The organism is Burkholderia sp. BC1 (genome assembly GCF_052683555.1).
This window is the reverse complement of the sequence record NZ_JBQYLP010000042.1, coordinates 1-54238: the sequence shown is the minus strand read 5'-3', so window position 1 is coordinate 54238 and position 54238 is coordinate 1. Positions and strand designations below refer to the sequence as shown.

General features: G+C 67.5%; 52 protein-coding genes. 18 read left to right on the top strand and 34 right to left on the bottom strand.

All coding sequences use genetic code 11. The annotated features are described in order from the left end of the window. Positions 1 to 826: MFS transporter (locus ACSHSS_RS20190; RefSeq protein WP_445545453.1), on the bottom strand; the 826-nt coding region annotated here is incomplete at its 3' end. Between the two features lie 1008 nt (positions 827 to 1834). Between ACSHSS_RS20190 and ACSHSS_RS20185 the strand changes: the two genes are divergently transcribed. The 11 genes from ACSHSS_RS20185 (at position 1835) to ACSHSS_RS20135 (ending at position 10923) form a co-directional block, all read left to right on the top strand. Continuing rightward, positions 1835 to 2473 (top strand): hydrolase, encoded by a 639-nt coding sequence (locus ACSHSS_RS20185; protein ID WP_105840587.1) that lies wholly within the window; start codon positions 1835 to 1837, stop codon positions 2471 to 2473. A gap of 73 nt (positions 2474 to 2546) precedes the next feature. Further along, positions 2547 to 2993 carry a DoxX family protein gene (locus tag ACSHSS_RS20180; RefSeq protein ID WP_105840588.1) on the top strand — a complete coding sequence of 149 codons (447 nt, stop codon included), beginning with the start codon at positions 2547 to 2549 and terminating at the stop codon, positions 2991 to 2993. 48 nt (positions 2994 to 3041) lie between these two features. Beyond that, the gene (locus tag ACSHSS_RS20175; RefSeq protein WP_105840589.1) at positions 3042 to 3335 is read left to right on the top strand and encodes a putative quinol monooxygenase; all 294 of its coding nucleotides are present in this window, start codon (positions 3042 to 3044) and stop codon (positions 3333 to 3335) included. Between the two features lie 239 nt (positions 3336 to 3574). After that, positions 3575 to 4528 (top strand): LysR family transcriptional regulator, encoded by a 954-nt coding sequence (locus ACSHSS_RS20170; RefSeq protein WP_105840590.1) that lies wholly within the window; start codon positions 3575 to 3577, stop codon positions 4526 to 4528. Between the two features lie 5 nt (positions 4529 to 4533). Next, complete coding sequence (locus ACSHSS_RS20165) at positions 4534 to 6681, top strand: FUSC family protein (RefSeq protein WP_445545452.1); 2148 nt, start codon at positions 4534 to 4536, stop codon at positions 6679 to 6681. Positions 6682 to 6734: 53 nt separating this feature from the next. After that, positions 6735 to 8207 (top strand): efflux transporter outer membrane subunit, encoded by a 1473-nt coding sequence (locus ACSHSS_RS20160; protein WP_253577983.1) that lies wholly within the window; start codon positions 6735 to 6737, stop codon positions 8205 to 8207. Then, positions 8197 to 8397, top strand: coding sequence for a DUF1656 domain-containing protein (locus tag ACSHSS_RS20155; RefSeq protein WP_105794269.1), 201 nt, complete (start codon positions 8197 to 8199; stop codon positions 8395 to 8397). Before ACSHSS_RS20160 ends, ACSHSS_RS20155 begins: the two co-directional genes overlap by 11 nt. Before the next feature lie 26 nt (positions 8398 to 8423). Further along, the gene (locus tag ACSHSS_RS20150; protein ID WP_105840592.1) at positions 8424 to 9326 is read left to right on the top strand and encodes an efflux RND transporter periplasmic adaptor subunit; all 903 of its coding nucleotides are present in this window, start codon (positions 8424 to 8426) and stop codon (positions 9324 to 9326) included. Positions 9327 to 9657: 331 nt separating this feature from the next. Continuing rightward, a complete protein-coding gene (locus ACSHSS_RS20145; protein ID WP_105794271.1) occupies positions 9658 to 9963 on the top strand; it encodes a DUF3331 domain-containing protein in 306 nt (101 codons plus the stop codon). 171 nt (positions 9964 to 10134) lie between these two features. Beyond that, complete coding sequence (locus tag ACSHSS_RS20140; protein ID WP_105840593.1) at positions 10135 to 10335, top strand: hypothetical protein; 201 nt, start codon at positions 10135 to 10137, stop codon at positions 10333 to 10335. A 156-nt stretch (positions 10336 to 10491) separates the two neighbouring features. Then, a complete protein-coding gene (locus ACSHSS_RS20135; RefSeq protein WP_105840594.1) occupies positions 10492 to 10923 on the top strand; it encodes a hypothetical protein in 432 nt (143 codons plus the stop codon). A gap of 48 nt (positions 10924 to 10971) precedes the next feature. Here ACSHSS_RS20135 and ppx read toward each other — a convergent pair whose 3' ends face one another. Beyond that, the gene (ppx, locus tag ACSHSS_RS20130) at positions 10972 to 12486 is read right to left on the bottom strand and encodes an exopolyphosphatase (RefSeq protein WP_217085979.1); all 1515 of its coding nucleotides are present in this window, start codon (positions 12484 to 12486) and stop codon (positions 10972 to 10974) included. A 275-nt stretch (positions 12487 to 12761) separates the two neighbouring features. Between ppx and ppk1 the strand changes: the two genes are divergently transcribed. Continuing rightward, positions 12762 to 14825: a polyphosphate kinase 1 gene (gene ppk1, locus ACSHSS_RS20125; protein WP_445545451.1), complete on the top strand. Its 2064-nt coding sequence runs from the start codon at positions 12762 to 12764 to the stop codon at positions 14823 to 14825. Between the two features lie 93 nt (positions 14826 to 14918). Here the strand turns inward: ppk1 and phoR are convergent, their stop codons facing one another. The 11 genes from phoR to ACSHSS_RS20070 form a co-directional block, all read right to left on the bottom strand. Beyond that, positions 14919 to 16238: a phosphate regulon sensor histidine kinase PhoR gene (gene phoR, locus ACSHSS_RS20120; protein WP_006417397.1), complete on the bottom strand. Its 1320-nt coding sequence runs from the start codon at positions 16236 to 16238 to the stop codon at positions 14919 to 14921. Positions 16239 to 16294: 56 nt separating this feature from the next. Then, on the bottom strand, positions 16295 to 16996 hold the full coding sequence (phoB, locus tag ACSHSS_RS20115) for a phosphate regulon transcriptional regulator PhoB (RefSeq protein ID WP_012213681.1): 702 nt from the start codon (positions 16994 to 16996) through the stop codon (positions 16295 to 16297). Between the two features lie 30 nt (positions 16997 to 17026). Next, positions 17027 to 17731: a phosphate signaling complex protein PhoU gene (gene phoU / locus ACSHSS_RS20110; RefSeq protein WP_006401038.1), complete on the bottom strand. Its 705-nt coding sequence runs from the start codon at positions 17729 to 17731 to the stop codon at positions 17027 to 17029. A gap of 18 nt (positions 17732 to 17749) precedes the next feature. Continuing rightward, positions 17750 to 18598, bottom strand: a complete 849-nt coding sequence (gene pstB / locus ACSHSS_RS20105; RefSeq protein WP_006401039.1) for a phosphate ABC transporter ATP-binding protein PstB — start codon at positions 18596 to 18598, stop codon at positions 17750 to 17752. 15 nt (positions 18599 to 18613) lie between these two features. Next, complete coding sequence (gene pstA, locus ACSHSS_RS20100; protein ID WP_006401040.1) at positions 18614 to 19507, bottom strand: phosphate ABC transporter permease PstA; 894 nt, start codon at positions 19505 to 19507, stop codon at positions 18614 to 18616. Beyond that, a complete protein-coding gene (gene pstC / locus ACSHSS_RS20095) occupies positions 19504 to 20490 on the bottom strand; it encodes a phosphate ABC transporter permease PstC (RefSeq protein WP_105854172.1) in 987 nt (328 codons plus the stop codon). Before pstC ends, pstA begins: the two co-directional genes overlap by 4 nt. 94 nt (positions 20491 to 20584) lie before the next feature. Beyond that, entirely contained in the window at positions 20585 to 21619 is a 1035-nt protein-coding gene (gene pstS, locus ACSHSS_RS20090; protein WP_445545450.1) for a phosphate ABC transporter substrate-binding protein PstS, read from the bottom strand. A gap of 499 nt (positions 21620 to 22118) precedes the next feature. Further along, positions 22119 to 23474 (bottom strand): phosphoglucosamine mutase, encoded by a 1356-nt coding sequence (gene glmM, locus ACSHSS_RS20085; protein WP_035949966.1) that lies wholly within the window; start codon positions 23472 to 23474, stop codon positions 22119 to 22121. A 29-nt stretch (positions 23475 to 23503) separates the two neighbouring features. Next, positions 23504 to 24397, bottom strand: coding sequence for a dihydropteroate synthase (gene folP / locus ACSHSS_RS20080; protein ID WP_445545449.1), 894 nt, complete (start codon positions 24395 to 24397; stop codon positions 23504 to 23506). Positions 24398 to 24473: 76 nt separating this feature from the next. After that, a complete protein-coding gene (ftsH, locus tag ACSHSS_RS20075) occupies positions 24474 to 26369 on the bottom strand; it encodes an ATP-dependent zinc metalloprotease FtsH (RefSeq protein ID WP_445545448.1) in 1896 nt (631 codons plus the stop codon). Between the two features lie 165 nt (positions 26370 to 26534). Continuing rightward, positions 26535 to 27197 carry an RlmE family RNA methyltransferase gene (locus ACSHSS_RS20070; RefSeq protein WP_006417377.1) on the bottom strand — a complete coding sequence of 221 codons (663 nt, stop codon included), beginning with the start codon at positions 27195 to 27197 and terminating at the stop codon, positions 26535 to 26537. Positions 27198 to 27391: 194 nt separating this feature from the next. On the opposite strand from ACSHSS_RS20070, the gene ACSHSS_RS20065 reads away from it, so the two are divergent. After that, positions 27392 to 27922 (top strand): YhbY family RNA-binding protein, encoded by a 531-nt coding sequence (locus ACSHSS_RS20065; protein ID WP_006401047.1) that lies wholly within the window; start codon positions 27392 to 27394, stop codon positions 27920 to 27922. A gap of 57 nt (positions 27923 to 27979) precedes the next feature. On the opposite strand, the gene ACSHSS_RS20060 is transcribed toward ACSHSS_RS20065, so the two are convergent. From ACSHSS_RS20060 to gloB, 8 genes are all read right to left on the bottom strand, one after another. Next, the gene (locus ACSHSS_RS20060) at positions 27980 to 28438 is read right to left on the bottom strand and encodes a DUF4149 domain-containing protein (RefSeq protein ID WP_006401048.1); all 459 of its coding nucleotides are present in this window, start codon (positions 28436 to 28438) and stop codon (positions 27980 to 27982) included. 14 nt (positions 28439 to 28452) lie between these two features. Further along, positions 28453 to 28929, bottom strand: a complete 477-nt coding sequence (gene greA / locus ACSHSS_RS20055) for a transcription elongation factor GreA (protein ID WP_006401049.1) — start codon at positions 28927 to 28929, stop codon at positions 28453 to 28455. Between the two features lie 119 nt (positions 28930 to 29048). Beyond that, positions 29049 to 32303, bottom strand: coding sequence for a carbamoyl-phosphate synthase large subunit (gene carB, locus ACSHSS_RS20050; protein WP_006417385.1), 3255 nt, complete (start codon positions 32301 to 32303; stop codon positions 29049 to 29051). 48 nt (positions 32304 to 32351) lie between these two features. Further along, positions 32352 to 33011 (bottom strand): leucine efflux protein LeuE, encoded by a 660-nt coding sequence (gene leuE, locus ACSHSS_RS20045; protein WP_012213689.1) that lies wholly within the window; start codon positions 33009 to 33011, stop codon positions 32352 to 32354. Positions 33012 to 33037: 26 nt separating this feature from the next. After that, positions 33038 to 34183 (bottom strand): glutamine-hydrolyzing carbamoyl-phosphate synthase small subunit, encoded by a 1146-nt coding sequence (carA, locus tag ACSHSS_RS20040; protein WP_006401052.1) that lies wholly within the window; start codon positions 34181 to 34183, stop codon positions 33038 to 33040. Positions 34184 to 34526: 343 nt separating this feature from the next. Next, positions 34527 to 35759, bottom strand: a complete 1233-nt coding sequence (locus ACSHSS_RS20035) for an MFS transporter (RefSeq protein ID WP_105780971.1) — start codon at positions 35757 to 35759, stop codon at positions 34527 to 34529. 136 nt (positions 35760 to 35895) lie between these two features. Beyond that, positions 35896 to 37482 (bottom strand): transglycosylase SLT domain-containing protein, encoded by a 1587-nt coding sequence (locus ACSHSS_RS20030; protein WP_445545447.1) that lies wholly within the window; start codon positions 37480 to 37482, stop codon positions 35896 to 35898. A gap of 152 nt (positions 37483 to 37634) precedes the next feature. Continuing rightward, the gene (gene gloB / locus ACSHSS_RS20025; protein WP_059874250.1) at positions 37635 to 38441 is read right to left on the bottom strand and encodes a hydroxyacylglutathione hydrolase; all 807 of its coding nucleotides are present in this window, start codon (positions 38439 to 38441) and stop codon (positions 37635 to 37637) included. A gap of 18 nt (positions 38442 to 38459) precedes the next feature. On the opposite strand from gloB, the gene ACSHSS_RS20020 reads away from it, so the two are divergent. The 3 genes from ACSHSS_RS20020 to dnaQ are packed head-to-tail and all read left to right on the top strand — an operon-like array spanning position 38460 to position 40485. Then, a complete protein-coding gene (locus tag ACSHSS_RS20020) occupies positions 38460 to 39272 on the top strand; it encodes a class I SAM-dependent methyltransferase (RefSeq protein WP_006405096.1) in 813 nt (270 codons plus the stop codon). Beyond that, positions 39269 to 39712, top strand: coding sequence for a ribonuclease HI (gene rnhA, locus ACSHSS_RS20015; protein WP_006401058.1), 444 nt, complete (start codon positions 39269 to 39271; stop codon positions 39710 to 39712). Before ACSHSS_RS20020 ends, rnhA begins: the two co-directional genes overlap by 4 nt. Positions 39713 to 39750: 38 nt before the next feature. Next, entirely contained in the window at positions 39751 to 40485 is a 735-nt protein-coding gene (gene dnaQ, locus ACSHSS_RS20010) for a DNA polymerase III subunit epsilon (protein WP_445545446.1), read from the top strand. Positions 40486 to 40518: 33 nt separating this feature from the next. On the opposite strand, the gene ACSHSS_RS20005 is transcribed toward dnaQ, so the two are convergent. Next, on the bottom strand, positions 40519 to 40851 hold the full coding sequence (locus tag ACSHSS_RS20005) for a YnfA family protein (RefSeq protein ID WP_445545445.1): 333 nt from the start codon (positions 40849 to 40851) through the stop codon (positions 40519 to 40521). A 517-nt stretch (positions 40852 to 41368) separates the two neighbouring features. On the opposite strand from ACSHSS_RS20005, the gene proP reads away from it, so the two are divergent. After that, a complete protein-coding gene (proP, locus tag ACSHSS_RS20000; protein WP_445545444.1) occupies positions 41369 to 42862 on the top strand; it encodes a glycine betaine/L-proline transporter ProP in 1494 nt (497 codons plus the stop codon). Positions 42863 to 43011: 149 nt separating this feature from the next. On the opposite strand, the gene ACSHSS_RS19995 is transcribed toward proP, so the two are convergent. Further along, positions 43012 to 43209: a hypothetical protein gene (locus ACSHSS_RS19995; RefSeq protein WP_006401066.1), complete on the bottom strand. Its 198-nt coding sequence runs from the start codon at positions 43207 to 43209 to the stop codon at positions 43012 to 43014. 636 nt (positions 43210 to 43845) lie between these two features. On the opposite strand from ACSHSS_RS19995, the gene phaZ reads away from it, so the two are divergent. Further along, positions 43846 to 45093: a polyhydroxyalkanoate depolymerase gene (gene phaZ, locus ACSHSS_RS19990; RefSeq protein WP_445545443.1), complete on the top strand. Its 1248-nt coding sequence runs from the start codon at positions 43846 to 43848 to the stop codon at positions 45091 to 45093. On the opposite strand, the gene ACSHSS_RS19985 is transcribed toward phaZ, so the two are convergent. The 11 genes from ACSHSS_RS19985 to madL form a co-directional block, all read right to left on the bottom strand. Then, entirely contained in the window at positions 45080 to 45748 is a 669-nt protein-coding gene (locus ACSHSS_RS19985; protein ID WP_445545442.1) for a phosphoribosyltransferase, read from the bottom strand. The genes phaZ and ACSHSS_RS19985 overlap by 14 nt on opposite strands. Before the next feature lie 177 nt (positions 45749 to 45925). Then, a complete protein-coding gene (locus tag ACSHSS_RS19980) occupies positions 45926 to 46447 on the bottom strand; it encodes a phospholipase D-like domain-containing protein (protein ID WP_054316022.1) in 522 nt (173 codons plus the stop codon). Between the two features lie 105 nt (positions 46448 to 46552). Beyond that, complete coding sequence (gene mdcH / locus ACSHSS_RS19975; protein ID WP_445545441.1) at positions 46553 to 47485, bottom strand: malonate decarboxylase subunit epsilon; 933 nt, start codon at positions 47483 to 47485, stop codon at positions 46553 to 46555. Next, positions 47482 to 48351, bottom strand: coding sequence for a triphosphoribosyl-dephospho-CoA synthase MdcB (gene mdcB / locus ACSHSS_RS19970; RefSeq protein WP_445545440.1), 870 nt, complete (start codon positions 48349 to 48351; stop codon positions 47482 to 47484). Before mdcB ends, mdcH begins: the two co-directional genes overlap by 4 nt. Further along, positions 48348 to 49016 carry a malonate decarboxylase holo-[acyl-carrier-protein] synthase gene (mdcG, locus tag ACSHSS_RS19965; protein ID WP_445545439.1) on the bottom strand — a complete coding sequence of 223 codons (669 nt, stop codon included), beginning with the start codon at positions 49014 to 49016 and terminating at the stop codon, positions 48348 to 48350. The genes mdcB and mdcG overlap by 4 nt, the downstream gene beginning before the upstream one ends. Then, complete coding sequence (gene mdcE / locus ACSHSS_RS19960) at positions 49003 to 49710, bottom strand: biotin-independent malonate decarboxylase subunit gamma (RefSeq protein ID WP_035949936.1); 708 nt, start codon at positions 49708 to 49710, stop codon at positions 49003 to 49005. The genes mdcG and mdcE overlap by 14 nt, the downstream gene beginning before the upstream one ends. Further along, positions 49697 to 50632 (bottom strand): biotin-independent malonate decarboxylase subunit beta, encoded by a 936-nt coding sequence (locus ACSHSS_RS19955; protein WP_105840607.1) that lies wholly within the window; start codon positions 50630 to 50632, stop codon positions 49697 to 49699. Before ACSHSS_RS19955 ends, mdcE begins: the two co-directional genes overlap by 14 nt. Then, positions 50629 to 50943: a malonate decarboxylase acyl carrier protein gene (gene mdcC / locus ACSHSS_RS19950; RefSeq protein ID WP_105840608.1), complete on the bottom strand. Its 315-nt coding sequence runs from the start codon at positions 50941 to 50943 to the stop codon at positions 50629 to 50631. The genes ACSHSS_RS19955 and mdcC overlap by 4 nt, the downstream gene beginning before the upstream one ends. Positions 50944 to 50953: 10 nt before the next feature. Then, on the bottom strand, positions 50954 to 52600 hold the full coding sequence (mdcA, locus tag ACSHSS_RS19945; protein ID WP_445545438.1) for a malonate decarboxylase subunit alpha: 1647 nt from the start codon (positions 52598 to 52600) through the stop codon (positions 50954 to 50956). Positions 52601 to 52746: 146 nt separating this feature from the next. Beyond that, positions 52747 to 53514 (bottom strand): malonate transporter subunit MadM, encoded by a 768-nt coding sequence (gene madM, locus ACSHSS_RS19940; RefSeq protein WP_006407445.1) that lies wholly within the window; start codon positions 53512 to 53514, stop codon positions 52747 to 52749. Between the two features lie 11 nt (positions 53515 to 53525). Continuing rightward, entirely contained in the window at positions 53526 to 53921 is a 396-nt protein-coding gene (gene madL, locus ACSHSS_RS19935) for a malonate transporter subunit MadL (RefSeq protein WP_006401079.1), read from the bottom strand. Positions 53922 to 54238 lie beyond the last annotated feature (317 nt).

Sequence of the window (54238 nt, the reverse complement as noted above, 5' to 3'; positions counted from 1 at the left end):
CAGACTGATCACGTTCGCCGAAACGATTGATCACCATCGCCGAAATCCGCATCTTCAGCGCTTCGTCGATGTGCACGTGATTCGACGTGATCATCTTGTGCTTCGTCACGGCAGGCGGCGTCCAGCCTGCCGGCTTCCAGCCGGCCGCCGGCACGCGGATCGCGAGCGCGCCGATCGACATCGAGATGAAGTACGCGATACCGAGCACGACGAACGTCTCGGCCACGCCGACGCTCGTCGCGGTCTTGAAGTGATTCATCAGCGCGATCGACATCGGTGCGGCGATCATCGCGCCGCCGCCGAAGCCCATGATCGCCATCCCGGTCGCCATCCCGCGGCGATCGGGAAACCAGCGGATCAGCGTCGACACCGGCGACACGTAGCCGAGCCCGAGCCCGATGCCGCCGACCACGCCGTAGCCGAGGTATAGCAGCATGATCTGGTGCAGCTTCACGCCGAGCGCGGAAATCAGGAAGCCGCCGCCGAAGCAGCAGGCAGCCGTCAACATCGTGCGGCGCGGGCCGACGCGTTCGAGCCACTTGCCGGCGAATGCCGCCGACAGTCCGAGAAAGAAGATCGCGAGCGAGAAGATCCAGCCGAGCGTGGTCAGCGACCAATCGTCAGGCGCGGATTCCGTAATGCCGATGACTTTCGTGAGCGGGCCGTTGAAGACCGAGAACGCATAGGCCTGCCCGATGCACAGATGGACGGCCAGCGCCGCGGGCGGCACCATCCAGCGCGAAAACCCCGGTTGCGCGATGGTCGCTTCCTTCGAAAAAAACTGCGCGGCGCCCGCCCGGGCGCCTGGATCGATAACGCTGCTCATCAGTGGTGTCTCCTGTGGGGATCGCGACGCGATCCGTTTTGTATGTCGGCGTGTCGACCCGAATGTGCCGGCCGCCGTGCGGGCGCCGGTATATGCAATTCGCGCACATATGCAACGGTACGTCGGGTCGCTGCGTCGGCCGCTTTGGTATCGGCTTTCGAGAAATTAGTTCATATGAACAGCATGTTCAATATGTTATTTTTTCTCCTATTTCGCCGGCTGCCACAGCACAGCGGGCGCGACCCATGCGCGCAGGCCGGCGGCGGGCGGTCCACGCGGCGTGACGGACACGCGATAAGCGCGATCGATGCCGTCCTCCAAATTACGGGATGCTTTCCGTCCCGTGCGTCGTCATCGACGCGAATCGGACAAGCCGACGTCGTTCTTCCCCGTCGTCGGGACCATCGCGCGACGGACAAAGAAAGCATTGCGCCCGGCACGGCAGCGAAAGACCGCGCATTGCGTCCGCCGCTTTCTTCGCCACGGCGCATCCATGTCGACAACCGCGCTCGGCATTGATTGCCGTCACCGATGCTCGTCGATGGCCCACCGACGACGCGAACACACGCACTCGCCTGCGCATCGAACAACGGCAACGCCGACATGCACGCGTCATGCCGACCGCGTTCGATCGCAACGGGCCATCGCCCTCATGCTGCTGCAGCGCGTCAGAGCACATCGCTTGCGCGTCGATCGCGATCAGGCTTCCTTACCACGTGCGTGCCGCGACGACGGTACGCGTGCACGCCGCGCGCGAGGCTCGCCCCGTTCGATGAACGAGAACACAATGTTCTCGATACGTGTGCTACGCAACGCACAGCGAATCGCATAAGCTGACGTCAGTCGCCGGTAAGTTCCGATCCGGCGACGCATCGGGCACCGGTTTCGCGCCCTGCGCGTCTGGACCGCGTCAACCTCGCGCCGACACGGAGATGCCTCGCCTCGCACGCATAACGGGCCGGCGCGAGCGACTCCCGACCCTCCACCCACCCTGAACTGGAGAAAACCATGGCAAGCGAACCGATTCGCGACCCCGCGAACGATCACCTGCTCACCCCGCAGAATGCGGCGTTCATCGTCATCGATTACCAACCGGTCCAGGTCAATTCGATCGCATCGATGGATCGACAACTGCTGATTAACAATATCGTCGGCGCATCGAAGGCAGCAATCGCGTACAAACTGCCGATCATTCACTCGACCGTCAACGTGAAGACCGGTCTGAACAAGCCGCCGATCCCGCAACTGCGCGCGGCGCTCGAAGGCGTCCCGACGTACGACCGCACGAGCATCAATTCGTGGGAAGACGTCGAGTTCCGCAAGGCCGTCGAAGCCACCGGCCGCAAGAAGCTGATCATGACCGCACTGTGGACCGAAGCGTGCCTGACCTTCCCGGCGCTCGACGCACTGAAGGAAGGCTACGAAGTGTACGTGGTCGTCGATGCGGTTGGCGGCACGTCGGTCGCCGCACACGAGGCCGCGCTGCGCCGCATCGAGCAGGCAGGCGGCAAGATGATCAGCGTCGCGCAACTGTTCTGCGAACTGCAGCGCGACTGGGCGCGCAGCGAAACGGTGCCGGCGTTCATGAACCTGTTCATCGAAACAGGCGGCACGGCCGGCATCCAGTTCTCGTACGACAAGAGCTGACCGGCGACGGCCTCGGCCGTCCCACGCGGTTGCGCGTCCGCACGTCGGCCGCAACCGCGTATCGCACCCGGCGATGCACCGGCGACCCGCGCCTGGCGTCGCCGCTTTCCTTCCGTCTGACTACGACTATTCCATGGCCGATTACCTGTTGTTCGCGGGCCGCTTCTTCATCGCGCTAATGTTTGTACTGAGCGGAATCAACAAATTCCTGTTTTTCAACCACGGTCTCGATGAAGTGCGCGCGAAGAACCTGCCGTTCCCGCGTCTCGCGCTCGCGAGCACGATCGTCGTGCAGCTCGTGTGCGGCTTCGCGATCATGATCGGCTTCCATACCGCCGTCGCGTCCGCCCTGCTCGCCGTCTTCACGCTCGCGACCGCCGTCGTGTTCTACGACTTCTGGAACCAGCGCGGCACGCAGCGCACGCTGATGCTGACGGGCTTTCTCGAACACATCAGCATCATCGGCGGCTTCATGGTGTTGATCGCCTCCGGTCCCGGCCGTCTGGCCGCCCATCTCTGAGCGCGTGCCGATGCCTGCGGCCGCACCGGTGCCATCGAGGACAACACCATGAGCCACCTTCACATCGTCGCCGTGCTGTACGCGAAGCCGGGCCATGAAGCGCGCCTGCGCACGCGGCTCGCCGAACTGGTCGCGCCGTCGCGGCAGGAGCCCGGCAATCTGCGCTACGAGCTGCTGGTCGACGAAGCCGATCCGCGCCGCTTCGTTTTGGTCGAGCGCTGGGAAACCGCCGACGCGCATGCGCGGCATCACAACGAGGGACCGCACATCCAGGCGTTTCAGGCCCACGACCGGGACGCCGTCGAACACGTCGACGTGTACCGGCTGAGCCAGATCGCGTGACGTCGCGCGCGCCGCGCGCACGACGCAAACGGCGAGGCCGCCGCGCAAGCCGCACGCGCACCGCGGCGCCATCGACCGTTCACCACCGTATCGCCGCGGCACCGCTGCGCGATGCGGCGAAGGTCATCGGAACCGACCTGCCACGCAACCGGGCGCATTCGATCCGGACAGTACGGAATCGGCGCACACGCATGCTTCCGATTCGCGTCCGACGACCCTCACAACGCAACATGACATCCTTGAACATGGACGATATCCAGGCCTTCCTGTTCGCAGTCGAGCGGCAAAGCATCACCGACTCCGCGCGTCGGCTCGGCCTGTCCAAATCCGTCGTCAGCAAACGCATCAGCGATCTCGAACGCACGCTCGGCGTTCAGTTGCTGATGCGCTCCACGCGCAACGTCATACCGACCGAAGCCGGTCGAGCCTTCTATCAGGTCGCATCGCAAGCGATGCGACAGCTCGTCGACGTGTCCGAAGCGATCGCCGAACGCGCGCACGGCGTATGCGGCGAACTGCGCGTGACGGCGCCGGTAAGCCTCACGCGCCGCTGGCTCGGTTCCGCGATCGCCGCATTCGCGGCCTCGCATCCGCCGCTGCGCGTCACGCTCGACACCGACGACCGGATCGTCAATCTCGACATCGAGCGGTTCGACGTCGCGATCCGCTCCGCGCGCCTGCCGGACAGCGCACTGATCGCGCGCCGCATCGGGTCGTGCGAGCGCGTGGTCGTCTGCAGCCCGGAATACATCGCGAAGCACGGCGAGCCGAAATCGATCGACCAGTTGCTCAAGCATCGCTGCCTGAACTACAGCACGGCTGCCCCGTCCGCGACGTGGTCGTTCGCCGCGCCGGGCGGCCACGGCAAGCCGCGCGCGATCAATCCGACGAGCGCGTTCCTGTCGAACAACGGCGAAACGCTGTGCGACGCCGCGATCCATGGCGTCGGCATCGCGCTGCTGCCGCGCTACATCGTCGACGACGCACTACGAGACGGACGCCTCGTGCGCGTGCTCGCCGATGCGTCGCCGCAGGACGAGATCGTCTATGCGGTCTACGCGCGCAGTCCCTTCGTCAGCAACAAACTGAAGCTGTTCATCGAGCACGTGCGCGTCGCGTTGCTCGATCCGCCGCGACCGCCACACGGGCGCGATGCGCGGCGTGCCAACATGCTGTCCGAAGATCCTGCGTAACCGTCATGACCGGCGCTCCGCAACCGTTGTCGTCGAATCGTCCCGCGTCGCGCTTCGCACGCGCGCTCGTCGGGATGATGCGCGAATTCTGGCGCACGGATGGCGCGCGGCTGATTCACGTCGCGAAGACGGTGCTCGCCGCGGTACTCGCGCTTGGCGTGTCGATGCGTATCGAACTCGCATCGCCGCGCACCGCACTCGTGACCGTCGTCATTCTGATGATGCACCAGCACAGCGGCATGGTGATGGCGCGCGGCTTTTATCGCGGCCTCGGCATGCTGGTCGGCAATCTCGTGGCGCTCGTGCTGATCGGCGCGTTTCCGCAGGAGCGCGTGCTGTTCCTGTCCGCGCTGGTGCTGTGGATCGGCTGCTGCACGTGGGGTGCCGCATACTTTCGCAACTATCAGTCGTACGGATTCGTGCTGGCCGGCTACGCGACCTGCATCGCGGCGATTCCGTCGATCGACCGGCCGTACGACATCATCGTGAACGTCGTCACCGGGCTGAGCGAGGTGTCGATCGGCATCGTGTCGGCCGGCCTCGTCAGCGCGCTGATCCTGCCGCGCCACGTGCGTGCGGTGCTGCTGAAGACCGGCGAGGACCACTACGCGGATTTCGTCGGCTTCGTGCGCGGCGCGCTGACGCAGCGCGTACCGGACGACGAGCGCAACCGCCGCTATCTGCGACTGATCGCGGCACGCGCGCAACTCGAGAACCTGCGAAGCGCGGCCGTGTTCGAAGATCCCGACCTGCGCGCGCGCAACGACATCATGGCGCGCCTGGCCGGCGAATTCCTCGACGCCAGCGCGCGTTTTCATGCGCTGCACCAGTACCGCGACCGGATCGCGCGCGCGGGTGACGCACGCACCGCGCAGTTCCTCGACGCGCTGAGCGCCTCCGCCGCGCGCGTGCTGCCGCCCGACGATCCGGCGCGGCCGTTCGATCTGCGCGCGGTCAAACAGGTTGCCGGTGCGCTCGGCCGCGAGCTCGCCGCGCTTCCGGACGATGCAACGCTCGAACGCACACTTCCCGACCCGGCAGTCGCGCGCGACGCGATCACGGGCCTATTCCTGCTGCGGCAGGCGCTCGGCAGCCTGCATGCGTATCTGACCGATTTCATCGCGCTGCGCCGACACCCGGATGCGCCGGCCGCGCAGCAGCCCGGCAGCGCACGCCCGGCGCGAATCGCAACCGCGGCGAACCGGATGGTGTCGGCCGCAGCCGGCTTGCGTGCGGCGCTCGCGGTCTCCGCCGTGTCGCTGTTCTGGATCGTGTCCGGCTGGACCGGCGCAGCCGGCGCGGTCGTCTCCGCGACGATCGCGAGCGCGCTCTATTCCATCATGCCGGCGCCCGCGGCCGCGACGCGTCAGGTCGCGCTCGGCTGCACCGCCGCGTGGCTCGCGAGCCTGATGTTCAATTTCGCGCTGATGCCGCGCCTCGACGGCTTCGCGCCGCTCGCCGCAGCGCTCGCACTGTTCGTTGGGCTCGGCTCGTATCTGAACTCGTTTCCGAAGACGGCCGCGTTCGGGCTCGGCTTCAGCATCTATTTCTGCTTCCTGACCAACATCATGAATCCGGGCGTCTATGCGCCGACGGCGACGCTCGATGCGGGCTTCTCGTCGATCCTCGGAATCGTCGCCGCGTCGCTCGCGTATTCGCTCGTCGCGCCATATGCGGGCGACTGGGCGACGACGCGCTATCTGCGGGGATTGCGGCGCCTGGTGTCCGACGATGCGTGCTTCGGCGAACTGAAGGGCCTGATGTCGCGCTTCGATGCCGGCGTACGCGACTTCATGCTGCAGATCGCTGCACGGCCGGCGACTGGGCGGCTCGGCCAGCACGAACTGTTCGCGTGGACGTTCGCGTCGCTCGAAATCGGCCGCAGCGTCGTCGATCTGCGCATCGCGAGCGCTGCCGAGCCGTCGCCGCCGCCTGCCTGGCCCGCGCACGAACGCGCGCTGTGCGCGTCGATTTCCCGACTGTTCGCGCAACCGTCGACCGATGTGCTGCGCGCGGCCGAGCAGGCGGCGGCCGATGCGCTCGCGACACTCGGTCGCGACGCGGCGCCCGGCCTACGCCACTGCGTGAATTTCCTGCTCGTTTCACTGCGATGCAACCTGATTCCGCTGCCGATGGAGCCCGACGCGCGATGAGCTGCGCGATCGGTTCCGAACGTAACGTAACGGCGCTCGTACCGCACGCGCGTATGACGCGCGCCGTACGCACCTTACGCGCCGCCGCGTCGCTTGCGGCGCTGGTGCTCGCGGCGTGCGCGACGCCGGGCGATCGCGCGCCGCGCGCGACGCGCGTCGATCCCGCAACGGTCGCGAGCGGCCTCGAGACGTCGGCGTCGCGCAGCGCGTGGCCGCGCGACGACTGGTGGCGCGCTTGGCGCGATCCGCAGCTCGACACGCTCGTCGCGGACGCGATCGCCGGCAACCCCGCGATCCGCGTCGCGCAAGCGCGTGCCGACCGCTTCGTCGAACTCGCGCGAATCGCAGGCGCGACGCGCTACCCGTCCGCGGCGGTCGACGCGGACTTCTCTCGCACGCGCTTCGCGCGCTATGCGAGCCCAAGCCCGCCGGGCGGCAACACGGTCTGGAACAACTCGGTCGGCGCCGATCTGCGCTATGCGCTCGATCTGTGGGGCAAGCATCGCGCGGAACGCGAAGGCGCGCTCGCCGACGTGCAGGCGGCCGCCGCGGACGCGCGCGCGGCACGCCTGATGCTCGAGACAGCGGTCGTGCGCACGTACATCGTATTCGCGAAGACGTTCGATCAGCGCGACGTCGCGCTCGCGACGCTGAAGCGCCAGCAGGACATCGTCGGCATCGTCGAGCGCCGCGCGCGGGCGGGTCTCGCGAGCCGTTTCGAGCTGACGCAGGCGAGCACGCCGATCGCCGCGACGCGCGCGCAGATCGAAGCGCTCGACCGGCAGATCGCCGTGCTGCGCAACGAGCTTGCCGTACTCGCCGGCCACGGGCCGGGCGCCGGCACGCCGCTCGCGCGGCCGGCGCTGCGGCTCGACGTACCGGTCGCGCTGCCGGCGAACCTGCCCGCCGAGCTCGTCGGCCATCGGCCGGACGTCGTCGCTGCGCGCTGGCGCATCGAGTCGATGTCGAGCGCGATTCGCGCAGCAAAAGCCGACTTCTATCCGAACATCGACCTGATCGCGAGTGCGGGTCTCGCCTCCGCCGCGTTCGGCGCCTTCTTCACATTCGTGAACAACGACGCGATGACGCACCGCTTCGGCGCGGCCATTTCGCTGCCGATCTTCGACGGCGGGCGCCGGCAGGGCCGCTATGGCGCCGCCGTCGCCGATTACGACGTGGCGGTCGAAACCTACAACCAGGCCGTGCTCGACGCGTTTCGCGACGTCGCGAACCAGATTGAGTCGCTGCAGTCGCTCGCGCGGCAGCAGACTGACGTCGAAGCGGCGGCCGACACCGCGCGGCGCGCGTTCGACTATGCGATGCAAGGCTATCGCGCGGGTCTGACCGATTACCTGACTGTGCTTTCGACCGAAACCGAACGGTTGCAGGCACAACAAAGTCTCGCGGACGTGCGCGCCGCGCGGCTCGATGCATGGGCGCAGCTGATGGCGGCACTCGGCGGCGGCGTCGAGCCGCCTGCCGCACCGGCCGCCGCCGCACCAGAAGGAGCTTCCGATGTTCGCTGAAATTCCATTCGTGTCGCTGCTCGTTCCCGGCCTGCTGCCGGCCTTTGTGTCCTGCGCGATCGCATTCTGGATCGTCGATCGCGTACTCGCGCGCGCGGGCCTGTACCGGCGCGTGTGGCACCCGGCGCTGTTCCGCGTATCCGCGTTCGTATGCGTGTTCTGCGGCGTCGCGCTGCTGTTCGCGCGCTGAGCACCCTATTTACGTATCGAGTCGACATGCGTGCCCAAACCTGCTTTCGCGTCGCGGCGACCCTGCTGCTGTTCGTCGCCGCCATCCTGCTCGCCCACGCGCTGTGGAACCGCTACATGTATGCACCGTGGACGCGCGACGGCCGCGTGCGCGCCAAGGTCGTCAATATCGCGCCTGACGTATCGGGCATCGTGACCGACGTGCTCGTCGCGGACAATCAGCCGGTCCGCCGCGGAGACGTGCTGTTTCGCATCGATCCCGAACGCTTTCGCTATGCGCTCGCGCAGGCGGACGCACAGGTCGAACTGCGCAAAGCGGAACTCGACATGCGCAGGCAACAGGCGTCGCGCCGCGCGCTGCTCGACAGCGCGGTCGTATCCGCCGAAGTCCGCGAGGACGCAGGATCCGCGGCGAAACAGGCGCTCGCGAACTATCAGGCGGCACGGGCCGCGCGCGACGTCGCGCGGCTCAATCTCGCGCGCAGCGAAGTGCGCGCGCCGGTCGACGGCTACATCACCAACCTGAACCTGTACGCAGGCGACTATGCAAGCGCGGGCGTCGCCCGGCTCGCGCTGATCGACGCGCATTCGTACTGGGTCTACGGCTATTTCGAGGAAACCAAGCTGCCGCAGGTGCGTGTGGGCGATCCGGCAGAGATCCGGCTGCTGGCGGGCGGCCCACCGCTGACCGGCCACGTCGAAAGCATCGCGCGCGGCATCAGCGATCGCGACAACCCGGCCGGCGCGACGCTGCTCGCCGATGTCAATCCGGTCTTCACGTGGGTCCGTCTTGCGCAGCGCGTGCCGGTGCGCATTCGTCTCGACGACGTTCCGGCCGCGCAGTTTCTCGCGGCGGGGACGACCTGCACGGTCACGCTGCGCCCGGCGACGCCCGAGCGCGGACCGGGCCGCCGCACCGACGCGCGCTGAAGCATGAAGCGAACAGCGCGTGCGCACATCGTTCGACATCGGGAAACACCGTGTTCTCGAATGCATGCCTTCCGGCACGCGCCGATACGCTCTTACACTTGATATATGTCGGCCGGATCGTGAAGGCGCGAGGTCGCTGCGTCGCAAGACGAGCGAACGCCGCGAGCACGGCCGCCGCGGCGCACGTTCGACAACGGAGGCAACGAATGGCAACGAGCAATGCGTATCTGTCCCAACTTCGTTGCGGACCCGACGATTCCGGTCGAGCGCCGTCGGCGGTACGGACTTCGCCTCGTGCGGACGACTGCCGCGCAGCGGCCGGCAGCCGCTCATGCTGAGCGCCGCATCCTGCTGGGTCGCGCCGCGCGCGATCGCCGCGCCGTCGCGCAGCGAAGTCCACGTGACGATTCTCGAATACTCGACGGAAAACCTGCTCGTGCGCTGGGTCGAAAGCGGCCGTCGTCATTACGGCGAGCAGAAATGGCGGCGCGCGGTCGCGAAGCGCGCGGGCCGCTGTGCGTATTCGGGCCGCGCGATCGACGAAGGCGATGCGGTCTACCGTCCGACCGGCCGTCCGCGACCGGGCAATCATCTTGCGATGATCGCGGCGGACGGGCTCGACGCGGCGTTGCGCTGATGCGGCGCGATGTGCGGCCGCGCGCGGATGCGACAGTCCGTTCCGCAGCCTGCCGCTAATCGCGCGCGGCGAGCGTCTGTATCGTGTTCATCATTGCGTGTCGCCGTGCGGCTGCGGCCACGCGCGACGCCAGTCGCCCGCGCCACGCCGTTTTTACAAACAGGAGCAACGATGGAATTCTTACTGGATCACGCGCCCGACGAGGAAGCCGCGCGGGCCGTCGAACACGAAATCCGGCGCGTCGACCCCGATGCGAAGGTCGAGATCGACCGCGCGACGTCCCGCGTGATGATCGATTCGTGGTTGTTTCCCGAGGAGTTCGTCGTCGCGTTCGAGGATGCGGGTTTCGCGGTCCGGATCAAGGATCATTGACGCGCGGGCCGGAGCGATGACGGGCGGCGGCGCGCGCACTTCGCGTCGGGTGCAGGAATTGCTGTCGCAACCGCCGCGCGGCAACCGGGCGATGACAGCTGGCCGCCGCAGGTACGGCGAACGCGCGATAATATCGACCCAACCCCGTCAAATCGCATGAAGAAAACGACCCGAACCGCCCTTTTCGGCGTACTGCTCACCGTCGCGACGGCCGGCACTGCTGCAGCCGCATCGCTCGACGACGCGCTCGACTGCCATTCGAACGGCCACAAGTTCGTCGCGCCGCTGCTCGCGGCCGGCGACATCCAGCGCGAACCGATGCACGTCGAATCGAATTCGGTGAACGCGTTCCGCACCGCGCGGCCACTGACCGCATACGGTTTCGGCGTCTACGTCGTGCTCGGCTATCAGGCGAACGATCCGATTTTCCGCCCCGGCGACGGCACGCCGATCGGCGACTGGGCGTACGGCGTGGTCGTGCGTGGCACGAAAAGTGCGGTCGAAGCGGCGGTGCGCAAGGCCGGCAGCGATGCGACGGTCAAGCAGGCGTTTCCGTTCCTGACCGCGATCGTCTGCTCGTCGGACTGAACGGCGGGCGCACGGCCTCGCGGCGATGCGGCAGCGGCGCCGCAGCCGTCATGCGCCCGTGTAGACGACGCGATACGGAATGCCGACCTTCTCCCATTCCGCCGCTTCCTGGCTGAGGCTGTAATCGGTCAGCGGATTCTGCTCGACCCACATGCTCGGCAGCCGCACTTCGTAGCCGCCCTTCTTCATCTGCGCGACCGAAATGTCGGGCAGCCCGGCGTCGGTACGGCGCCGGCACAGCAGCGCCGCGAGCCGCAGACAGAACAGCAGCGGCCACTCGACTTCGCGCGCCTGCGACAGCTTGCCGAGCTTGCCCGCATGGCCGAGCACCAAGGCGGCGAGCCGCGCCTGATCGGTGCGCGAGAAACCGGGCATGTCCGCATTGCTCGCGATATACGCGGAATGCTTGTGATACGCGCTGTGCGAGATCGACAGCCCGATCTCGTGCAGCGCCGCGGCCCAGCCGAGGAACGTCCGGCACTCTTCGCGCCGCTCGTCGTCCGGCTCGCCGAGCTGGTCGTAGAAGCGCACCGCGAGCGCGGCGATCCGTTCGGCCTGCGCGCGATCGACGCCGTAGCGGCGCGTGAATCCTTCGACGGTGACCGCGCGCATGTCCTCGTGCTGCGTACGGCCGAGCAGGTCGTAGAGCACGCCGAGGCGCAGCGCGCCGTCGGTCGTGTCGACATAGTCGACGCCCAGTTCCTCGAACACGGCCAGCATGATCGCGAGACCGCCGGCGAGCACCGGCACGCGATCGGGCTTCAGCGCGATCAGCTTCAGCCGGTTCACGTTCTCGGCCTTGATCAGTGCGCGCTTGAGCCGCTCGAGGCCGCCGCGCGAGATCCCGTGCGTGATGCCCGGATCGTTGAAGCCGTTCGCCTCGACGAGCTCGGCGAGCGCGCGCGCGGTGCCCGACGAGCCGATCGCCTGATCCCAGCCGGCTTTCTTGTACTCGCTCGAAATGATCTGGATTTCGCGCTTCGCCGCGAGTTCGGCCTGCCGCATCGTGTATTCGTCGACGTTGCCGGCCGGGAAGAATGCGCGGCTGTGGCTCACGCAACCGATGTACAGACTCTCCATCACGAGCGGCGTGTAGTGCGAGCCGATGATGAATTCGGTCGAGCCGCCGCCGATGTCGACGACGAGCCGCTTGCCGGCGCTCGCGGGCACCGAGTGCGCGGCGCCCGCATAGATCAGGCGCGCCTCTTCGCGGCCTGCGATCACTTCGATCGGAAAACCGAGCGCGGCTTCGGCCTCGACGAGAAATTCGCCGGCATTCTTCGCGACGCGCAGCGTGTTGGTCGCGACCGCGCGCACGTGATCGGGATGAAAATCGCGCAGACGCTCGCCGAACCGCTTGAGCGCCTCCCAGCCGCGCTCCTGAGACGCGCGGTCGAGCAGCTTGTCGCTCGACAGCCCGGCGGCAAGCCGGACCGGCTCGCGCAGCGCATCCACAGGGTAGATCTGGCTTCCCGCCGGCGTCTCCTCGACGCGTCCGACGATCAGCCGGAAGCTGTTCGAGCCGAGATCCACGGCAGCCAGCAAGTGGGGAGTTGTAACCATCAGAAGGGGCTCCGTGCGCGTTCGCTCGCGGCATCCGTGCGGCCCGCGAAGCAGTCGATCGAAGCGCACATTTTAAGCGTGGAACGCTTTCGGGCGCCACGCCCGGCGAACATGCGCACGATACGCGCGTATATCGCCGCACATTCGCGATATCACCCGTTTCAGGCGTATATTTTGCTGATATATATTTGGTCTTGTCATCAGCACGTCATCGAATCGTGAGAGTTTCCGAGCGTCCTTTCGAAACATCGCCCGACCTGCCTCCTATATTGCCGATGTCCGTCCGTTATCCGCTTCTCAACCGTGAACTCGGCATCCTCGGTTTCAACGAGCGCGTGCTGGCCCAGGCGGCCGATCCGCAAGTCCCGCTGCTCGAGCGCCTGCGCTTCATCTGCATCACGAGCAGCAACCTCGACGAATTTTTCGAAGTCCGGATGGCCGGCCTTCAGGAACAGATCCGCGACAACCCCGGCGCGATGACGCCCGACGGGATGTCGCTGCAGCATGCATACGACCTCGTCGTCGAGCGCGCGCAGCGGCTCGTGCATCGGCAGTACACGATGCTGCACGAAACCGTGCTGCCCGCGCTCGAACAGGAAGGCATCTACTTCCACAACAGCGACTCGTGGAGCGACGCGCAGCTCGAATGGGCGCGGCGCTACTTCCTCGACGAGCTGCTGCCCGTGCTCACGCCGATCGGCCTCGATCCGGCCCACCCGTTCCCGCGCGTGCTGAACAAGAGCCTGAACTTCGTCGTCGAGCTCGAAGGCCGCGACGCGTTCGGCCGCCAGGCCGTGATGGGCATCGTGCAGGCGCCGCGCGCGCTGCCGCGCGTCGTGCAGATGCCGCAGGCGCTGTCGGGCTTCGAGCACGGCTTCGTGCTGCTGAGCTCGTTCATGCAGCGCTTCGTCGGCGAGCTGTTCCCGCAGCTCGTCGTGAAAAGCTGCAACCAGTTCCGCATCACGCGCAACAGCGAATTGTTCGTCGACGAAGACGAGATCACGAACCTGCGCGTCGCGTTGCAGGGCGAACTGCCGGCGCGCCATCTGGGCAACGCGGTGCGCCTCGAAGTGTCGGCCGACACGCCGCAGCACATCGTGCAGCGGCTGCTCGAGGAAAGCGGGCTCGGCGAGAAAGACTGTTACCGCGTGATCGGCTCGGTGAACCTCGTGCGGCTGATGCAGATTCCCGATCTCGTCGATCGGCCCGACCTGAAGTTCACGCCGTTTACCGCATCGATTCCGCCGGCGATCGCGAACGCGACGACGATGTTCGACGCGATCGACGAAGGCGACATCCTGCTGCATCACCCGTACGAAAGCTTCCAGCCCGTGCTCGAGCTGCTGCAGCAGGCCGCGCGCGATCCGAGCGTCGTCGCGATCAAGCAGACGATCTATCGCACCGGCACCGATTCGCCGCTGATGGACGCGCTGATGGAAGCCGCGCGCAACGGCAAGGAAGTGACGGTCGTCGTCGAGCTGCTCGCGCGCTTCGACGAGGAAACCAACATCAATTGGGCGTCGCAACTCGAAGCGGTCGGCGCGCACGTCGTATACGGCGTCGTCGGACACAAGTGCCACGCGAAGATGATGCTGATCGTGCGGCGCGTGCTGCAGGGCGGCAAGGCGACGCTGCGCCGCTACGTGCATCTCGGCACCGGCAACTACCATCCGCGCACGGCGCGGCTGTACACCGACTTCGGGCTGATGACGGCCGACCAGAAGATCTGCGAGGACGTCCACCACGTGTTCCAGCAGTTGACCGGCATCGGCGGCGAACTGGCGCTGCACGAGCTGTGGCAGTCGCCGTTCACGCTGCATCCGCGCATCATCGAGTCGATCCGCACCGAGATCGACAATGCACGCGCCGGCAAGCGTGCGCGCATCGTCGCGAAGATGAATGCGCTGCTGGAGCCGTCGGTGATCGCGGCGCTGTACGAAGCCTCGCAGGCCGGCGTGAAGGTCGACCTGATCGTGCGCGGCGTCTGCGCGCTGAAGCCCGGCGTGCCGGGGCTGTCGGAGAACATCACCGTGCGCTCGATCGTCGGCCGTTTCCTCGAGCATCACCGGATCTACTACTTCCATGCCGACGGCGCCGAGCACGTCTATCTGTCGAGCGCCGACTGGATGGATCGCAACCTGTTCCGCCGCGTCGAAGTCGCGTTCCCGATCCGCGAGCGCAAGCTCAAGCGGCGCGTGATCGCCGAAGGGCTCTCGGTGTGCCTCGGCGACAATCAATCGGCGTGGCAGATGCAAAGCGACGGTCACTACCGTCGTCGCCGCGCCGGCAAGACGGTACGCAACGCGCAGCTCGGCCTGCTCGCGAAGTTCTGTTCGTGATCGCGTAGCACGCACGACGCGTCGCCCATGAAAAACGCAGCCCTCGGGCTGCGTTGTCTTATGCCGATCGCGCGCCGCAGGCGCGCGCCGCGCTCACGATGCCATCGAGGCCGGCCGAATCGCGATGATCCGCGACGCGGGAAAACGCGCCGTGAACGTACTGCCGCGCCCTTCCTCGCTCTGTACATACAGATGCGCGTCGTGCCGCTGCAGCACGTGCTTGACGATCGCGAGCCCGAGACCGGTGCCGCCCGTATCGCGCGAACGGCTGCGATCGACGCGATAGAAGCGCTCGGTCAGCCGCGGTAGATCGGCGGCCGGAATGCCGAAGCCGCTGTCGGTCACCGAGAACACGCCCTGCGCGCCTTCGCGTCGCCACGTCACGCAGATCTTGCCGCCGTCCGGCGTGTAGCGAATCGCGTTGGTCACGAGATTCGCGAACGCGCTGAACACTTCGGTCTGCGCGCCCGTCACGCCGAGCGTGTCGTCGATCGAAAACGTGATGTCGTGATGGCCGTTCGACAGCGTGTGCGCGTCCTCTTTCAGATGGTCGAACACCGAGCGCATGTCGATCGCGCGATCGAGCGGCGGCTTGCTTTCGCCTTCCAGCTTCGCGAGCACCAGCAGATCGGTGACGATGTGCCGCATCCGCGACGCCTGCTGCTCCATCATCTCGAGATAGCGCGCGCGGTCCTCTTCGCCGAGCGGCAGTTCGCGCATCGTCTCCAGAAAACCCGACAGCACGGTGAGCGGCGTCTTCAGCTCGTGCGACACGTTCGCGACGAAGTCGCGACGCATCGCATCGGTGCGCTCGAGCTCGGTGATGTCCTGCGTGAGCAGCAGCTTGCGGTTCTCGCCGTACGGAAACACCTGCACGGCAAGCACGTTCTGCCGCGAGTCGCCCATCCCGCGCATCACGAGCGTTTCGTCGTAATGCTGCGCGTTCAGATAGCGGACGAAGTCGGGATGACGGACGAGGTTCGTGATGTGCTGGCGCAGGTCGCGCTTCGCGTCGAGACCGAAGTGCACTTCGGCGATCGCGTTGCACCACTCGATCTGGTCGTGATCGTCGAGCATCGCGACGCCGTTCGGCGACGCCTGGATCGCCTGGATGAAGCGCGAATGCTGCTGCTCGACCTGCCGCACCTGCGCGTGCCACTGCTTCGCGAGCTTGTGCAGCCGGTAGTAGATCTCGCCCCAGATGCCGGGCGCGCTCGGCACTTCGCCGTACACCGGCGCATCGAGCAGCCGCCAGAGACGCTGCGTATGGAACGTACTGAAAAAGCCCTGCACGATCAGCATCGCGGCCGCGAAGCCGAAGCCCGCGGTCGGGCCGGCGAACACGCCGACCAGTACGCTGATCAGCACGAGCAGCACGAGCGACACCAGAAAGCGCGCCCAGATGATGTTCATGATTCAGCGTCCAAAAGAATGAACGGCATGCCGCGTTTCCGGCATGCCCGATGGCGTTACGCGTGCTTCGCGAGCCGGTAGCCGCTGCCGCGCACGGTCTCGATCATCGCATCGCAGCCGGCCGGTTTCAAGGCCGCGCGCAATCGTTTGATATGCACGTCGACGGTGCGCTCCTCGACGAAGACGTGATCGCCCCACACCTGGTCGAGCAACTGCGTGCGGCTGTGCACGCGCTCCGGATGCGTCATGAAGAAATGCAGCAGCCGGAACTCGGTCGGACCGAGATCGAGCTTGATCTCGCTGCCGTTCGTCTGCGCGGCGACACGGTGCGTGGCCGGATCGAGACGCAGCCCGTTGATCGACACGACGTCTTCGGTCAGCTGCGGCGCGCGACGGCGCAGCACCGCCTTGATGCGCGCCATCAGTTCCTTCGGCGAGAACGGCTTCGTCACGTAGTCGTCCGCGCCGATCTCGAGGCCGAGCACCTTGTCCTGCTCGTCGCCGCGCGCGGTCAGCATGATGATCGGAATGTGCTTGGTCCGTTCGTTGTTGCGCAGGTCGCGCGCGAACGCGATACCGGACTTGCCCGGCAGCATCCAGTCGAGCAGCACCAGATCGGGCAGCACGTCGCTGATCAGGTTCTGCGCCTGTTCAGCGTTGTACGCGCGAATCGGACAGTGACCGGCATGCTGGAGATTCACCGAGATCAGTTCCGAAATCGCGGGTTCATCTTCAACGACGAGAATGTTGCTGGGCATCGGCACCTCTATCTTCCTGGCGTAGTCGCGTTAACTGTTGGCTTCGCGATCGAGCGTGTCGCGCGGCTGGTGCCGCACGTCCGTGCCCTTCACGATGTAGATGATGAATTCGGCGATGTTCTTCGCGTGATCGCCGATCCGTTCGATCGCCTTCGCGATGAACAGATACTCGAGACCGACCGAGATCGTGCGCGGGTCTTCCTGCATGTACGACACGAGCTTGCGCACGAACGCGCGGAATTCCTGGTCGATTTCCTTGTCGTCCTTGACGATCTGCGCGGCGGCCACCGTATCGAGGCGCGCGAACGCGTCGAGCGCGCGGCGCAGGATCGTCACGGCCATCTCGCCCGACACCTTGATCTCGGCGATGTTCACGGCACGCGCGGCCGGCTCGTCGATCAGGCGGCGCACGCGCTTCGCGATCTTCTCGGCCTCGTCGCCCGCGCGCTCGAGGTTCGTAATCGTTTTCGAAATCGACATCAAAAGACGCAGGTCGCGTGCGGCCGGCTGCCTCCGCGCGATGATGTTCCCGCACTCCTGGTCGATGTCGACTTCCATCGCGTTCAGCGTTTCCTCGGCCGCGATCACGCGTTCGGCCGCGTCGCGGTCGAACTCGTTGAGCGCATGCATTGCGCCGACGATCTGCGACTCGACGAGCCCGCCCATCTCCAGCACCTTCGACGACACCGCGTTCAGATCGGCGTCGAACTGGCTCGACAGATGTTTATCCGACATGATTGTTGTTCCCCGTCATCAGCCGAAACGGCCGGTGATGTAGTCTTCGGTTTCCTTGCGTACCGGCTTGATGAAGATCTTTTCGGTTTCGCCGAATTCGATCAGCTCGCCCAGGTACATGTAGGCCGTGAAGTCCGAGCAGCGTGCGGCTTGCTGCATGTTGTGCGTGACGATCACGACCGTGTAGTCGCTCTTGAGCTCGGCGATCAACTCCTCGATACGGCCCGTCGAGATCGGATCGAGCGCCGAACACGGCTCGTCGAGCAGCAGCACTTCCGGACGGATCGCGATGCCGCGCGCGATGCAAAGCCGCTGCTGCTGGCCGCCCGACAGCCCGTAGCCGCTCTGGTTCAGCTTGTCCTTCACCTCGTTCCAGAGCGCGGCCTTCGTCAGCGCCCACTCGACGCGGTCGTCCATCTCCGAGCGCGTGAGTTTTTCGAACATCTTCACGCCGAACGCGATGTTGTCGTAGATCGACATCGGAAACGGCGTCGGCTTCTGGAACACCATGCCGATCCGGGCGCGCAGCAGCGAGATGTCGCGCTTCGACGTCAGCAGGTTCTCGCCGTCCATCAGGATTTCGCCTTCGGCGCGCTGCTCCGGATAGAGCGCGTACATCTTGTTGAACGTGCGCAGCAGCGTCGACTTGCCGCAGCCCGACGGGCCGATGAACGCCGTCACCTTCCCTTCCGGAATGCGCAGGTTGATGTTCTTCAGCGCATGGAACTTGTTGTAGAAGAAGTTGAGGTTGTTGACCTCGATCTTCGCATTCAGCGGCGCGAGCGGGCGGCCGTTGGCCGCGTCGCGCGTGCCGGCGGGCGCAGCCGTGCGCTCGACGGGATTCAGGTGGCTTTCTGCCATATTCATCGGATTGCTCCGCCGTTACTTTTTCGAGAAGACCGAGCGCGCCAGGATATTGAGTCCGAGCACCCCGAGCGTAATCAGGAACACGCCTGCCCATGCGAGCGACTGCCACTCGGCGAACGGGCTCATCGCGAACTTGAAGATCGTGACCGGCAGGTTCGCCATCGGCTGGCTCATGTCGAACGAGAAGAACTGGTTCGACAGCGCGGTGAACAGCAGCGGCGCCGTTTCGCCGGCGATCCGCGCGACCGCGAGCAGCACGCCCGTCACGATCCCGCCGAGCGATGCGCGCAGCGTGATCTTCAACACCATGCGCCACTTCGGCGTGCCGAGCGCGACGGCCGCTTCGCGCAGCGCGTTCGGCACGAGCTTCAGCATGTTCTCGGTCGTGCGGATCACGATCGGAATCTGCAGCAGCGCGAGTGCGATCACGCCGGCCCAGCCGGAGAAGCGTCCCGACTTCGCGACGACGAGCGCATACACGAACAGCCCGACGACGATCGACGGCGCCGACAGCAGGATGTCGTTGATGAAGCGGATCGTGCTCGCGAGCAGATTCTTCTGCCCGTATTCGGCGAGGTAGACGCCCGCGAGGATGCCGATCGGCGTGCCGATCAGCGTACCGAAGCCGCAGAGCAGCAGGCTGCCGACGATCGCGTTCGCGAGACCGCCGCCTTCGGTGTTCGGCGGCGGCGTCGATTCGGTGAACAGCTGCAGCGACAGGCCGCCGATGCCGAGATGCAGCGTCGTGTACAGAATCCACACGAGCCACAGCAGGCCGAATGCCATCGCGCCGAGCGACGCCGTCAGCGCGACCGCGTTGGTCAGCTTGCGCTTGCGCTGCAGCCGCGTGCGCATCGCCTCGAGCGCGGCGCCGTCCGGTCCCGGAAAATTCATCATGCGCTCGCTCATTTCTTGCCTTCTCCCTTCTCGAGACGCAGCAGCATCAGCTTCGAGATGGCCAGCACGATAAACGTGATCACGAACAGGATCAGGCCCAGTTCCATCAGCGCGGACGTATGCAGGCCCGGCTGCGCTTCCGCGAATTCGTTCGCGAGCGCCGACGTGATGCTGTTGCCGGGCGCGAACAGCGACGCGCTGTCGAGCAGGTTCGTGTTGCCGATCACGAACGTGACGGCCATCGTCTCGCCGAGCGCGCGGCCGAGGCCGAGCATCACGCCGCCGATCACGCCCGTCTTCGTATACGGCAGCACGACCTTCCACATCACTTCCCAGGTCGTGCAGCCGATGCCGTACGCCGACTCCTTCAGCAGCACGGGCGTCACTTCGAACACGTCGCGCATCACCGACGCGATGTACGGGATGATCATGATCGCCAGGATCACGCCCGCCGCGAGAATGCCGATCCCGATCGGCGGGCCCGAGGTCAGCGGGCCGAGAATCCAGACGTTCTCGAACAGGCGGCCGATCGGCTTCTGAAAGTACTGCGCGAAGATCGGCGCGAAGATCAGCAGCCCCCACATGCCGTACACGATCGACGGAATCGCGGCGAGCAGCTCGATCGCGATGCCGAGCGGACGGCGCAGCCACACGGGCGACAGCTCGGTCAGGAACAGCGCGATGCCGAAGCTGACGGGCACCGCGATCACGAGCGCGATCAGCGAGGTGACGACCGTGCCGTAGATCGGCACGAGCGCACCGTAGACGTCCGAGTTCGGATCCCACTCGGCGTGCCACAGAAAGCCGATGCCGAACTTTTCGATCGTCGGCATCGACGCAATGATCAGTGAAACGATGATCCCGCCGAGCAGCAGCAGGGTCACGATCGCGGCGAGCCGCGCGAGGCCGCCGAACACGATATCGCCGACACGGCCGGGCGCACGTTGCGCTTCGCCGCCGGCGGACCGTGAAGACGGATAGGAAATATCAGACATGGGTGCCTGCTTTTGAACGCCGGACGCCGTAACGCCCGGCCTTACTGCACACACTGCCCGGCCGGCGCGGCCGGGCAGCGAACCGCTGCAACGCTTACTCCGCGGCGATCGGCTTGCCCGATGCGTCGGTCACCTTCACCTTCCATTGCTTGCGGATTTCCGCTTCGACCGCCGCCGGCAGCGAGATGTAGTCGAGGCTGTCCGCCGCCTTCTCGCCGTTCTTGAACGCCCAGCTGAAGAACTTCAGCGTTTCGGCGCCCTGCTCCGGCTTGTCCTGCTTTGCGTGCAGCAGCACGAACGTCGCGCCGACGACCGGCCATGCGTCCTTGCCCGGCTCGTCCGTCAGGATCTGGTAGAACGACTTCGACCAGTTCGCGCTCGCGGCCGCGGCCTTGAACGTTTCGGTCTTCGGCTCGACCACCGCACCCGACGAGTTCTTCAGCGCCGTGTACGTCATGTTGTTCTTCTTCGCGTACGCCCATTCGACATAGCCGATCGCGCCCGGCAGGCGCTGCACGAACGCGGCGACGCCGTCGTTGCCCTTGCCGCCCGTACCCGTCGGCCAGTTGACCGTCGTGCCTTCACCGATCTTCGACTTCCACTCGCCGTTGACCTTCGACAGGTAGTTCGTCCAGATGAAGCTCGTGCCCGAGCCGTCCGCGCGGCGGACGACCGCGATGTCCGTATCCGGCAGCTTGACCTTCGGGTTCAGCGCGGCGATCGCCGGATCGTTCCACTTCTTGATCTTGCCGAGATAGATGTCGCCGAGCACCGGGCCCGACAGCGTCAGTTCGCCGGCCTTCACGCCCGGCACGTTGACGACCGGCACCACGCCGCCGACGACCGTCGGGAACTGGAACAGGCCTTCCTTCGCGAGTTCGTCATCCTTCAGCGGTGCGTCCGAACCGGCGAAATCGACCGTCTTCGCGACGATCTGCTTCAGGCCGCCCGACGAACCGATACCCTGGTAGTTGACCTTCGCGCCGCCGGACTGCTGATAATCGGCAGCCCATTTCGTGTAGATCGGCATCGCGAACGTGCTGCCTGCCCCCGTGATGTCGGCTGCGTGGGCGGCAACGGCGAAAAGCGCGCCAGCCAGGCCGGCAATCGCGGTTTGCATCAATTTCATGAGACCTCCAGTGTGTGAGCGGATGACTACGGCACCGCGAAGGTTAGGGGCTGCTCATGACGATAATGTGACAATCGATGAAACTGGCGTGACAGTAACATGACTGGTTGAAAGCGAGTAGCGCGCGGCGTTGTTACCGGCGCGGCGATCGCGGGGGTCGGATGGCGGTATAAGTTACCGCTCGCGCATGCGGCGAGGATGGAGGATTCGGCGCTGCAGCGCGGTTGGATGCAGGGCGACGAAGAACGGTGTGTGCCGTTTGGTTGGACTAGCGCGTGGGTGGGAATGGGGTCGAAAGCGCGAAAGCGCACGATCTACAAACTGCTCGGCATGGAGGCCCGCTGCAATGCCTCGACCGACGATGACGGCAGTAGATATTCGCGATCGTCGGCGCGCGTACTTGCATGCAGATAAAAGCGCGGCGCCCCTACAGGCGCCGCGCTCCTTTTGATCATGCGGCCGGCGCGCCGCTACCCGGCGCCCACCGACCGCTTCGACGTCACGCCGTCGCCGCGCGTACCGCTTCGGCGATCGCTTCCGCGTGGCGCGTCGCGTCGGCCGCCTGTTGCGCCTCGACCATCACGCGCAGCACCGGTTCGGTCCCCGACGCGCGGATCAGCACGCGGCCGCTGCCGGCGAGCGCCGCTTCGGCCGTCTCGATCGCCGCGCGGATCGACGCACTGCCCTTCCAGTCGGCGCCCGGCTTCATCCTTACGTTGATCAGCTTCTGCGGGAACAGCGTCACGCCGTCGAGCATCTGCGCGAGCGTCTTGCCGCTGCGCTTGAGCGCCGCGAGCACGAGCAGCGCCGACACGATGCCGTCGCCCGTCGAATGGCGATCGAGCGACAGGATGTGGCCCGAGCCTTCCGCGCCGAGCTGCCAGCCGTGTTCGCGCAGTTTTTCGAGCACGTAGCGGTCGCCGACCGCCGCGCGCACGAATTGGACGCCCGCACGCTGCAGCGCGACTTCGACCGCGAGGTTCGTCATCAGCGTGCCGACCGCGCCTTCGACCTTGCCGTCGGTCGCGATCCGGTCCTGCACGAGCACGTAGAGCAGTTCGTCGCCGTTGTAGAGGCGGCCCGACGCGTCGACGATCTGCAGGCGGTCCGCGTCGCCGTCGAGCGCGATCCCGAGGTCCGCGCGATTCGCGCGCACGGCGCGCATCAGCGCGTCGGGCGCAGTCGCGCCGACACCGTCGTTGATGTTGAAGCCGTTCGGCGCGACGCCGATCGGAATCACGTCCGCGCCGAGCTCGTGGAACACGTGCGGCGCGACCTGATACGCGGCGCCGTGCGCGCAGTCGACGACGAGCTTCAGCCCGCGCAGGTCGAACGCGGCCGGGAACGTGCTCTTGCAGAACTCGATGTAGCGACCGGCCGCGTCGTCGAGGCGGCGTGCCTTGCCGAGGCCGTCCGACGGCGCGCACTCGAGCGGCTTGTCGAGCCACGCCTCGATCGCGGCTTCGGTGTCGTCCGGCAGCTTGTTGCCGTCCGCCGAGAAGAACTTGATCCCGTTGTCCGGATACGGATTGTGCGACGCGCTGATCACGACGCCCGCCGACAGCCGCAGCGCGCGCGTCAGATACGCGACGCCCGGCGTCGGCATCGGGCCGGCCAGCATCACGTCGACGCCCGCCGCCGAGAAACCGGCCTCGAGCGCGGCCTCGAGCATGTAGCCCGACACGCGCGTGTCCTTGCCGATCAGCACCGTCGGCCGCGCACCGGGCGCGACGTCCGCCGTACCCGCGAGCACCTTGCCGGCCGCATAGCCGAGGCGCAACACGAAATCGGGCGTGATCGGCGCATCGCCGACCGTGCCGCGAATGCCATCCGTGCCGAAATATCGACGTCCCATGACGAATCTTCCTCCTTCGGTTTTCTGACTTATCGTTGCCGCGCGGCTTCGCGCACGGCACACCATACTTTCAGCGCGTCCACCGTCGCCGCGACGTCGTGCACGCGCACGATCGCGGCGCCGCGCTCGACCGCGCACAACGCGGCGGCGACACTCGCCGCGATCCGCTCCATCGGCGGCTTGCCGCCGATCACCGCGCCGAGCATCGACTTGCGCGACATCCCGGCGAGCACCGGATACGCGCGTCCGTCGGGCCGCAGCGGCGCCGTGTCGGGCAGCGCGGCCAGCAGCGCATAGTTGTCGTCGACGACTGCCTTGCCGAACCCGAAACCGGGATCGACGCAAATCCGTTCCGGCGCGACGCCGGCGTCGCGCAGCGCCTGCACGCGTGCCGCGAGAAAATCGCGCACGTCCGCGACGACGTCGCCGTAATCGGGCTCGCCGACCTGCATCGTCTGCGGCTCGCCGAGCATGTGCATCGCACAGAGTCCGCTGTCGCCGTCGCGCACGGCGTCGATCGCGCCCGGCTGACGGAAACCCCAGATGTCGTTGATCAAGTCCGCACCGGCCGCGAGCGCCGCGCGCATGACCGCAGGCTTGTACGTGTCGATCGACAACGGCACGTTGAGCGGCCGCAGCGCTTCGACGAGCGGGATCACGCGTGCGAGCTCTTCATCGAGCGGCACGGGCGGCGCACCGGGACGCGTCGATTCGCCGCCGATATCGAGTATGTCGGCGCCGTCGGCAATCATCCGTTCGGCTTGTCGCACTGCGTCGTCGTAGGCGAGAAAACGGCCGCCGTCGGAAAACGAATCGGGCGTCGCGTTCAGGATGCCCATCACGAGCGGGCGTTCGAAGGTCAGCGTGAAGCGGCCGCAGCGCAGCGGCGCGGGAATGGGCGGGGAAGCGGTGGAATCGGACACGGAGCGGCTGAGGGGGAGAATACAAAACGGGCCGGTGTGGAACCACACCAGCCCGTGAACGGTGCTAGGACGAAGTTTATACCGGCGAGGCAGGTGCCGGTGCGTTGCCCGGCTTCACCTCGGCAGCGGCGCCGCCGCCCGGCGAATCGCCGCCGACGGCCGGCGTGCTCTTCGGCGAGCGCGGCGGACGCCCTTCCATGATGTCGTTGATCTGATCGGCGTCGATCGTTTCCCACTCCATCAGCGCGGCCGTCATCGCTTCGACCTTGTCGCGGTTCTCTTCGAGCAGACGACGCGCGAGGTTGTACTGCTCGTCGAGCACGCGGCGGATTTCCGCGTCGACCTTCTGCTGCGTCGCTTCCGAGATCGTGCGCGTGAAGCCGCGGCCGAACGGACCGCCGTCGTTCTCGTCGTCGACGTAGACCATCGGCCCGAGCGCGTCCGTCATCCCGAAGCGGGCGACCATCGCACGTGCCGTCTGCGTCGCCTTGTTGAAGTCGTCCGACGCGCCGGTGCTGATCAGGTTCAGGAACAGCTCCTCGGCCACGCGGCCGCCGAACAGGATCGCGAGGCGGTCGAGCAGATAGTCCTTCGAATACGTCTCGTTGTCGTGCTCCGGCAGCTGCCACGTCACACCGAGCGCACGCCCGCGCGGAATGATCGTGACCTTGTGCACCGGGTCGGCCTTCGGCAACAGCTTCGCGATCACCGCGTGACCCGACTCGTGATAGGCGGTCGCGCGCTTCGCTTCCTCGCGGATCACGGCCGACTTGCGCTCCGGACCCATGAAGATCTTGTCCTTCGCGTCCTCGAAGTCCTGCATCTCGACGATGCGCTTGCCGCGACGCGCGGCGAACAGCGCCGCCTCGTTCACGAGGTTCGCGAGATCGGCACCCGAGAAGCCCGGCGTGCCGCGCGCGATGACGGCGGCATCGACGTCGTTCGCGATCGGCACCTTGCGCAGGTGCACGCGCATGATCTGCTCGCGACCGCGGATGTCCGGCAAACCGACATAGACCTGACGGTCGAAACGGCCCGGACGCAGCAGCGCCTTGTCGAGCACGTCCGAACGGTTCGTCGCGGCGATCACGATCACGCCCGAATTCGCTTCGAAGCCGTCCATCTCGACGAGCATCTGGTTCAGCGTCTGCTCGCGCTCGTCGTTGCCGCCGCCCATGCCGGCGCCGCGATGACGGCCGACCGCGTCGATTTCGTCGATGAACACGATACACGGCGCATGCTTCTTCGCCTGCTCGAACATGTCGCGCACGCGGGCCGCGCCGACGCCGACGAACATTTCGACGAAGTCCGAACCCGAGATGCTGAAGAACGGCACCTTCGCTTCACCCGCGATCGCGCGGGCGAGCAGCGTCTTGCCGGTACCCGGCGGGCCGACGAGCAGCACGCCGCGCGGAATGCGGCCGCCGAGCTTCTGGAATTTCTGCGGATCGCGCAGGAAGTCGACGAGCTCGGACACTTCTTCCTTCGCTTCGTCGCAGCCCGCGACGTCGGAGAAGTTGACCGCGTTGTTGTTCTCGTCGATCAGCCGCGCACGCGACTTGCCGAACGAAAATGCGCCGCCTTTGCCGCCGCCCTGCATCTGCCTCATCATGTAGAACCAGAACACGATGATCAGGATCGTCGGCCCGAGATAGTACAGCGCGGACATCAGCGCGTTCGGCTCGTCGTCGGCCTTGCCGCTGACCTGCACGCCGTACTTCATCAGATCGCCGACCATCCAGATGTCGCCCGGCGACACGATCTGGTATTTCTGGCCATCGGCCGGAGTGACGGTGAGGTTGCGCCCCTGCACGACGACATTCTTGACCTTGCCCTTCTTGGCGTCATCCATGAACTGCGAATAGGACACACCTTCCTGGACGCGGGGCTTGTCGAACTGCTTGAACACCGTAAACAGCACCAGTGCAATCACCAGCCACACTGCTGCCTTCGAAAACATATTGTTGTTCAAAGCACCACTCCTTCACTCGTAGACGAGCGCCTACATTTTCCTTGCGGCGCTCCTCGGTCATTCTAATCCAGTCCGACCACCCCTGCCATAAGCATTGACAACCGCCGCGATAGCGATTCGCTTGTCCGGCAAGGGCCGCGGCCCGTTTGCGGCATCCTGCCCGCGTTACCGCGGATGCTTCAGATGCCGGCCCAAAATGAACGTTTCGGACGATTTGTCGCGGGACGCCTTGGGCTTGCGTGGTGCGACCACCTTAAACTGCTGTTTGAACTTTTCGACGATCTGGCTGTAGCCGCTGCCGTGGAAACACTTGACGAGCAACGCGCCGTCCGGCTTCAGGTGATTCTGCGCAAATTCGAGCGCCAGATCGCACACGTGCTCGATGCGCGCCGCATCCGCCGACGCCACTCCCGACAGGTTGGGGGCCATGTCGGAAATAACAAGGTCGACCGTGCGGCCTTCGAGCACGGCCTCGAGCTGATGCAGCACCTCGTCCTCGCGAAAGTCGCCCTGGATGAAGTGCACGTCGGCGATCGGCTCCATGGGCAGCATGTCGAGCGCAACGATCGTGCCGTCGATGCCGCCCTCGCGCACGGTGTCGCGCTTCTTGCCCTGCGCGAGCTTGTTGCGCGCATACTGGCTCCAGCTGCCGGGCGCCGCGCCGAGATCGACGATCACCTGGCCGGGCCGGATCAGCTTGTCCTGCTCGTCGATTTCCTTGAGTTTGTATGCCGCGCGCGCGCGATAGCCCTCCCGCTGCGCCATTTTGACGTACGGGTCGTTGATGTGGTCGTGCAGCCAGTGCTGGTTGAAGCGGTTTTTTGCCATTCGAAAGAGAGATTGCTGCCGTATGCTTCGTGAAGCCGCGCTTTTGGCGGATAATACGCGTCTTCTTCGCGCGGCTACGGCCCCTTTTGAGGCCCAAGCCGCGATTTTACGTGGTTTCGGCGCGCCGCTGACGCAGTCGCTGCGCAGCGATCGCTTTTCGTGCAGCGCGCCCCTAATTTGATTTCGATAATTCCATGCCCGCCCTTTCGCTTTCCCCCGCCGAGCGCTCCGCGCTGCGCTCCCAGGCCCATGCGCTCAAGCCCGTCGTGCTGATCGGCGCCGAAGGGCTGACCGACGCCGTGCTGAAGGAAATCAAGGTGCACCTCGACGCGCACCAGTTGATCAAGATCCGCGTGTTCGGCGACGAGCGCGACGAGCGCGTCGCGATCTACGACGAAATCTGCGACCGGCTCAACGCCGCGCCGATCCAGCACATCGGCAAGCTGCTCGTGATCTGGAAACCGGAAGCGCCCGCCGCCGCACCGTCGCGCGGCCGTCGTGCCGCCGGCGCGCTGCCGAGCGCCGGCGAAGCGGCCGACACGAAAAAGGGACGCGCGCCGCGCGTCGTCAAGGTCGTCAAGGTGTCGCCGAACGCGAGCCCGGTGCGCCGCCCGAAGCCGACGAAGGTCGTCGTGCGCGGCAACGAGCGCGTGACGGCCGGCGGCACCGTGAAGCGCGCGAAAAAGCGCCAGACGAGCACGAAGCGGCCGTTCCAGAACAAGTAACGCGCGTCGCGCGGGCCGCGGCACGTTCGCGGGCCGCGCCGCCTCGCCCGCGCCCGCTCAGGCGTCGCGCGCCGGCAGACGCCAGATCAGCATCAGCCCCAGCACGCTCTCGACGAGGTAGAACAGGCTCGAGATGCCGTGCAGCATCCCGAAGCGGCTCGCGTACGGCGAGTTCGCGATATCGGTGCCCGCTTCCATCGCGGCCACGCGCAGCGCGTTCATGAACGGCTGCAGCGCGAAATAGCCGATCAGCACGCACGCGACCATCGCGGCGACGACCCAGCGTACGCGCCGGTACTCGCCGCTGCCGCGCCGCACCTGCTGATTCGACAGCGCGAGCAGCAGCACGCCGCACACGACGCCGAGGATCGCCTCGATCCGGAACAGTTGCGCCGCGACCGAGCCGGCCGTCATCCGCTCGAGCGTGCGGAACAGCACGGGCGCGACCGCATAGCCGATCGTCAGCAGACTGCCGACCCATACGGCCGACAGCAGACGGAACACGCGGTGCGGCATCACGTCGCCCCGCGTCAGATGTAGCTGACCGAGATGATTTCGTATTCGCGCACGCCGCTCGGCGCCTGCACGGCCGCGACGTCGCCTTCCGACTTGCCGATCAGCGCGCGCGCGATCGGCGAGCTGACCGAGATCAGGCCGTGGTCGATGTCCGCTTCGTCGTCGCCGACGATCTGGTACTTCACGGTGTCGCCGGACTCGAGATCCTCGAGTTCGACCGTCGCGGCAAACACCACGCGGCCGTCGGCCTCGAGAACGGTCGGATCGATGATCTGCGCGGCCGACAGCTTCGATTCGAGTTCTGCGATGCGACCCTCGATGAAGCCCTGCTTTTCCTTGGCGGCGTCGTATTCGGCGTTTTCGGACAGATCGCCCTGTGCGCGGGCCTCCGCGATCGCATTGATCACGGCCGGCCGCTCGACGGACTTGAGGCGCTGCAATTCATCGCGCAGTTGCTCTGCGCCACGCTTTGTCAACGGAATGGTGCTCATAAACGGCTCAATCGCTAAAAAACGGCTATAAAAAAAATCACCGCGATTAAGCGCATTCCCGGCGGACCGGAAACGCCGCTTAACCGCGGCACGTGATGCTTCGACAGGTAACTGACCGCTTAGTTTAGGCGACCATGAAGACCTTGTAAATCATAGACTTCCAGATCCTTCAGGTAGCGCAGCCCCTCGACCGCCGCGCGTGCGCCCGACATCGTCGTGTAGTACGTGACCTTGTGCGCCTGCGCGCTCATCCGGATCGAACGCGAGTCGGCGATCGCCTGGCGCGTCTCGTCGACGGTCGTGAACACGAGCGCGATCTCGCCGTTCTTGATCATGTCGACGATGTGCGGACGGCCGTCCTTCACCTTGTTGACGACCTTCACCGGCACGCCGGCCGCTTCGATCGCGGCAGCCGTGCCCTTCGTCGCGACGATCGGATAGCCGAGATCGTGCAGCATGCGCGCGACTTCGACGGCCTTCGGCTTGTCGGCGTCCATCACCGTCAGCAGCACGGTGCCCGACTCCGGCAGGCGCGAGCCGGCCGCGAGCTGCGACTTGAACAGCGCCTCGCCGAACGTGCGGCCGACACCCATCACTTCGCCGGTCGAGCGCATTTCGGGCCCGAGCACCGGGTCGACGGTCGGGAACTTCACGAACGGGAACACCGCTTCCTTCACGCTGAAGTACGGCGGCTCGATCTCCTTCGTCACGCCCTGCTGCGCGAGCTTCTGGCCGACCATGGCGCGCGCCGCGATCTTCGCGAGCGGCAGGCTCGTCGCCTTCGACACGTACGGCACCGTGCGCGAGGCGCGCGGGTTCACTTCGAGCACGTAGATGATGTCCTGCTTCGAGCCGTCCGCCTGCGGTACCTGCTGAATCGCGAACTGCACGTTCATCAGGCCGACCACGTTCAACGCCTTCGCCATCGCGGCGGTCTGGCGCTTCAGCTCGGCCACCGTCTCCTTCGACAGCGAGTACGGCGGCAGCGAGCATGCCGAGTCGCCCGAGTGGACGCCCGCCTGCTCGATGTGCTCCATCACGCCGCCGATGAACACGGCTTCGCCGTCGCAGATGCAGTCGACGTCGCATTCGATCGCATCGTTCAGGAAGCGGTCGAGCAGCACCGGCGAGTCGTTCGACACCTTCACGGCCTCGCGCATGTAGCGCTCGAGATCGCGCGGCTCGTGGACGATTTCCATCGCGCGGCCGCCGAGCACGTACGACGGACGCACGACGAGCGGATAGCCGATTTCGGCGGCCAGCTCGAGCGCCTCCTCTTCGTTGCGCGCGGTGCGGTTCGGCGGCTGGCGCAGGCCGAGGTCCTGCAGCAGCTTCTGGAAGCGCTCGCGGTCTTCGGCCGCGTCGATCATGTCCGGCGACGTGCCGATGATCGGCACGCCGTGCGCCTCGAGGTCGAGCGCGAGCTTCAGCGGCGTCTGGCCGCCGTACTGGACGATCACGCCGACCGGCTTTTCCTTGTCGACGATCTCGAGCACGTCTTCGAGCGTCAGCGGCTCGAAGTACAGGCGGTCGGACGTGTCATAGTCGGTCGACACCGTTTCCGGGTTGCAGTTGACCATGATCGTCTCGTAGCCGTCTTCGCGCATCGCGAGCGCCGCGTGCACGCAGCAGTAGTCGAACTCGATGCCCTGGCCGATCCGGTTCGGACCGCCGCCGAGCACCATGATCTTCTTGTTCGACGTCGGCTGCGCCTCGCACTCTTCCTCGTAGGTCGAGTACATGTACGCGGTTTTCGTCGCGAATTCGGCCGCGCAGGTGTCGACGCGCTTGTACACCGGGCGCACGTTCAGTTCGACGCGACGGCGGCGCACGTCGTCGGGCTTCGCGCCGAGCAGCTTCGCGAGGCGGCGGTCGGAAAAACCGCTCTGCTTCAGGAAGCGCAGTTCGTCGGCCGTCAGCGATGCGAGCGTGCGGCCCGCGAGCGCCTTCTCCTTCAGGATGATCTGCTCGATCTGCGCGAGGAACCACGGGTCGATCGCCGTTTCCGCGTAGATCTCCTCGGCCGTCATGCCGATCCGGAACGCGTCGCCGACGTACCAGATCCGATCCGGGCCCGGCTCGTGGATCTCGATCGCGATTTCGTCGCGGTCGGTCGACTTCTCGTCGAGACCGTCGACGCCGACCTCGAGGCCGCGCAGCGCCTTCTGGAACGACTCCTGGAACGTGCGGCCGATCGCCATCACTTCGCCGACCGACTTCATCTGCGTGGTCAGGCGAGAATCGGCTTCGCGGAATTTCTCGAACGCGAAACGCGGGATCTTCGTGACGACGTAGTCGATCGTCGGTTCGAACGAGGCCGGCGTCTGGCCGCCGGTGATTTCGTTCTTCAGCTCGTCGAGCGTGTAGCCGACGGCGAGCTTCGCCGCGACCTTCGCGATCGGGAAGCCGGTCGCCTTCGAGGCGAGCGCCGACGAACGCGACACGCGCGGGTTCATCTCGATGACGACCATCCGGCCGTCCTTCGGGTTGATCGCGAACTGCACGTTCGAGCCGCCCGTGTCGACGCCGATCTCGCGCAGCACCGCGAGGGAGGCGTTGCGCAGGATCTGGTATTCCTTGTCGGTCAACGTCTGCGCCGGTGCGACGGTGATGGAGTCGCCGGTATGCACGCCCATCGGGTCGAGGTTTTCGATCGAGCAGACGATGATGCAGTTGTCGGCGCGGTCGCGCACGACTTCCATCTCGTATTCCTTCCAGCCGAGCAGCGATTCCTCGATCAGCAGCTCGCGCGTCGGCGAGAGATCGAGGCCGCGCTTGCAGATTTCCTCGAATTCCTCGCGGTTGTACGCGATGCCGCCGCCCGAGCCGCCGAGCGTGAACGACGGACGGATCACGACCGGATAGCCGCTGCCGCCGGTGGCCGCCATGATCTCCGCATGCACCTTGCTCGCCTCTTCCATCGAGTGCGCGATGCCCGACTTCGCGGAGCCGAGGCCGATCTTCGTCATCGCGTCCTTGAACTTCTGGCGGTCTTCGGCCTTGTCGATCGCCTCGGGCGACGCGCCGATCAGCTCGACGCCGAACTTCTCGAGCACGCCGTGGTGATGCAGGTCGAGCGCGCAGTTCAGCGCGGTCTGGCCGCCCATCGTCGGCAGGATCGCGTCCGGGCGCTCCTTCTCGATGATGCGCGCGACGACTTCCCAGGTGATCGGCTCGATGTAGGTGACGTCGGCCGTGTTCGGGTCGGTCATGATCGTCGCCGGGTTGCTGTTGACGAGAATGACCTTGTAGCCCTCCTCACGCAGCGCCTTGCATGCCTGTGCGCCCGAGTAGTCGAACTCGCACGCCTGGCCGATGATGATCGGGCCGGCGCCGATGATGAGGATGCTTTTGATGTCTGTGCGTTTTGGCATGGCTTGTGAATTCAATAAGTAATCGTTGTCGTGGTCGGCCGGCTGCGCTCAGCTCATGGTGGCGAGCGCGAGTTTCACCGAGAAGCCGATGAACAGGCCGCCCACGCTGCTCGCCGCGCCGGCCGCGAGCCTGCGGCGGCGGCGGAAATGCTCGGCGAGCCGCGCGCCCGCGAAGATCAGCGTGCTCAGGTACAGGAAGCTCGCGCATTGCGCGATCGCGCCGAGCACCGCGAACGACAGCGCGGGATGCGGGAATGCCGGATCGACGAACTGGATGAAGAACGAAATGAAGAACAGGATCGCCTTCGGGTTCAGGAGGCTCACGATCAGCGCCTTGCGGAACGGCCGGTCGCCGTCGACGGCGCGCGGCGCTTCGTCCGGCGCGTCGGCGCTCGCGCGCAGCTTGCGCCACGCGCCGCGCAGCATGCCGGTGCCGATGTAGAGCAGATACGCGGCGCCGCCGTACTTGACGACGGAGAACAGCAGCGGGTTCGCCTTCAGCAGCGACGCGACGCCGGCGGCCGACAGCACCATCAGCACCGTATCGCCGACGAACACGCCGCAGGCCGCGCGATAGCCGGCCTTCACGCCGCGCTGCGCCGCGAGCGACAGCACGTACATCGAATTCGGCCCCGGCAGCAGGATGATGAAGATCACGCCGAACACGTAGGTCCAGAGATCCGTGATGCCGAGTGCGTGACCGAACATGATGCGAGCCTCCGTGCGCGCGCCGTTCAGGCGCTGCGCTGCTTCGCCGCGTCCATCAGGGCGGTGAAGCGGTCGAACAGGTAGCCGATGTCGTGCGGGCCCGGCGACGCTTCCGGGTGACCCTGGAAGCAGAACGCCGGCTTGTCGGTGAGCTCGAAGCCCTGCAGCGTGCCGTCGAACAGCGACACGTGCGTCGCGCGCGCGTTGGCCGGCAGCGAGTCGGCGTCGACCGCGAAGCCGTGGTTCTGCGACGTGATCACGACGCGGCCGTCGGCGAGATCCTTCACCGGGTGGTTCGCGCCGTGATGGCCCGTCTTCATCTTCAGCGTCTTGGCGCCGACCGCGAGGCCCATGATCTGGTGGCCGAGGCAGATGCCGAAGGTCGGCACGCCGCGCTCGATGAATTCCTTGGTCGCCGCGATCGCGTAGTCGCACGGCTCCGGATCGCCGGGGCCGTTCGACAGGAAGATGCCGTCCGGATTCAGCGCAAGCGCGTCGGCCGCGCTCGCCTGCGCGGGCAGCACGGTGACCTGGCAGCCGCGCTCCGCGAGCATGCGCAGGATGTTGTACTTGACGCCGAAGTCGTAGGCGACGACGCGGTACTTCGGCGCTTCCTGCATTCCGTAGCCGCTGCCGAGACGCCATTCCGTCTGCTTCCACTCGAACGGGTTCGTCGTCGACACGACCTTCGCGAGATCCATGCCGGCGAGGCCCGGGAACGAGCGCGCGAGTTCGATCGCCTTCGCTGCGTCGTCCGAGCCCGCGAGGATGCAGCCGTTCTGCGCGCCCTTGTCGCGCAGGATGCGGGTCAGCTTGCGGGTATCGATGCCGGCGATCGCGACGACGCCTTCGTCGCGCAGGTAGTCGCCGAGCGTGCGCTCCATCCGGAAGTTCGAGGCGAGCGTGGGCAGATCGCGGATGATCAGGCCCGCGGCATGGACTTTCGTGGCTTCGACGTCTTCGGCGTTCACGCCGACGTTGCCGATATGCGGATAGGTGAGCGTCACGATCTGGCGCGCGTAGCTCGGATCCGTCAGGATTTCCTGATAGCCGGTGATCGCGGTGTTGAACACGACTTCACCGATCGTATGGCCTTCGGCCCCGATCGAATAACCACGAAAGACCGTGCCGTCGGCAAGTGCAAGCAAGGCGGGAGAAAAAGACGGCAACACGGGAGGCTCCTTGGGGAACACCCTGCTGCCGACCTGTCTACCCTGCCGCGCGCACGCCGCGCGGCGTGCGCGCGGGGTCGCTAGCTGGACGCAGCCTGAGTCGTCGACACGCGAACCCGGCGCGGCGCGCACGAGGCTTCGCGGCAACGCCCGACAGGCGGCGTGCGGCGGATGAACGGGATGAGTGAGGTAGGCGCTAGGGTGCGAGGTTGATCAGCACAAACTTTCAAATTATAGCCTGAAAATGGCCCTATCTTCAATCGATACGGCCGTCCGATCGTGCCGCAATGCGGCCCGGCCGCCGCGCGCGCGGCTACGGCCCCGATTTCGCCGCGCGTATCCGTCAGCGTACCGCCGGATCGGCGCGCTGACCAGCATCGCGCGCCGGCCACAGCGACCAGGCGGCGCTCGCGACCTGCAGCGCAAGCAGCACGCCCCACGCGGCGACGTGCGCGGCGACCGGATAGCGGCCGTCGACCGGCGCCCAGTGCGACAGCACCGCGCCGACGCCGATCTGGAACGCGAAGATCAGCAGAAAGATCACGAGCGTGAGCGTCGTGTTCGCGCGCCCGATCAGCTGCGCGGGGAAATGGCCGGCCAGCACCGCATAGGTCAGGATGCCGACGCCGCCGAACATCCCGTAGGCGGCCCAGAGCACGACCGGCGGCAGCGGCACGCGCGCGACGATCGCGGCCTGCGTCGCGACGAACAGCAGCATGCCGATGCTGCAGAACGCATGGACCGACACGCCACGCCGCTCGAGCATGCGCGCGGCCGCGCCGAAGCCGACGCAGCCGCCCATCATCGCGAACCCGAGCACCGACACGAGCCGCGCCGCGTGCGGCGCATCGAAGCCCGCGACATCGCGCAGATACGGCCCGACCCACAGCGACTGCATCGCGTAGAACACGCCCTGCGTGACCATCGAAAACGACGAAATCTTCCAGAATGCGCGACTGCCGAGGATGTGCCAGGTGCCCTTGAACTGGCTGACGAGGCCGCCCTGATGCCGCGGTCGTTCGGCCTCGGGCGCGCCGAAGCCGATCGCGGCCGCGACGACGACGGTCAACACCGCGAGCGCGACGCAGATCGTACGCCAGCTCGTCCAGCCGAGCAGCCAGGTCAACGGCGAGCCGACGGCGACGCCGCCGAGCCCGCCGACCGCCATCACGAGCCCGTTGACGAACGGCAGCCGGCCGACCGGGAAATGCTGCGCGAGCGCCTTGAACGCGGCGCCGAGGCAGACCGAGACGCCGACGCCGATCAGCAGCCGGCCGATCATCATCGTGCCGAGCCCGTGCGCGGCGCCGAACACGGCCGCACCGGCCGCCGCGAACAGCAGCATGCCGGCCGTCACGCGGCGCGGACCGAAATGATCGAGCATCACGCCGGCCGGAATCTGCGCGCCCGCGAAGCCGAGGAAATAGAGACTGGTGAGCAGGCCGAGATCGGCGGCCGACAGGCCGAGTTCATGCGTGACGAACGGCGCGAACCCAAGATTGACGCCGCGAAACACGTACGAGACGAAATACCCGAGCGCAAACAGCGCGAGCACCCTGACCTGCACCGACGACATCGCTCCTCCCGATCGACGTTCCATCCCGCGGCACGATGCCGCACGCAAACGAAAACGCCGTCACCTCGGTGACGGCGTTTCGTCGGATGATAGCGCAGTCGCGCGCCGCAAGCCGGCTCGCGCGCGAGTGCGTCGCTTACTTCTTCTTCGCCTTGTGCGCGGCCGTTTTCGCCGGCGCGGCCTTCGCGCGTTCGGTCTTGGCGGGCGCCGCCTTCGTCGCACGCGCCGCCGGCTTCGCGACATGCTTGCCGCGCGCCGACTTGCTGCCCGTCGACAGGCTCGCGCGCTCGATGCGGCCGCCGCCGACCGACGTCGCGATCCGCTCGGGGCCCGGCTCTGCCGGCACCGCGCGGCCGACCGGCACGTGCAGCACGAGCGCCTGGCCCGGCAGCACGAGGTCGCGGCGCGTCCGGTTCCATGCCTTCAGCTGCGAAACCGACACGCCGTAGCGGCCCGCGATCGTCGCCATCGACTGCTTGCGGCGCACGCGGATCAGCATCTTGCGCGTATCGGGCACGTCGGGCTCCATCGCGAGCACGCCGTTTTCCGCGACGTCCGCGCTGATGTCCTCGTCATCGTCGTCGCCGCGCGGCACGACGATCGTCGAGCCCGGCTTCAGCCGCATGCCGGCCGGAATCTTGTTGACGGCCATCAGCGTATCGGCGTCGACGCCGATCTTTTCGGCGATCGCCGCCGGACGCGCGCGTTCGCTGACCGTGTAGGTCGTCCACGACGACAGCTGGCCCGAATACGACTTCAGGTTCTTCTCGAACGCGGCCGCGTTGTCGAACGGCAGCAGGATCTGCGGCTCGGTCGCGCCGAGAATCACGGGCTTCGAGAACGACGGGTTCAGCGACTTGAATTCGTCGAGCGACAGGTTCGCGAGCTTCGCGGCCACGGCCACGTCGATGTCGTGCGACGTCGTGACCGTCACGAAATACGGGTGGTTCGGAATGTCGGGCAACGCGAGCCCGTACTGCTGCGGATTGGCGATGATGTTCTTCACCGCCTGCAGCTTCGGCACGTAGTTGCGCGTCTCGTTCGGCATCCTGAGGCTCTGGTAGTCGGTCGGCAGACCGGCCGCTTGATTGCGCGCGATCGCGCGCTGCACGTTGCCCTCGCCCCAGTTGTACGCGGCGAGCGCGAGATACCAGTCGCCGAACATGTCATGCAGGCGCGACAGATAGTCGAGCGCGGCGCTCGTCGACGCGAGCACGTCGCGCCGCTCGTCCTGCCACATGTTGCGCTTCAGGTTGTAGGTGCGGCCCGTGCCCGGCATGAACTGCCACATGCCGGCCGCCTTCGCGACCGACAGCGCCTGCGGGTTGTACGCGGATTCGATGAACGGCAGCAGCGCGAGCTCGGTCGGCATGTGACGCGCCTCGAGCTCCTCGACGATGTGATAGAGGTACTTCTGCGACCGCTCGGTCATGCGCTGCACGTAGTCGGGACGCTGCGTGTACCAGGTCGTCTGCATGTCGACGAGGTCGCTCTGCAGGTCGGGCATCTGGAAGCCGCGGCGGATACGCGCCCACAGGTCGCTGTCTGCGCTGGTGAGGTCGCCGACCGATTGCTTGTCGACGTCGACGGTTTCTTTGGCGGTGGCTGACTTGCGGAGGTAGTTGGACGTCGCCTGTGCATCGGCGGCGTTGTTGGCGACAGGGCCCTGGCTCGCACAAGCGGCGAGCAGCAGGACCATCAGCGCGCTCAATATGAATCGCATGAAAATCTCGGCTTCCGACGGCTGGAAATTGCTGGCGATACTACGGAAGTGCGTGCTTCACGTCAATAAAAACACCGAAAAGTCATTGAAATCCTAAGTTTGGAGCAATTTTTACAGACTCCGCTTGAGCTTCGGGAGTCCTCCCGAATCGCTCATCTGAACCGGTTCTTCCATTCGCGCATCAGCGTGAAGGCCGTCAAACGATCGGGCACCGATTCGTGCAATTCGGCTTCGAGCGTCGCGTGGATCGCGGCGGCGTCGGCACGCAGGAACGGGTTCACGGCGCGCTCGTGCGCGATCGTCGTCGGCAGCGTCGGTACGCCGCGCGCGCGCAGCGCCTGCGCTTCGTCGCGCCAGGCGGCGAGCGCCGCGTTGCCGGGTTCGCACGCGAGCGCGAAACGGATGTTCGACAGCGTGTATTCGTGTGCGCAGTGCACGCGCGTGTCGCCCGGCAGCGCCGCGAGCGCGTCGAGCGACGCGAGCATCTGCGCGGGCGTGCCTTCGAACAGGCGGCCGCAGCCGCACGAGAACAGCGTGTCGCCGCAGAACACGTGCGGCACCGGCGTGTGCGGACCGGCGGGCTGGAAGTACGCGATATGGCCGCGCGTGTGACCGGGCACGGCCAGCACGTCGAACGTCGCGGCCGGCGCGTCGAGCGTCACGCGCGCGCCGCCCGCGAGCGGATGCATGACTACGCCGATCGCCTCGTCGGCCGGGCCGTATACGGGCAGTGGCACATCGGCCGGCTGGCTATCCTGCAGTGCCGCGACACCGCCGACATGGTCGGCGTGATGGTGCGTGAGTAGAATAGCGGTCAACCGCCAGCCTCGTTCGGCAAGAACCCGGCGCACCGGCTCGGCTTCACCCGGATCGACGGCGATCGCATCGCGACCGTCCGACACGAGCCAGATGTAGTTGTCTTCGAATGCCGGCACCGGCACGTATTCCAGCTCGTTCATGGGCGCGCAACCATCGTTATGTCTGACCGAGAAATTATAGACTGGCCCGCCTGGACCGACTCGCCGCCCGGCCGCTACGTGCTGGGCTGGGAGCAGGCGCAGCTCGACCGCATCGTGTCCGACGTGTTCGGGTTTCACGCGCTGCAGCTCGGCCTCCCGCAGCTCGACGCGCTGCGCGAGAACCGGATGCCGTATCGCGGCCTCGTGCTCGATCCGGCAAGCGGCGCGAGCGCGCCCTACCGCTTTCCGCACGCGCACGACGCGCACGCGCCGCACCACGCGCCCGCGGATCGCAGCACGACCTGGTGCGATCTCGTCGACCTGCCGTTCGAATCGCAAAGCGTGGACCTGATCGTGATGCCGCATACGCTCGAGTTCACGTCCGACCCGCACCGTCTGCTGCGCGAAGCGGAACGCGTGCTGATGCCGGAAGGCCAGCTCGTGATCACCGGCTTCAATTCGCTGAGCCTGTGGGGCATGCGCCAATCGTTCGGACGGATGGCCAACCGGCCGTTCGTGCCGGCCGCGCACGACCAGATCGCGTTCATCCGCCTCAAGGACTGGATCAAGCTGCTCGGCTTCGATCTCGAGCGCGGCCGCTTCGGCTGCTACCGGCCGCCGCTCGCCACCGACAAATGGCTCGCCCGCTACGGCTTCATGGAAGCCGCGGGCGATCGCTGGTGGCCGATCTTCGGCGCCGTCTACATGGTCACGGCCGTCAAGCGCGTGCGCGGCATGCGGCTCGTCGGCCCGATCAAGGTGAAAAAGCCGGTGCTCGCGCCGGGCCTGACGCCGGCGGCCTCCCCGACCACCCATCAAGAACATTCATGACCACCGACACCATCGACATCTATACCGACGGCGCCTGCAAGGGCAACCCCGGCCCCGGCGGCTGGGGCGCATTGCTGCGCTACGGCGAACGCGAGAAGGAACTGTTCGGCGGCGAGCCGAACACGACGAACAACCGGATGGAACTGATGGGCGTGATCGCCGCGCTCGAGGCGCTGAAGCGCCCGTGCCACGTGATCGTGCACACCGACTCGCAATACGTGCAGAAAGGCATCAGCGAGTGGATCCACGGCTGGAAGAAAAAGGGCTGGGTCACGGCCGCGAAGACGCCGGTGAAGAATGCCGACCTGTGGAAGCGGCTCGACGCGCTCGTCGCATTGCACGAGGTCGAGTGGCGCTGGGTCAAGGGCCATGCCGGCCATCCCGAAAACGAACGCGCGGACGCGCTCGCGAATCGCGGCGTCGCGTCGCTCGCGGCCTGAGCGACGGCCGCTTTTTTGCCTTTCCCGATTTATCCGACATGCGCCAGATCATTCTCGATACCGAAACCACCGGCCTGAACGCCGGCACGGGCGACCGCATCATCGAAATCGGCTGCGTCGAGCTGCTGAACCGGCGGCTCACCGGCAACAACCTGCACTTCTACGTGAATCCGGAGCGCGACAGCGATCCGGGCGCACTGGCCGTGCACGGCCTCACGACCGAATTCCTCAGCGACAAGCCGAAGTTCGCGGAAATCGCGCATCAGATTCTCGACTTCGTGAAAGGCGCGGAGCTGATCATCCACAACGCGCCGTTCGACCTCGGCTTTCTCGACGCCGAATTCGCGCTGCTCGGGCTGCCGCCGTTCAGCGAGCACTGCGCGGGCGTCATCGACACGCTGGTGCAGGCCAAGCAGATGTTCCCCGGCAAGCGCAACTCGCTCGACGCGCTGTGCGACCGCTTCGGCATCAGCAACGCGCACCGCACGCTGCACGGCGCGCTGCTCGACTCGGAGCTGCTCGCCGAGGTCTATCTCGCGATGACGCGCGGCCAGGACAGCCTCGTCATCGACATGCTCGACGACGACGCGGGCGGTGCCGGCGCCGCCAACGGCCAGCGCGTGTCGCTTGCGGCGCTGGACCTGCCGGTGCTCGCCGCCACGACCGAAGAGCTCGCCGAGCATCAAGCGCAGCTCGACGATCTCGACAAGTCGGTCAAGGGTGCATGCGTGTGGCGCCAGGCGGACGAAGCCGACACGGCCGAAGCCGCATGACGCGGCGGCGGCCGCCGCGCGCGCGCCGCCTGCTCATCCGCGCGGCTGCAGCGCGATGACGGCCATGCCGGCCAGCGCGAGCGCCGCGCCGGCCGCGTCCCAGCGCGTGAGCGCCACACCGTCGACGGCGCGCAGCCAGATCAGCGCGACCGCGATGTACATCCCGCCGTACGCCGCGTAGATACGGCCCGCGGCGCTCGGATGTAGCGTCAGCAGCCATGCGAACAGCGCCAGCGACACCGCGGCGGGCGCGAGTAGCCACACGGGCCGCCCCGCCTTCAGCACGAGCCACGGCAAATAGCAGCCGACGATTTCGGCGACCGCCGTCACGGCGAACAACGCCGCGATTTTCATCAGTTCCGTCATCCGGTTCCTCGCGAATTCGGCCCGCGTCGCAGGCCCCACGCGGCACGCCGCGCGCCGCCGATCATACCGGAGCCGATCGCGCGGAGCGCCCCGCCGGGCCTGCGTTTCACGGCAATTTGCACGATCGTCTGTCATCGTGCTATCATGTCGCCTGTTTCAACATTCAATCTCTGTCTATTCGATTTCGACGGAAGCTTGTCCGCGTCACGCGGGCCGGCGCTTCGCTCGGAATTGCATCCACAGGAAAGCCCGCCCGACAGGCCCGCTTTTCTCGTTTCGTCGCCCTTTCGGGGCGTCCGCCGGCACGCAGGACACTGTCCGCACCGGCATCTGCCGCTCGCATCACGCGGCCCATTCTTCATGAGCGCACTGTCGCGACGGCCCAACGGGCCCGCGTCGAAGCAAGCCCTTGCGTACTAAGCGCTTAATGGCCTGCCCCGACGCGCAGCACACGACATCGCGCTCGCCGGCAAACCGTGTCGGACGGCCCGCCGTTCCGGCGCAGTCAAAGGAGTGCATGACCTTGACCGCAACACACGTCAGCCCGACCGCTGTTTCTTCCACCTCGTCGTCCACGGAGGCCCCGCTCGCCGCGGACGACATTACCGTCGTCGATCAAAGCCTGCTCAAGCGGGCCGTCAGCGCCATGGCGCTCGGCAACGCGATGGAATGGTTCGACTTCGGCGTCTACAGCTATATCGCCGTCACGCTCGGCAAAGTGTTCTTCCCGTCCAGCAGCCCGTCCGCGCAGCTGCTGGCCACCTTCGGCACGTTCGCGGCCGCGTTCCTCGTGCGCCCGCTCGGCGGCATGGTGTTCGGCCCGCTCGGCGATCGCATCGGCCGTCAGCGCGTGCTCGCGATGACGATGATCATGATGGCCGTCGGCACCTTCGCGATCGGCCTGATCCCGAGCTACGCATCGATCGGCATCATGGCACCGGTGCTGCTGCTCGTCGCGCGTCTCGTGCAGGGCTTCTCGACCGGCGGCGAATACGGCGGTGCGGCGACCTTCATCGCCGAATTCTCGACCGACAAGCGCCGCGGCTTCATGGGCAGCTTCCTCGAATTCGGTACGCTGATCGGCTATGTGATGGGTGCGGGCGTCGTCGCGCTGCTCACCGCGTCGCTGTCGCAGGAAGCACTGCTGTCGTGGGGCTGGCGCGTGCCGTTCCTGATCGCGGGTCCGCTCGGCCTGATCGGTCTCTACATCCGGATGAAGCTCGAGGAAACGCCAGCGTTCAAGCGCCAGGCCGAGGAGCGCGAAGCGCAGGACAAGGCCGTGCCGAAGGCGCGTTTCCGCGAAACGCTGCTGCGCAACTGGCGCGCGCTGCTGCTCTGCGTCGGCCTCGTGCTGATCTTCAACGTGACCGACTACATGGTGCTGTCGTATCTGCCGAGCTTCATGTCGTCGACGCTGCACTTCGACGAATCGCACAGCCTCGTGCTCGTGCTGATCGTGATGGTGCTGATGATGCCGATGACGCTCGCGGCCGGCCGCCTGTCCGACCACGTCGGCCGCAAGCCGGTGATGCTCGCCGGCTGCGTCGGGCTGCTCGTGCTCGCGATTCCGTCGATGCTGCTGATCCATGCGGGGACGACCGCCTCGGTGTTCGGCGGCCAGCTGATCCTCGGCGTGCTGCTGTCGTGCTTCACGGGCGTGATGCCGTCGGCGCTGCCCGCGCTGTTCCCGACCGAGATCCGCTACGGCGCGCTGGCGATCGGCTTCAACGTGTCGGTGTCGCTGTTCGGCGGCACGACGCCGCTGATGACCGCATGGCTCGTCGACGTCACGCACAACCTGATGATGCCCGCCTACTACATGATGGGCGCCGCCGTGATCGGCATCGTATCGGTCGTCGCGCTCGCCGAAACCGCGCGCAAGCCGCTGAAGGGCTCGCCGCCCGCCGTCGCGACGCATCGCGAGGCGCACCAGCTCGTGCGCCGGCTGCGCGACGCGGACGAGAACGACGACGCCGACGTGTATCGCGTCGCATCCACGGCACGCGCATAAGCGACGCGTCACGCGCTCGCGAAGCGCTGCAACGAAAAGCCCCGGTCGAAACCGGGGCTTGATCGGACGGCCGGCATGACCGGCCCTGAAACGCCCGACCGGCCTCGCGCCGTTCGGGCGTTTCGTTTATGGGCGCCGTGCCGCGACGCTCATGCGTGCGCGTCGCAGTGGCGGCAGAAGATCAGTGCGCGCGAGCGCGACACGGCGGCCTGCGCACCGCGCGCCGCGACGATCAGGCCGACCTGGCCGAGATTGAAATCGCGCTCGACCATCAGCTGCGTCAGCGCGGCGAGCGGCAACACGACGGACGGGTGGTACAGGCTCGATTCGATCAGGGCTTTCATCATCGGCTCCATCAGGCAACGCGTGATTCGATGGAGTGGATTCTAGGGACGAGCGACCTCCGGATAAACGGCGCGAATGCGAAGTCACTTGTCAGCCGTTGCGAACAATCGGCGATCGGGGATGGTGAAGGCCTGCGAATGCGGCCGGTATGAGCGGCGTGCGCGTGCGTGCGTACGTCGATCCATCGTATCGGGCAAAAGGCGGCCGCTGCGGTTCGGCCAGTCGATCGAGATCGTCGAGCGATCGCAGTCGAATCAAGGCGCGTCGTCGCACTCTCGTCGGCAACGGGCGTCGGCGCGCTTTTGCACCCGGACCGACCGCGCGACACCGGTCGAAGTCACGGCTTACCTACACCGCCTTGTGCTCGAACCCGAGATCGGCCTGTTTTGCCGAGATCGAGAAACAACGGTCCGACGCGGAATCGAGCGCGCCGATCGACTTCGGTGCAACGCTCCGGTAGGAACGGCACCGACGACCGCGGTAGCGCCGCGCCGTTACGCTCGATGCAGCGCATGCGGCGCGCGATGCGACGCCCGCAGGCACACGGAATGCGCAGACTCCGGCCGCGAATTCGCCCACCGCTGGGCGCGCCCATTGACCATAATGCAGTGTCAACCCGTTCCGCCGGAAGGTTCGCCATGTGGTACGCACTCGTCGAGCAGCAGCGGGAATGGATGCGCGCGTGGCGCGATGCGACGCGCGACGCGTTCGATGCGTGGCCGTCGACGACGCTGCCGCACGCAGCGGCGTCGTGCTACGACGATCTGTTCGAGCCGCTCGTCGGCGCGCCGGCCGGCCCGCCCGGCTTCGACATCGGGCCGTTGACGCTCGACGGCCGCGACGTGGCGATCGACGAACGCGTCATCGCGCATACGGCGTTCTGCGATCTGCGCCGCTTCGCGCGCGCGGACGCTTCGCGCACGGTGCTGCTGTGCGTGCCGCTCGCCGGTCATTCGGCGGTGATGATGCGCGAGACAGTCGAGACGCTGCTCGCGGACGGCGACGTCTGCGTGACCGACTGGCTCAATGCGCGCGACGTGCCGCTCGAGTGCGGCCGCTTCGGGCTCGACGAATATGTCGCGATGCTCGACGGCTTCATCGACGCGCTCGCACTCGGCGGCCGTCCGCTGCACGTCGTCGCGGTGTGCCAGGCGACCGTGCCGGCGCTCGGCGCGCTCGCACTGCGCGCGGTGCGCGGGCTCGCGCCGCCGGCCAGCCTCACGCTGATCGGCGGGCCGCTCGATGCGCGGCTCAACCCGAGCACGCTCGGCACCGCCGCGGCCGCCCATTCGCTCGAATGGTGCCGTCGCAATCTGATCGACATCGTGCCGCCCGGATTCGCGGGACACGGCCGCCCCGTATTCCCGACCTATCTGCAGCAAGGCGAGATCGCGCTCGTCTATCCGCAGCGCTTCCTGTCGCTGATGGAGGACTATGCACGCGCCGCGTCGCGCTTCGATCCGGCGGCGCTCGCGGCCGCGCGGCGCGCACTGCGCGAGTACACGGCGCTGCTCGACATGCCGGCCGAATATGTCCTCGACACGATCGACGTCGTGTTCCAGCGGATGTGCATCGCGAACGGCACGTGGGAGGTCGGCGGCCGATGCGTCGAGCCGGCCGCGCTGCGCGAGCTCGCGCTGCTGACCGTCGAAGGCGCGCGCGATGCCGTGACGGGCGCGGGCCAGACGCATGCGGCGCTCGCGATGTGCAGCGGCCTCGACGCGCGCGACCGCCATCGCGCGGACATCGACGACTGCGATCACTACGGCCTCTTTTCGGGCGCGCACTGGCGCGACGACGTGCATCCGGCCCTGCAGCGGCTGTTCGCGCTCGCCGAAGCGGCACGGCGGCGGCCGCATCGCGCGCGAGCGCTCAGACGGACCTGACGTCGTCGTCCGGTCCGCGCGCCGCGTCGAGCAGCGCGCGCACTTCGTCGTCGTCGGTCTGCTCGAAGCGCGCGTAGAACTGGCTGATCCCGAAGAACGACAGCGGCCGCGCGACGGCGACGAACGCATCGGCGACGTCGTCGAAGGTCGGGTCGATGCCGGCCGGCGCGACCGGCACGGCAGCGACGATGCGCGCCGGATGCCGCGTGCGCAGCGCCTGCAGCGCGACGCGCATCGACGCGCCGGTCGCGATTCCGTCGTCGACGACGATCGCGACGCGCCCTTCGACCGGCAGCGGCGCCCGCGCGCCGCGATACAGCGCTTCGCGGCGGTTCAGCTCGGCGGTTTCGCGCACGAGCACGTCGGCAATCTGCACGTCGGTCACGCCCAGCGACCGGATCACCGAATACTGCAGACGAATCGCGCCGCCCGTCGCGATCGCGCCCATCGCGAGTTCGGGCTCGTACGGCACGCCGAGCTTGCGCACGACCAGCACGTCGAGCGGCGCGTGCAGCGCCCGTGCGACCGGGTAGGCGACCGGCACGCCGCCGCGCGGCAGCGCGAGCACGACGACGTCGTCGCGCGCCGCATACGCGTGCAGCGCGGCAGCCAGCTGGCGGCCCGCGTCCGCACGATCGGCGAAACATTCGAACATGATCGGCTCCCTGCGCGCCCCCGAACAATCGCTCGATGCGCGCGCCCTGCTCATGCAGCTTCGTGCATCGACGCGGCCGATGCAAGCGGGGTCATACCGGCGGGTGCCGCGCGTTTCGACGGCAACGATGCGTACGCGCGCTACGCGTACTACACGCACGAGCGCAGTCGGGAAACGTCAGAGTCCGGCCGCCTGCCGATAGAGCCGCCAGAACGACTGCGTATACGACTGCGCGAGTTCGGGTGCGCGCTCGAACACGTTGACCGTTTCGGCTTGTGCGGCCGCGCCGTCGGACGAGGCCGGCAGCGCGACGCTGTCGTCGACGATCACGAAACGCGGCATCGGCTCGGTGCGCCGCGAATCGATCGCGACATCGATGCCGGCCGACTTCAGATAGCCTGCGCCGCTGTACTTGCCCGCCCGCGCGGAACGCACGAGCACGACGCGCACGTCGACGCCGCGTACGCGCGCCGCGCGCAATGCGCTCGCCACCGCCGGCGGCACATACGCGTAGCCCGCGAGCAGCACGCGCCGCTGCGCGTGCCCGATCAGCGCGACGGTCGCGTCGGCGGCCGCATTGTCGTATGAAAAATAGGCGCCGACCGAGGCGGCGTCGGACGGAATCTGGGCGGCGTGGACAGTCGCCGCGCAGCCGAGCGCGGCGACGAGAAAGGCGGCTGGTCTCATGGCGCGCGCCATTGTAGCGATGCGCAATCGCGTGGCAAGCGCGCGTCGCGACGCTGCTGCGCCGACGCAACACTCGGCCACGCGCGAGCGGCGATGCGTGCGCGGCGACGCGCCCGATCAGCGCGCGGCGACGCGCGCGAGCCACTGCGCGACGCCGTCGATCGAGCGGAAATCGGCGAGGCTGCGCGCCGGCAGCGCCGGGTAGGCGCCGCTCGCCATGTCGGCGAGCGCGCGGCCCGGCCCCAGTTCGAGAAACGCGGTCGCGCCCGCTTCGACGCATGCGGCGAGACACGCCGCCCACTCGACCGGCTCGGCGATCTGCCGGGCGAGCTTGTCGAGGCCCGCGTCGACGTCGTGCACCGATGCGCCGTCGATGCCCGAAAACAGCCGTGTGCCGGCAAGCGGCCGTTGCACGCGCACGGCCGCGAGCGATGCGCGGAATACGGGCACCGCGGCGGCCAGGCGCCGCGTGTGCGATGCGATCCGCACGCAGACCGGCGCGACGCGCTGCGCGCCGTCGCGCGCCGCGTCGGCGGCGACTGCATCGACATCCGCCTGTCGGCCCGCGATCACGAACGCATCGCCCGGGTTCGCGATGGCGATCGCCGCCTCGTGCCCGTCGCACAGCGCAGCGAGCTGCGCACGCGACAAGCCGCGCACGAACGCCATGCGCTCGTCGCCGCCGCTCGCGGCGTCCATGGCGCGTGCGCGCGCGTCCGCGAGATCGAGCGCGTCGTGCGGATCGAGGCTGCCGGCGACGCTCCACGATGCGACTTCGCCGACGCTGTAGCCGGCGACACAGCGCCGGCGCGGCCACAGCGCGTCGAGCAGCGCGGTCGCCGCAAGCGCCTGCACCGTACAGAGGATCTGCGCGGCGCGGTTCTCGCGCAGCGCATCCGGCGCGGCGTCGCGCACCCACACGCGCGGATCGTCGCCGAGCAGCCGGCCCGCGTGGGCGAACAGCGCGTCGGCCTGCGGCGCCGCGCCCGTCAGCGCGAACATGTCGGCGCGCTGCGCGCCCTGCCCCGAACAAAGGATCGCGAGTGTCATCGCGCGCCCCCGCCGGTGTCGAATGCATCGACGAAGAGGCTCATCGCGAGCAGGTCGGCCGCGCCGCCGGGGCTCAGCCGTCGCGCGACGAACGCGCGATGCGCGGCCACCGCGTGCCGGCGCCAGTCACGCGCGCGCACGCCGCCGCGTGCGACGAACGCGCGCGCGGTCGCGCGGGCGAAGTCGAGGCCGTCCTGGCCGCCGCGATGCAGCAGATTCGTGTCGTCGAGCGCGGCGATCAGCGCGAAGCACGCATCGACGCGCGCGGCCTCGGGATCGTCCGGCACATCGCGTGCCGCGCGCCGTAGCGCAGGCAAACCGATGCCGTAGACGGTCGCAAAGCCGTCGGCGGCTTCGCGGCGTGCGCCGCCGACGCCGTAGCGGCGGCTCGCGCGTTCGCCGTGGCTGTCGGGCAGCCGCGGACCGCCGAGAATGTCGGCGCCCCAGCGGCGCGCAACCCACGCGCCGAGCGTAGGCGTACCGGCTGCCGCGCCGCGCACGCGGGCGCCGGCCGCCGCGCACAGTAGCCCGAGCCCGAAGATCGCGCCGCGATGCGTGTTGACGCCGCCCGTCGCGGCGAGCATCGCATGCTCCGCGCGCAGGCCGATCTTGCGCAGCGCGGCCATCTCGGCGTCGCGCGCGCCCGCGTCGGCCAGTTCCGCGAAGAACGGCCGTAGCACGGCCGCGCTGCGTGCGAACGTCGCGGCGTCCATGTCCGAATGGCTGCCCGTATCGACGTGGCTGACGAGCCCCGGCTTCGGATAGGTTTCGATTTCGAGCACGAGGCTGCGCTCGGCGAGCGCCGCGATACGGTCGGCGTCCGACCAGGATGCGGCCGGCGCGCGGCAAACGGCTGCCGCGCTCACCGCGCGTCTCCGGCAAACGCGGACGCGGGCATCAGTTCGACGGCGATCGCCGTCTTCACCGCGACTTCGGGCAAGCGCGCCTGCAGTTCGCGCCAGTTGACGCCCGCGCCGTCGTCGCGCAGCAGTTCGCCGTCGATGCGCATCGGCGCGCGCGCGGCGATCGCCGCGAGGCCGTCGAGCAGCGGCGCGATGCACGACGCGGCCGGCAGCGGAAACAGCACGTCGAGATCCGACGATGCGCTCAGATACGAGTCGCCGGTCAGCGCCTGCCATGCGAGGCTGCCGAACACGCGGCCCTGCACGCCGCAGCGCGCGCCGAGCGCGTCGAGTTCGCGCAGCGTCAGCCGCCACGCGTGCGGCGCCGCCGCCAGCACGTCGGCGAACGCCGGCGGCGGGCCGGCCGTCGCGACTGCATCGCGCGCGACATTCAGCGCGATGCGGCGCTTGCCGGCAGCCGGCGGTAACGGTATGCCGAGCGGCACGCGGCCGGCGGCCGCCTCGTCCGGCGACGCGCGGCGCACGACGAGCGCCCGCCCGCCGTCGGCCCACGCGCGCACGACGGGATCGGCGCCGAGCGCCGGATCGCGCGCGAAGGCCGTGCGCCAGCCGTGCGCCGTCAACGTGACGAGCGTGTGGCGGCGCAGCGTTGCGTCAGCGTGCGGCACGCGCGAGCGCCTCGACGCGCGCGGCGACGTCGGCCGCGACCGGACGCCCGCGCGCCGCGCGGCGATCGACGCGGTCGGCCGGCTTGCCGAGCCATTCGGCCAGCTGCGCGTCGAGCGCACGCGCCGGATCGAGCACGGCGTCGACGGCGCCCATCTTCACGAGATTGTCGAGCCCCGGTGCGAATACGGCCGTCGAACGCGCCATCTCCTTCAGCACGTCGATCGGCAGCTTCGTCACGCGCGACATCGACGGCAGATCCATCACCTCGGGCTCGGCACCGGGCAGCGCAAGCAGCGTGCGCGTCGCGAGCGCGGTCGCGATGAAGGCGCCGGCGGCCGTATGGCCGTACAGCACGCCGATCGTCCGGTGTCCAGCCTGGTCCGCGACCATCAGACACTTGGCGAGATGCGCGAGCGCTTCGTTCAGGCCCAGCAATTCGTCGCGCTTGCTCATCCGCTGGCTGTCGCTGTCGACGAGCACGAGGATCGGCGTCGCGTCGCCGCGCTCGACCGTGTCGAGCACGCGCGCGGACAGCGCGAGCGCCTCGTCGATTCCGAACGGCAGACGCTCGGCGACACCGATCACGTCGACACGCGTGCCGCCGAGCGACGCGTGGCCCGTCAGCAGGCCGCGCTCGCGCGCGATCGCATGGCCGTGCGGAAACAGTGAATTCAGAACCTCATCGAGCGTCATGCTGCGGCTCCTGCAGTTGGTCGGCGAGCGTCGCGAACGCATCGTCGGGCATGCCGGGGATCGTCTCGGGCGCGCTCGCGCCGAGCGCACGCCAGACGTCGAGCGCGTCCTCGCAGGCGCCGAAGCGCGCGACGCGCGCGTCGAGGCGCGCCTGCTCGGCACGCAGCGTCGCGACATCGAGTTTCGGCGCGCGCTCGAGCAGCGCGAGCGCCGCCGCGCGAAACGCGGCCGGCGTGTCGGCGACGTAGCGCTCCGCCCCGCCGATCAGTCGCCGGTGCTTGCCGCCCATCGTGCGCCAGATCAGCGCGCGGTCCTTCGCGTCGAATTCCTCGACGCCGCGGTTGGTCTCGATGACTTCGGGGCCCGATACGCTGATGCGGCCCTGCTCGGATACAGCGAGCGCCGAGCAGCACGCGGCGAGCAGCCCGCCGCCGCCGTAGCAGCCGGCGCGCCCGCCGATCAGGCCGATCACCGGCACGCCGGCCGCGCGCGCGGCGACGAGCGCACGCATGATCTCGGCGATCGCGAGCTCGCCCGCGTTCGCTTCCTGCAACCGCACGCCGCCCGTATCGAACAGGATCAGCACCGGCGTGCCGCTGTCGCGCGCGGCGAGCAGCAGGCCCGTGAGCTTGGCACCGTGCACTTCGCCGAACGCGCCGCCCATGAAGCGGCCCTCCTGCGCGGCGACGAACACCGGCTTGCCGTCGAGCCGGCCGCAGCCGACGATCATCCCGTCGTCGAACTGCTGCGGCAGGTCGAACAGCGGCAGATGCGGGCTCGTCACGCGCTCGGCCGGCCCGAGGAATTCGGTGAAGCTGCCGGCGTCGAGCAACGCGTCGACGCGCTGCCGCGCCGACGCCTCGTACCAGCTCGCCGCGTTCGCGACGAACGCGGGCGCGTCGTGGATCGCTTCGGTCATCACGCCTCCCCTTCGATTGCGCGCACGCCCTGCGCGAGCCGCAGCGACACCATGTCGGGCCGCGCGCCGCCGTCGTTGATCGACAGCTTCAGGCCGCCCGGCGCGCGCCGTTCGACGAAATCCGACACGACGGCCTGCCACACCGCGCCGAAGCCGACCGCCGCGGTGCGGATGTCGATCTCGCATTCGTTGCCCGGCAGTACGCGCTCGACGAGCACCTCGAGATTGCCGGACGCGACGACGCCGACGAGCGCCATCGGCCGCTCGCCCTTCGCGCGCGCGCGTGCGGTGAACCGATAGTTCAACTGTTCCATGCGCTGTTCCTTACCAGTTGCGGAACCGGGCGGGCGGCGCGTACAGCCCGCCCGACCAGTGCACGAGATCCTTGATCGAACGCGCGGCGAGCCAGCGCCGGTCCGCGTCGAGCGGATCGATGCCGAGATCCTCCGGGCGGCGGATCACGCCGCGCTCGCGCAGCCGCTCGACCATCCTGCGGTCGCGGCCGCGGCCGATTTCCGTGTACCCGGCCACGCCGCGAATCGCTTGCTCGCGCTCGTCGCGGTCGCGGCACATCAGCAGGTTCGCGATGCCTTCCTCGGTGACGATGTGCGTGACGTCGTCGCCGTAGACCATGATCGGCGCGAGATCGAGCTGCAGCTTGTCCGCGAGCTTCAGCGCGTCGAGCTTTTCGACGAACATCGGCACGTTCTTGTCGCCGAAGGTCTCGCCGATCTGCACGACGAGCTTGCGCCCGCGCCGCAGCGCGGCCGGCGTATCGGGATCGGCTTCCGCGCCGGCCTTCAGCCACGGTTCGCTCGGATGACGCCGGCCGCGCGCGTCGCTGCCCATGTTCGGCGCACCGCCGAAGCCCGCGATCCGCTCGGCCGTGACCGTCGACGAATGGCCGGACAGATCGATCTGCAGCGTCGAGCCGATGAACATGTCGCACGCATAGAGGCCGGCCGTCTGGCAGAACGCGCGGTTCGAGCGCAGCGAACCGTCCGGGCCCGTGAACCACACGTCGGAACGCGCGCGGATGTATTCGTCCATCCCGACTTCGGAACCGAAGCAATGGATCTGCTCGACCCAGCCCGATTCGATCGCCGGGATCAGCGTCGGATGCGGATTGAGCGCCCAGTGCGTGCAGGCCTTGCCCTTCAGCCCGAGCTTCGCGCCGTAAGTCGGCAGCAGCAGCTCGATCGCCGCGGTGTTGAAGCCGATGCCGTGGTTCAGGCGCTTGATGCCGTACGGCTCGTAGATGCCCTTGATCGCGAGCATCGCGGTCAGGATCTGCGTCTCGGTGATCGCGGCCGGGTCGCGCGTGAAGAGCGGCTCCACGTAGAACGGGCGGCCGGCCTCGACGACGAAATGCACGCGATCGCCCGGGATGTCGACGCGCGGCACCTTGTCGACGATGCGGTCGACCTGCGCGATCACGATGCCGTCCTTGAAGGCGGTCGCTTCGACGACGGTCGGCGTGTCCTCGGTGTTCGGGCCCGTGTACAGATTGCCGTCGGCGTCCGCGCTGACCGCCGCGATCAGCGCGACGTGCGGCGTCAGATCGATGAAGTAGCGGGCGAACAGCTCGAGATACGTATGCACGGCGCCGAGCGCGATCTTCCCGCCGAACAGCAGCTTCGCGATGCGCTGCGACTGCGGGCCCGAATACGCGAAGTCGAGCCGCTTCGCGATCCCGCGCTCGAACACGTCGAGATGCTCGGGCAGCACGACGCCCGACTGCACCATGTGCAGGTCGTGCACCCTGGCGCTGTCGACTTCGGCGAGCGCGGTCGCGAGCAAGTCGGCCTGCTTCTGGTTGTCGCCTTCGAGGCACACGCGATCGCCGGGCCGCAGCACCGCTTCGAGCAGCGCGACCGCGTCGCGCGCATCGACGCGCTTGCCGCGCGCGAACGCCGCGCCGGCCGCAATGCGCGCATCGCGCGCCTGCCGCGCGTGATTCCATCCCGTCATGAACAGTTCTCCTGCTTCGATGGTTCTGCGGCATTCTAAGCCTCGCGGCGCCGCCGATTGATGATGTTGGGCAATGCGACTCAGAGGGCGCCGCGATGGATGCGCGCCGGCGCGTCGCACACGCGAGCGGCCCGCATCCGCGCCACTCACGCGCCGACCAGCGCGCGCGTCGTGAAGAACAGCAGCGACGGCCCGAGCAGGCAGCCGACGCCCGTATGGAACGTCGCGACGAGCGCGCCGTACGGCACGAGCCGCCGGTCCGTCGCCGCGAGCCCGGCGCTGACGCCGCTGACGGTGCCGGCCAGGCCGCCGAAGATCATCGCGGAGCGCGGCGTCTTCAGGCCCATGAAGTTGGCCGCGACCGGCGTACCGACCATCACGATGATCGCCTTGACGAGCCCGGTCGCGATGCTGAGCGCGATCACGTCGGAACTCGCGCCGATCGCGGCACCGGTGACGGGCCCGACGATGTACGTGACGGCGCCCGCGCCGATCGTCGTCATGCTCACCGCATCGGTATAGCCGAACGCGCGCGCGACGCACGCGCCGACGATGAACGGCAGCACGGTGCCGAGCAGCAGCGACACGACGCCGACGAGCCCCGCCTTGCGCGCCTCGGTCGGCTGCACTTCGAACGCGGTCGCGACGATCGCGAAATCGCGCAGCATCGCGCCGCCCATCAGGCCGATGCCGGCGAACAGCGGCACGTCGGCCAGCCCCTTCTCGCCGCCGGTCAGCGCGCCGCCGACATAGGCGAGCGCGAGGCCGATCACGATCGCGATCGCGGAGCCGTGCACGCGGCCGAACGTGAGCTTGCGCGACGCGATCGACGACAGCCACATGATCAGGCCGACGAGCGCGAACGACGCGACGAGCCCGTTATGGGCCACTACCTTTTCGAGCATCTGCAGCATCGCGGCCTCCATCACTGTTCGTCGAGTTGCGGCACACCGGCGAACGCGGTGTCGTCGCGTCCGGTGCGGGCGAGTACCGCGATGCAGCATGCGCAGATCGCGACGGCGCCGACCGCCGCGAGCAGCGCGACGGGGCCGCCCTTCAGCGCGGCGACGACGTTCTGGTTGGCGGCCATCGCGACGACGACCGGGATGTACATCGCGCCCCAGAAACCGACGCCGGCCTCGGTTTCCTTCGGCAGCCAGCCGCGCCGGTGCAGCCAGAGCCGCAGGCAGATCAGCAGCAGCATCGCGATGCCGACGCCGCCGACGTTGGTTTTCACGCCGATCGCGGCGCCCAGCAGATCGCCGAGAAACAGCCCGGCCAGATGGCAGAACGCCAGCAGCGCGGTTCCGTAGATGATCATGAGTCGTCTCCAAGTCTCTTCGTAACGGCGCTGGAACGCTCGCGGGAACCGATCGCCGCACGCCGATCCGTGCGGAAGCCGTCTCCTGCGGCGGTGCGCCGCCGCCCGGTGCGCCGTCGTGCGGACGCGTTCTCGGGCGGTCGATGGGATGATGCGGTTTCGGGCCGGACGCCGGATGCCGTAGACTGACCGAGGCAGCCGGCGGCGCGACGCGGGTTGCGCGTCCAGGCGTCCGCCATGCGGGCCGACCGGCGCGTGAATCGATACTAGGGAAACGCTGATCAATGGACCAACTTCCGAAGTTGCAGGCGAGATGG

Excerpts from the sequence above, each read along its gene's own strand:
- ACSHSS_RS20185 (WP_105840587.1), top strand. The coding sequence starts at position 1,835 with ATGGCAAGCGAACCGATTCGCGACCCCGCGAACGATCACCTGCTCACC.
- ACSHSS_RS20180 (WP_105840588.1), top strand. The coding sequence starts at position 2,547 with ATGCACCGGCGACCCGCGCCTGGCGTCGCCGCTTTCCTTCCGTCTGAC.
- ACSHSS_RS20175 (WP_105840589.1), top strand. The coding sequence starts at position 3,042 with ATGAGCCACCTTCACATCGTCGCCGTGCTGTACGCGAAGCCGGGCCAT.
- ACSHSS_RS20165 (WP_445545452.1), top strand. The coding sequence starts at position 4,534 with ATGACCGGCGCTCCGCAACCGTTGTCGTCGAATCGTCCCGCGTCGCGC.
- ACSHSS_RS20160 (WP_253577983.1), top strand. The coding sequence starts at position 6,735 with ATGACGCGCGCCGTACGCACCTTACGCGCCGCCGCGTCGCTTGCGGCG.
- ACSHSS_RS20155 (WP_105794269.1), top strand. The coding sequence starts at position 8,197 with ATGTTCGCTGAAATTCCATTCGTGTCGCTGCTCGTTCCCGGCCTGCTG.
- ACSHSS_RS20150 (WP_105840592.1), top strand. The coding sequence starts at position 8,424 with ATGCGTGCCCAAACCTGCTTTCGCGTCGCGGCGACCCTGCTGCTGTTC.
- ACSHSS_RS20145 (WP_105794271.1), top strand. The coding sequence starts at position 9,658 with ATGCTGAGCGCCGCATCCTGCTGGGTCGCGCCGCGCGCGATCGCCGCG.
- ACSHSS_RS20140 (WP_105840593.1), top strand. The coding sequence starts at position 10,135 with ATGGAATTCTTACTGGATCACGCGCCCGACGAGGAAGCCGCGCGGGCC.
- ACSHSS_RS20135 (WP_105840594.1), top strand. The coding sequence starts at position 10,492 with ATGAAGAAAACGACCCGAACCGCCCTTTTCGGCGTACTGCTCACCGTC.
- ppx (WP_217085979.1), bottom strand. The coding sequence starts at position 12,486 with ATGGTTACAACTCCCCACTTGCTGGCTGCCGTGGATCTCGGCTCGAAC.
- ppk1 (WP_445545451.1), top strand. The coding sequence starts at position 12,762 with ATGTCCGTCCGTTATCCGCTTCTCAACCGTGAACTCGGCATCCTCGGT.
- phoR (WP_006417397.1), bottom strand. The coding sequence starts at position 16,238 with ATGAACATCATCTGGGCGCGCTTTCTGGTGTCGCTCGTGCTGCTCGTG.
- phoB (WP_012213681.1), bottom strand. The coding sequence starts at position 16,996 with ATGCCCAGCAACATTCTCGTCGTTGAAGATGAACCCGCGATTTCGGAA.
- phoU (WP_006401038.1), bottom strand. The coding sequence starts at position 17,731 with ATGTCGGATAAACATCTGTCGAGCCAGTTCGACGCCGATCTGAACGCG.
- pstB (WP_006401039.1), bottom strand. The coding sequence starts at position 18,598 with ATGAATATGGCAGAAAGCCACCTGAATCCCGTCGAGCGCACGGCTGCG.
- pstA (WP_006401040.1), bottom strand. The coding sequence starts at position 19,507 with ATGAGCGAGCGCATGATGAATTTTCCGGGACCGGACGGCGCCGCGCTC.
- pstC (WP_105854172.1), bottom strand. The coding sequence starts at position 20,490 with ATGTCTGATATTTCCTATCCGTCTTCACGGTCCGCCGGCGGCGAAGCG.
- pstS (WP_445545450.1), bottom strand. The coding sequence starts at position 21,619 with ATGAAATTGATGCAAACCGCGATTGCCGGCCTGGCTGGCGCGCTTTTC.
- glmM (WP_035949966.1), bottom strand. The coding sequence starts at position 23,474 with ATGGGACGTCGATATTTCGGCACGGATGGCATTCGCGGCACGGTCGGC.
- ACSHSS_RS20070 (WP_006417377.1), bottom strand. The coding sequence starts at position 27,197 with ATGGCAAAAAACCGCTTCAACCAGCACTGGCTGCACGACCACATCAAC.
- ACSHSS_RS20065 (WP_006401047.1), top strand. The coding sequence starts at position 27,392 with ATGCCCGCCCTTTCGCTTTCCCCCGCCGAGCGCTCCGCGCTGCGCTCC.
- ACSHSS_RS20060 (WP_006401048.1), bottom strand. The coding sequence starts at position 28,438 with ATGCCGCACCGCGTGTTCCGTCTGCTGTCGGCCGTATGGGTCGGCAGT.
- greA (WP_006401049.1), bottom strand. The coding sequence starts at position 28,929 with ATGAGCACCATTCCGTTGACAAAGCGTGGCGCAGAGCAACTGCGCGAT.
- carB (WP_006417385.1), bottom strand. The coding sequence starts at position 32,303 with ATGCCAAAACGCACAGACATCAAAAGCATCCTCATCATCGGCGCCGGC.
- leuE (WP_012213689.1), bottom strand. The coding sequence starts at position 33,011 with ATGTTCGGTCACGCACTCGGCATCACGGATCTCTGGACCTACGTGTTC.
- ACSHSS_RS20035 (WP_105780971.1), bottom strand. The coding sequence starts at position 35,759 with ATGTCGTCGGTGCAGGTCAGGGTGCTCGCGCTGTTTGCGCTCGGGTAT.
- ACSHSS_RS20030 (WP_445545447.1), bottom strand. The coding sequence starts at position 37,482 with ATGCGATTCATATTGAGCGCGCTGATGGTCCTGCTGCTCGCCGCTTGT.
- gloB (WP_059874250.1), bottom strand. The coding sequence starts at position 38,441 with ATGAACGAGCTGGAATACGTGCCGGTGCCGGCATTCGAAGACAACTAC.
- ACSHSS_RS20020 (WP_006405096.1), top strand. The coding sequence starts at position 38,460 with ATGTCTGACCGAGAAATTATAGACTGGCCCGCCTGGACCGACTCGCCG.
- rnhA (WP_006401058.1), top strand. The coding sequence starts at position 39,269 with ATGACCACCGACACCATCGACATCTATACCGACGGCGCCTGCAAGGGC.
- dnaQ (WP_445545446.1), top strand. The coding sequence starts at position 39,751 with ATGCGCCAGATCATTCTCGATACCGAAACCACCGGCCTGAACGCCGGC.
- ACSHSS_RS20005 (WP_445545445.1), bottom strand. The coding sequence starts at position 40,851 with ATGACGGAACTGATGAAAATCGCGGCGTTGTTCGCCGTGACGGCGGTC.
- proP (WP_445545444.1), top strand. The coding sequence starts at position 41,369 with ATGACCTTGACCGCAACACACGTCAGCCCGACCGCTGTTTCTTCCACC.
- ACSHSS_RS19995 (WP_006401066.1), bottom strand. The coding sequence starts at position 43,209 with ATGATGAAAGCCCTGATCGAATCGAGCCTGTACCACCCGTCCGTCGTG.
- phaZ (WP_445545443.1), top strand. The coding sequence starts at position 43,846 with ATGTGGTACGCACTCGTCGAGCAGCAGCGGGAATGGATGCGCGCGTGG.
- ACSHSS_RS19985 (WP_445545442.1), bottom strand. The coding sequence starts at position 45,748 with ATGTTCGAATGTTTCGCCGATCGTGCGGACGCGGGCCGCCAGCTGGCT.
- ACSHSS_RS19980 (WP_054316022.1), bottom strand. The coding sequence starts at position 46,447 with ATGGCGCGCGCCATGAGACCAGCCGCCTTTCTCGTCGCCGCGCTCGGC.
- mdcH (WP_445545441.1), bottom strand. The coding sequence starts at position 47,485 with ATGACACTCGCGATCCTTTGTTCGGGGCAGGGCGCGCAGCGCGCCGAC.
- mdcE (WP_035949936.1), bottom strand. The coding sequence starts at position 49,710 with ATGACGCTCGATGAGGTTCTGAATTCACTGTTTCCGCACGGCCATGCG.
- mdcC (WP_105840608.1), bottom strand. The coding sequence starts at position 50,943 with ATGGAACAGTTGAACTATCGGTTCACCGCACGCGCGCGCGCGAAGGGC.
- mdcA (WP_445545438.1), bottom strand. The coding sequence starts at position 52,600 with ATGACGGGATGGAATCACGCGCGGCAGGCGCGCGATGCGCGCATTGCG.
- madM (WP_006407445.1), bottom strand. The coding sequence starts at position 53,514 with ATGCTGCAGATGCTCGAAAAGGTAGTGGCCCATAACGGGCTCGTCGCG.
- madL (WP_006401079.1), bottom strand. The coding sequence starts at position 53,921 with ATGATCATCTACGGAACCGCGCTGCTGGCGTTCTGCCATCTGGCCGGG.